53 protein-coding genes and 1 tRNA gene (2 of these 54 only partly in view) are annotated in these 56,528 nt (G+C 65.4%); 31 read left to right on the top strand and 23 right to left on the bottom strand.

Features of this window, described 5'->3' with window-relative positions:
• Both DSAT_RS14780 and DSAT_RS03740 read right to left on the bottom strand, forming a co-directional pair.
• A protein-coding gene (locus DSAT_RS14780; RefSeq protein ID WP_020886254.1) for a DUF134 domain-containing protein crosses the window boundary here: on the bottom strand, positions 1-14 show its 5' end (the start). It extends 496 nt beyond the left edge of the window; the window shows 14 of its 510 coding nt (coding positions 1-14); the start codon lies at positions 12-14; its stop codon lies off the left edge, out of view.
• 220 nt (positions 15-234) lie between these two features.
• The gene (locus tag DSAT_RS03740; protein ID WP_020886253.1) at positions 235-786 is read right to left on the bottom strand and encodes an RNA polymerase sigma factor; all 552 of its coding nucleotides are present in this window, start codon (positions 784-786) and stop codon (positions 235-237) included.
• 268 nt (positions 787-1,054) lie between these two features.
• Between DSAT_RS03740 and DSAT_RS03735 the strand changes: the two genes are divergently transcribed.
• From DSAT_RS03735 to fliD, 8 genes are all read left to right on the top strand, one after another.
• Positions 1,055-1,750: a response regulator transcription factor gene (locus tag DSAT_RS03735; protein ID WP_020886252.1), complete on the top strand. Its 696-nt coding sequence runs from the start codon at positions 1,055-1,057 to the stop codon at positions 1,748-1,750.
• 301 nt (positions 1,751-2,051) lie between these two features.
• Complete coding sequence (locus DSAT_RS03730) at positions 2,052-3,827, top strand: sensor histidine kinase (RefSeq protein WP_161656091.1); 1,776 nt, start codon at positions 2,052-2,054, stop codon at positions 3,825-3,827.
• 276 nt (positions 3,828-4,103) lie between these two features.
• Positions 4,104-4,400 carry a zf-HC2 domain-containing protein gene (locus DSAT_RS03725; RefSeq protein WP_020886250.1) on the top strand — a complete coding sequence of 99 codons (297 nt, stop codon included), beginning with the start codon at positions 4,104-4,106 and terminating at the stop codon, positions 4,398-4,400.
• Between the two features lie 22 nt (positions 4,401-4,422).
• Entirely contained in the window at positions 4,423-5,187 is a 765-nt protein-coding gene (locus DSAT_RS03720) for a flagellar hook assembly protein FlgD (protein WP_020886249.1), read from the top strand.
• A 62-nt stretch (positions 5,188-5,249) separates the two neighbouring features.
• The gene (locus DSAT_RS03715; protein WP_020886248.1) at positions 5,250-6,836 is read left to right on the top strand and encodes a flagellar hook protein FlgE; all 1,587 of its coding nucleotides are present in this window, start codon (positions 5,250-5,252) and stop codon (positions 6,834-6,836) included.
• Between the two features lie 45 nt (positions 6,837-6,881).
• A complete protein-coding gene (flgK, locus tag DSAT_RS03710; RefSeq protein ID WP_020886247.1) occupies positions 6,882-8,954 on the top strand; it encodes a flagellar hook-associated protein FlgK in 2,073 nt (690 codons plus the stop codon).
• Between the two features lie 11 nt (positions 8,955-8,965).
• On the top strand, positions 8,966-10,453 hold the full coding sequence (gene flgL / locus DSAT_RS03705) for a flagellar hook-associated protein FlgL (RefSeq protein ID WP_020886246.1): 1,488 nt from the start codon (positions 8,966-8,968) through the stop codon (positions 10,451-10,453).
• Between the two features lie 15 nt (positions 10,454-10,468).
• Positions 10,469-12,151 (top strand): flagellar filament capping protein FliD, encoded by a 1,683-nt coding sequence (gene fliD / locus DSAT_RS03700; protein WP_020886245.1) that lies wholly within the window; start codon positions 10,469-10,471, stop codon positions 12,149-12,151.
• Positions 12,152-12,336: 185 nt separating this feature from the next.
• Here the strand turns inward: fliD and DSAT_RS03695 are convergent, their stop codons facing one another.
• From DSAT_RS03695 to gcvH, 4 genes are read right to left on the bottom strand one after another with little or no spacing between them, the layout of a single operon-like run.
• A complete protein-coding gene (locus DSAT_RS03695; RefSeq protein WP_020886244.1) occupies positions 12,337-13,689 on the bottom strand; it encodes a dihydrolipoyl dehydrogenase family protein in 1,353 nt (450 codons plus the stop codon).
• Between the two features lie 14 nt (positions 13,690-13,703).
• Complete coding sequence (gene gcvPB / locus DSAT_RS03690) at positions 13,704-15,146, bottom strand: aminomethyl-transferring glycine dehydrogenase subunit GcvPB (protein WP_020886243.1); 1,443 nt, start codon at positions 15,144-15,146, stop codon at positions 13,704-13,706.
• Positions 15,143-16,477 carry an aminomethyl-transferring glycine dehydrogenase subunit GcvPA gene (gcvPA, locus tag DSAT_RS03685; protein ID WP_020886242.1) on the bottom strand — a complete coding sequence of 445 codons (1,335 nt, stop codon included), beginning with the start codon at positions 16,475-16,477 and terminating at the stop codon, positions 15,143-15,145. Before gcvPA ends, gcvPB begins: the two co-directional genes overlap by 4 nt.
• 43 nt (positions 16,478-16,520) lie before the next feature.
• Positions 16,521-16,901, bottom strand: a complete 381-nt coding sequence (gcvH, locus tag DSAT_RS03680) for a glycine cleavage system protein GcvH (RefSeq protein WP_020886241.1) — start codon at positions 16,899-16,901, stop codon at positions 16,521-16,523.
• 177 nt (positions 16,902-17,078) lie between these two features.
• Between gcvH and DSAT_RS03675 the strand changes: the two genes are divergently transcribed.
• From DSAT_RS03675 to DSAT_RS03655, 5 genes are all read left to right on the top strand, one after another.
• Entirely contained in the window at positions 17,079-17,777 is a 699-nt protein-coding gene (locus DSAT_RS03675; protein ID WP_020886240.1) for a class I SAM-dependent methyltransferase, read from the top strand.
• 4 nt (positions 17,778-17,781) lie between these two features.
• The gene (gene nikR / locus DSAT_RS03670; RefSeq protein ID WP_020886239.1) at positions 17,782-18,201 is read left to right on the top strand and encodes a nickel-responsive transcriptional regulator NikR; all 420 of its coding nucleotides are present in this window, start codon (positions 17,782-17,784) and stop codon (positions 18,199-18,201) included.
• Positions 18,202-18,240: 39 nt separating this feature from the next.
• Complete coding sequence (folE2, locus tag DSAT_RS03665; protein WP_020886238.1) at positions 18,241-19,023, top strand: GTP cyclohydrolase FolE2; 783 nt, start codon at positions 18,241-18,243, stop codon at positions 19,021-19,023.
• A gap of 257 nt (positions 19,024-19,280) precedes the next feature.
• On the top strand, positions 19,281-19,658 hold the full coding sequence (locus DSAT_RS03660; protein ID WP_020886237.1) for a flagellar basal body rod protein FlgC: 378 nt from the start codon (positions 19,281-19,283) through the stop codon (positions 19,656-19,658).
• Positions 19,659-19,841: 183 nt separating this feature from the next.
• Positions 19,842-20,393, top strand: coding sequence for a bacterioferritin (locus DSAT_RS03655; RefSeq protein ID WP_020886236.1), 552 nt, complete (start codon positions 19,842-19,844; stop codon positions 20,391-20,393).
• Positions 20,394-20,544: 151 nt separating this feature from the next.
• On the opposite strand, the gene DSAT_RS03650 is transcribed toward DSAT_RS03655, so the two are convergent.
• The gene (locus DSAT_RS03650) at positions 20,545-21,606 is read right to left on the bottom strand and encodes an OmpA family protein (RefSeq protein WP_020886235.1); all 1,062 of its coding nucleotides are present in this window, start codon (positions 21,604-21,606) and stop codon (positions 20,545-20,547) included.
• A 212-nt stretch (positions 21,607-21,818) separates the two neighbouring features.
• Between DSAT_RS03650 and DSAT_RS03645 the strand changes: the two genes are divergently transcribed.
• Positions 21,819-22,835: a sigma-54 interaction domain-containing protein gene (locus DSAT_RS03645; protein ID WP_020886234.1), complete on the top strand. Its 1,017-nt coding sequence runs from the start codon at positions 21,819-21,821 to the stop codon at positions 22,833-22,835.
• Between the two features lie 270 nt (positions 22,836-23,105).
• Positions 23,106-26,129, top strand: a complete 3,024-nt coding sequence (locus tag DSAT_RS03640; protein ID WP_052167327.1) for a tetratricopeptide repeat protein — start codon at positions 23,106-23,108, stop codon at positions 26,127-26,129.
• A 58-nt stretch (positions 26,130-26,187) separates the two neighbouring features.
• Here DSAT_RS03640 and rocF read toward each other — a convergent pair whose 3' ends face one another.
• On the bottom strand, positions 26,188-27,153 hold the full coding sequence (gene rocF / locus DSAT_RS03635) for an arginase (protein ID WP_020886232.1): 966 nt from the start codon (positions 27,151-27,153) through the stop codon (positions 26,188-26,190).
• Positions 27,154-27,326: 173 nt separating this feature from the next.
• Here rocF and amrB point away from each other — a divergent pair, with 173 nt between their 5' ends.
• From amrB to DSAT_RS03615, 4 genes are read left to right on the top strand one after another with little or no spacing between them, the layout of a single operon-like run.
• Entirely contained in the window at positions 27,327-28,136 is an 810-nt protein-coding gene (gene amrB / locus DSAT_RS03630) for an AmmeMemoRadiSam system protein B (protein WP_020886231.1), read from the top strand.
• A gap of 12 nt (positions 28,137-28,148) precedes the next feature.
• Positions 28,149-28,892: a hypothetical protein gene (locus DSAT_RS03625; protein WP_020886230.1), complete on the top strand. Its 744-nt coding sequence runs from the start codon at positions 28,149-28,151 to the stop codon at positions 28,890-28,892.
• The gene (locus tag DSAT_RS03620) at positions 28,889-30,091 is read left to right on the top strand and encodes a PP2C family protein-serine/threonine phosphatase (RefSeq protein WP_020886229.1); all 1,203 of its coding nucleotides are present in this window, start codon (positions 28,889-28,891) and stop codon (positions 30,089-30,091) included. The genes DSAT_RS03625 and DSAT_RS03620 overlap by 4 nt, the downstream gene beginning before the upstream one ends.
• Positions 30,092-30,093: 2 nt before the next feature.
• Positions 30,094-30,834, top strand: a complete 741-nt coding sequence (locus DSAT_RS03615; RefSeq protein WP_020886228.1) for an ATP-binding protein — start codon at positions 30,094-30,096, stop codon at positions 30,832-30,834.
• A 270-nt stretch (positions 30,835-31,104) separates the two neighbouring features.
• On the opposite strand, the gene pnp is transcribed toward DSAT_RS03615, so the two are convergent.
• The 11 genes from pnp to DSAT_RS03565 form a co-directional block, all read right to left on the bottom strand.
• On the bottom strand, positions 31,105-33,345 hold the full coding sequence (pnp, locus tag DSAT_RS03610) for a polyribonucleotide nucleotidyltransferase (protein WP_020886227.1): 2,241 nt from the start codon (positions 33,343-33,345) through the stop codon (positions 31,105-31,107).
• 156 nt (positions 33,346-33,501) lie between these two features.
• A complete protein-coding gene (gene rpsO, locus DSAT_RS03605) occupies positions 33,502-33,771 on the bottom strand; it encodes a 30S ribosomal protein S15 (RefSeq protein ID WP_020886226.1) in 270 nt (89 codons plus the stop codon).
• Between the two features lie 52 nt (positions 33,772-33,823).
• The gene (truB, locus tag DSAT_RS03600) at positions 33,824-34,747 is read right to left on the bottom strand and encodes a tRNA pseudouridine(55) synthase TruB (protein ID WP_020886225.1); all 924 of its coding nucleotides are present in this window, start codon (positions 34,745-34,747) and stop codon (positions 33,824-33,826) included.
• On the bottom strand, positions 34,744-35,727 hold the full coding sequence (locus tag DSAT_RS03595) for a DHH family phosphoesterase (RefSeq protein WP_020886224.1): 984 nt from the start codon (positions 35,725-35,727) through the stop codon (positions 34,744-34,746). The genes truB and DSAT_RS03595 overlap by 4 nt, the downstream gene beginning before the upstream one ends.
• A complete protein-coding gene (gene rbfA / locus DSAT_RS03590) occupies positions 35,711-36,043 on the bottom strand; it encodes a 30S ribosome-binding factor RbfA (protein WP_020886223.1) in 333 nt (110 codons plus the stop codon). Before rbfA ends, DSAT_RS03595 begins: the two co-directional genes overlap by 17 nt.
• Entirely contained in the window at positions 36,040-36,336 is a 297-nt protein-coding gene (locus DSAT_RS03585) for a DUF503 domain-containing protein (protein WP_020886222.1), read from the bottom strand. The genes rbfA and DSAT_RS03585 overlap by 4 nt, the downstream gene beginning before the upstream one ends.
• Before the next feature lie 131 nt (positions 36,337-36,467).
• On the bottom strand, positions 36,468-39,359 hold the full coding sequence (gene infB, locus DSAT_RS03580) for a translation initiation factor IF-2 (RefSeq protein WP_020886221.1): 2,892 nt from the start codon (positions 39,357-39,359) through the stop codon (positions 36,468-36,470).
• Positions 39,359-39,553, bottom strand: coding sequence for a DUF448 domain-containing protein (locus DSAT_RS15080; RefSeq protein ID WP_268870151.1), 195 nt, complete (start codon positions 39,551-39,553; stop codon positions 39,359-39,361). The genes infB and DSAT_RS15080 overlap by 1 nt, the downstream gene beginning before the upstream one ends.
• Before the next feature lie 25 nt (positions 39,554-39,578).
• Complete coding sequence (nusA, locus tag DSAT_RS03575) at positions 39,579-40,940, bottom strand: transcription termination factor NusA (RefSeq protein WP_020886220.1); 1,362 nt, start codon at positions 40,938-40,940, stop codon at positions 39,579-39,581.
• Positions 40,941-40,989: 49 nt separating this feature from the next.
• A complete protein-coding gene (rimP, locus tag DSAT_RS03570) occupies positions 40,990-41,490 on the bottom strand; it encodes a ribosome maturation factor RimP (protein ID WP_020886219.1) in 501 nt (166 codons plus the stop codon).
• Positions 41,491-41,620: 130 nt separating this feature from the next.
• A tRNA-Gly gene (locus DSAT_RS03565) sits at positions 41,621-41,696 on the bottom strand.
• Between the two features lie 129 nt (positions 41,697-41,825).
• Here DSAT_RS03565 and flgF point away from each other — a divergent pair.
• The 12 genes from flgF to DSAT_RS15870 all read left to right on the top strand — a co-directional run bounded on the left by flgF (position 41,826) and on the right by DSAT_RS15870 (position 53,826).
• Complete coding sequence (gene flgF, locus DSAT_RS03560) at positions 41,826-42,641, top strand: flagellar basal-body rod protein FlgF (RefSeq protein WP_020886218.1); 816 nt, start codon at positions 41,826-41,828, stop codon at positions 42,639-42,641.
• 87 nt (positions 42,642-42,728) lie between these two features.
• Complete coding sequence (flgG, locus tag DSAT_RS03555) at positions 42,729-43,511, top strand: flagellar basal-body rod protein FlgG (RefSeq protein ID WP_020886217.1); 783 nt, start codon at positions 42,729-42,731, stop codon at positions 43,509-43,511.
• A 2-nt stretch (positions 43,512-43,513) separates the two neighbouring features.
• Positions 43,514-44,533, top strand: coding sequence for a flagellar basal body P-ring formation chaperone FlgA (flgA, locus tag DSAT_RS03550; protein ID WP_020886216.1), 1,020 nt, complete (start codon positions 43,514-43,516; stop codon positions 44,531-44,533).
• Positions 44,534-44,544: 11 nt separating this feature from the next.
• Positions 44,545-45,270, top strand: coding sequence for a flagellar basal body L-ring protein FlgH (locus DSAT_RS03545; protein WP_020886215.1), 726 nt, complete (start codon positions 44,545-44,547; stop codon positions 45,268-45,270).
• 73 nt (positions 45,271-45,343) lie between these two features.
• Complete coding sequence (locus tag DSAT_RS03540) at positions 45,344-46,444, top strand: flagellar basal body P-ring protein FlgI (RefSeq protein WP_040370692.1); 1,101 nt, start codon at positions 45,344-45,346, stop codon at positions 46,442-46,444.
• Positions 46,445-47,113: a rod-binding protein gene (locus DSAT_RS14775; RefSeq protein ID WP_020886213.1), complete on the top strand. Its 669-nt coding sequence runs from the start codon at positions 46,445-46,447 to the stop codon at positions 47,111-47,113.
• A gap of 83 nt (positions 47,114-47,196) precedes the next feature.
• Positions 47,197-47,676: a flagellar protein FlgN gene (locus DSAT_RS03530; protein ID WP_020886212.1), complete on the top strand. Its 480-nt coding sequence runs from the start codon at positions 47,197-47,199 to the stop codon at positions 47,674-47,676.
• A complete protein-coding gene (flgK, locus tag DSAT_RS03525; RefSeq protein WP_020886211.1) occupies positions 47,676-49,799 on the top strand; it encodes a flagellar hook-associated protein FlgK in 2,124 nt (707 codons plus the stop codon). The genes DSAT_RS03530 and flgK (DSAT_RS03525) overlap by 1 nt, the downstream gene beginning before the upstream one ends.
• A gap of 26 nt (positions 49,800-49,825) precedes the next feature.
• The gene (gene flgL / locus DSAT_RS03520) at positions 49,826-51,391 is read left to right on the top strand and encodes a flagellar hook-associated protein FlgL (RefSeq protein WP_020886210.1); all 1,566 of its coding nucleotides are present in this window, start codon (positions 49,826-49,828) and stop codon (positions 51,389-51,391) included.
• Positions 51,392-51,501: 110 nt separating this feature from the next.
• Positions 51,502-51,735 carry a carbon storage regulator CsrA gene (gene csrA / locus DSAT_RS03515; protein ID WP_040370691.1) on the top strand — a complete coding sequence of 78 codons (234 nt, stop codon included), beginning with the start codon at positions 51,502-51,504 and terminating at the stop codon, positions 51,733-51,735.
• Positions 51,717-52,172, top strand: a complete 456-nt coding sequence (fliW, locus tag DSAT_RS03510; protein ID WP_020886208.1) for a flagellar assembly protein FliW — start codon at positions 51,717-51,719, stop codon at positions 52,170-52,172. Before csrA ends, fliW begins: the two co-directional genes overlap by 19 nt.
• A gap of 79 nt (positions 52,173-52,251) precedes the next feature.
• The gene (locus DSAT_RS15870) at positions 52,252-53,826 is read left to right on the top strand and encodes a Gfo/Idh/MocA family oxidoreductase (RefSeq protein WP_020886207.1); all 1,575 of its coding nucleotides are present in this window, start codon (positions 52,252-52,254) and stop codon (positions 53,824-53,826) included.
• 4 nt (positions 53,827-53,830) lie between these two features.
• On the opposite strand, the gene DSAT_RS03500 is transcribed toward DSAT_RS15870, so the two are convergent.
• The 4 genes from DSAT_RS03500 to DSAT_RS03485 all read right to left on the bottom strand — a co-directional run.
• Positions 53,831-54,859, bottom strand: a complete 1,029-nt coding sequence (locus tag DSAT_RS03500; RefSeq protein ID WP_020886206.1) for a WD40 repeat domain-containing protein — start codon at positions 54,857-54,859, stop codon at positions 53,831-53,833.
• Complete coding sequence (locus DSAT_RS03495) at positions 54,856-55,827, bottom strand: CobW family GTP-binding protein (protein WP_020886205.1); 972 nt, start codon at positions 55,825-55,827, stop codon at positions 54,856-54,858. Before DSAT_RS03495 ends, DSAT_RS03500 begins: the two co-directional genes overlap by 4 nt.
• A gap of 242 nt (positions 55,828-56,069) precedes the next feature.
• Positions 56,070-56,378: a flagellar biosynthesis anti-sigma factor FlgM gene (gene flgM, locus DSAT_RS03490; protein ID WP_020886204.1), complete on the bottom strand. Its 309-nt coding sequence runs from the start codon at positions 56,376-56,378 to the stop codon at positions 56,070-56,072.
• A 108-nt stretch (positions 56,379-56,486) separates the two neighbouring features.
• Positions 56,487-56,528, bottom strand: the final stretch of a protein-coding gene (locus DSAT_RS03485; protein ID WP_020886203.1) for a DVU0524 family FlgM-associated protein. It continues 372 nt past the right edge of the window; only the last 42 of its 414 coding nucleotides appear in the window; its start codon lies beyond the right edge, outside the window; it ends in the stop codon at positions 56,487-56,489.

Below are 56,528 nucleotides of genomic sequence, written 5' to 3'. Positions count from 1 at the left end.
CTGTGGCGTCCCATGGCTGCTCCTTTTTTGAAACTGATTTCAAAATAAGCAAACCTGGGAAAAGGTCAAGGGGAGGAGGTAGGAAAAATGAACACCGTTCTTTCAGCGCGGTTCTGCGCGGGCGGGGCCGTGGCGCCGCACGTTTGCGCGGCCATTGGCGGCAGAATCGGGGAGAGCGGCAGAAATTTCCCCGTGCGGCAGGCGGGCGGCAATTGCTGCCGGGTCAGGGCGAGGTCAGGCGGTGGCCGTGGCAAGCCCGCGCAGCTTGGTTATGGCTTGGTGCTTGAGGCTTCGCACGGTCTGGCAACCGATGTCGAGCAGCCTGGCGATCTCCTTCACGTCGAGGTCGTGGTCGAAAAGCAGTTCCATGACGGCGTTTTGGCGGCCACTCAGGGCGGGATGGGGGAAAAGCCGCTCAGAGCCCGTCTCCTGGGGTTTGTCGGCGATCTGCTCGATGATCGAATCGTCCATCGCGACCATGCCGCGCGGGCGTTTGCGCAGCGCGTCCAGGGCCGCCGAGCGGGCGATCACGGCCAGCCAGGTGCGCAACGAGGCGCGTTCGGGATCATAGCTGCGCAAGAGTCGTCCCTGGTTGGCGACCAGTCGCACCATGACGTCCTGAAGCGCGTCTTCCACATCCGTGTCGCAGCGCGATCCATCGTATTGGGCGATGGTGCGCTGGATCACGGTCTGCATGAATGATCCGTTATCCTTCATGAACTCGATCCAGGATGATGAATCACCATTCGCCATGCGATGCGTGATCGTGATGTCGTTGCCAGCCATGTTGTCCTTGCCTCCGATACCATTCCTGCTTTATCTCATGTCGCCATGAAGCTGGTATGGCAGGTGTTTTTAGTCGTCGAGGCTGGCAGTGCATGTGTTGGTCTTGGTTATGTCAGGATTATGCAATGAAGAGTCGTATTTTTGTATCGAAGTGTTTGGGGCATGATGTTCACTTACATTTGTTGACAATAAACAACGTCCGGGGGCGTCGGCATGGCGTCGTATTTGCTGTGCTGGAGAGAGTCGTAAGCTCACGGAAGGAATGCCCATGATACCCGTACTGATGATCGACGACGACAGGGACTTGTGCGGGCTTCTTGAAAAGAGCCTGGGGAACGAGTCGATGGCCCTGGAGGCCGTGAACGAGGGTTCCATGGGGCTCGATGTGGCGCTCAAGGGAGAGCACGACATCGTGCTCTTGGACATCAATCTTCCGGGCCTGACCGGCTTTGAGGTGCTTCGGGAACTCCGGCGCAGGGGCGGCCCGCCCGTGGTCATGCTTACCGGCCGCGACGGGGAGTTGGACAAGGTTCTGGGGCTTGAGATGGGCGCGGACGACTACCTGACCAAGCCCTTCAGCACCCGCGAACTCGCGGCCCGCATCAGGGCGGTGCTCAGGCGCGCCTCGCCGCGTCCGGCGAGGCGCGGGCCGGTGGAGGTTTCGGGGGTGTTCGTCGATCCCGGGCGCATGCTCGTGCGCCGTGACGGCGAGGCCATCGACGTGACCTCGGCCGAGTTCAGCCTGCTGGAATTGCTCGTGCGTCGCTCGCCCGAGGCGGTCGGCCGCGAGGAGATAGCCCGGCACGTGCTCGGCAAAACGTTCATCCCGCTCGATCGCAGCGTGGACATGCACGTGTGCAATCTGCGCCAAAAGCTTGGGCGCCATCCCGACGGAGACGAATACATCAAAACGGTTCGCGGGACCGGCTACGTCTTTTGCCGTCGATCACCCCATGATGCCTGAGGCCGCAAGCCGTGACGGCTCTTCTTGCAGCTTTTGGGGCGGCCTGACCGCCGACGGAATCGCGCCTCTCGTAGCGAGTTTGATGACAAATTCTTATTTCAGGCCGTTCAAAAAGTTTCAGATGCAAGGCGCAAGAAAAATTCAAGGCCGACGCGTATTACCGATACGCGAGGCTTTGAATTTTTCGCAGCAACGCCGCAGATGGAGCTTTTGGGGCGGCCTGACCGCGTTTTTGTGTCTGATCGCGCTTGTGTCCGTCACGGCCGTCCGCCCAGCCTCGGCGCACGAGATATCGGCCTTCGTGACAGGCGCGCAGGCAGGAGACGTGGACGGCTCCATCTGGTTTGAGGTGGCCTGGCTTGCGGATCCCGAGGGAAACATAGCTTCCTCGGAAATCGCGCGTTTGGGGCATGCCTTCCGTCCCTTGCCGTCCCCCTTCCTGTCCCAGGCGCAGGAGTTCGCCGCGTTGTGGTTCAGGGTACGCCTTCTCAGGCCCCCTCCGTCCGGAGGGCTGGTCGTGGAGATCGCCAATTCCATGCCCCAGCGCTACGAACTCGTCGTGGTTCCGCCTGCCGGGGGAGCGCCGCGCGTCGTGTCCAGCCACGGCCGCTTCCTCCATTTCCGCCTGCCCGAGAACACGCCGCGCGAGTTCTACATCCGCGCGGAAGGCGGAAGGCCCTTCAAGTTCGCGCCGCGCCTCGTCCCGGCCGAGGATCACGCGGGCAGAAGCGCGCTTCGCGGGCTGGCCCTGGGGGCGTTCTACGGCGGCTTGGCGGTCATCGGGATCGTCAACGTCTTCTTCGGGCTCCTGCTGCGCGAGCCGGGTCATGCCTGGTATGCGGGATCGCTGGCCTTTTTGGCTGGCGCGTTCCTGTTCGGTTTCGACGACGTGGCCGGGCCGATCGTTCCCCTGGGGCAGAATTTCAGGGCCATGATCCCCATTTTGCTTGGCGCGTGGCTCATCTGCGGCATCGGCCTGACTCGCTCGTTTCTGCACACCACGATCCGCATGCCAAGGCTCGACAGGGCGCTGCGCATCTACATGGTCGCGCTGGCCGCATTTTTGCCGTTGCTGGCCGTGGGGCCCTCGCCCACGCTTCGGCCGATCTTCCTGACGGCGCTGTTGGGCACGCCGCTCCTCGCCCTGGCCGTCGGATACGTTGCCTTGCGCCGGGGTTTCGCGCCCGCGCGGCTTTTTTTGCTGGCCTGGACCCTGGCCCTGGCCGTGCCCGCGCTGCCGCCCCTGATGGTCCTGTTTCCCGCCATCCAGACCCGCGACGTGAGCGCCTGGCTGGCGCTCGCGGTCCTGGCGCAGGCCGTGGTCTTCACCGCTTCGCTCATGGACAAGGTCCGGGCCGTGCAGGCCGACAACATTCGGCTTATGGAGCGCCGCGAGGCGCAACGGCAGGTAGTGGCAGCCGAGCACCGGCTCTTCAGCGAGATATCGCACGAACTGGCTGGTCCCCTGGCCCGGCTCGGCGTGGCCTTGGACGTCTGCGCGGCCGGGCAGGCCGACGCCGCGACCATGGAGCGCATGCGGGCCGACCACGCGGCCCTGGCCGCCCTGCGCGGGCAGATGATCGATCTTTCCAGGCTGGCCGCGGCCGCTCCCCAGGAAGCCCCCTTCGATCTCGCCCAGGCCGCTGCAGCCGCGGTTTCGCGGGCGGCGTTCCTGGCCGGAAGCGGGGCCGTGGCCCTGGAACCCCTGGCCCGGCCGTTCGTCCGAGGCGACGTGCGGCTCGTGGAGAGGGCCCTGGACAATCTCGTGCGCAACGCTCTTGCCCACGGTCGGCCGCCGGTCCTGGTCCGCATTCTCATTGAGTCCGACCAGGCAGTGGTCATGGTGCGCGACGAGGGGGCAGGGGTTCCCGAAGAACGGATCGAGACGATTTTCGCTCCCTTCGAGCGCGCCGCGCTCGACGGCGCGCCTTCGGGCAGCGGGCTTGGGCTTTCCATCGTGCGTAGGATCGTCGAGGCCCACGGCGGCGACGTCTCGGCTCGCAACCTGCCTGGCGAGGGCTTTGAGGTCCGTTTCGCCTTGCCATTGTCTCCGAAGAGGCCCGCCGCTTCAGCCTGACGCCGGGCGTTCCCTTTCTCCTCCCCCTCTTGCCGCCCTGTCAGGCCGTGATTTTGCCTTCCTGATCGTCGCTATCCTTTCCATCGCCCTCCTTTCCATTTCTTTACGCAGCCGCCTTTAATCCTCTCTCCCCCATGCTGGCTGGACCAGGCGTGGCCTTGGTCCGCGCCTTCGCGCGGAGCCGCCGATTTTTTTCCTCGCGCCTGGATGAATGCCCCCCCGTCCTCCGTATCTGGGTTGCGAGCCGCGAACAGCTGGCCGCGACGAGGAGGACGCATGCAGCGTTTGAGAAGCACACCCCCGGACTCGCCGTGCCCCGAGGCGATCGACCTGGCTTCCTACCTGGACGGCCGCGCGCGTGGCAGCCGTAGGGACCGGATCGAATCGCACTTGGCCGTGTGCGGCGACTGCCGCAGGGCGGTGATCGACCTGCGCCGCATGCTCGGAGCGCCGGGCGTGCCCGAAAGGGCCATATCCGACGCATGGCTGCGCGACATCGCCCTGACTTGCGCCGCCCGCCTCGCCGTCGCCGCCGTCGCGCGGCAAACCGAACCCTTTTCCCACACAGCGTGAGAACTGCCCAAGGAGGCGCGCAATGGCCGCATACGTAGACACGACCAGCTATCTGAACTCCATGTATTCGTCCTCGGCGCGAGAGTCGTCGAGCACCGAACTGGGCAAGGACGCCTTCCTGACCCTGTTTGTGGCGCAGCTCAAGAATCAGGATCCCCTCAATCCCATGGACGACAAGGAGTACGTGAGCCAGCTCGCGCAGTTCTCCTCCCTGGAGCAGCTCACGAACATTTCGAGCGGCATGGAGGGCGTGGCCGCCATGCTCGCCAAAATGCAGCAACTGAGCGCCACGTCCTACATCGGCATGGACGTGCTGGCCGCCGGGTCCGGGATCCACCTCGCCGAGGGCAAGAGCACGGAAGTGCGGTTCGTGGTGCCCGAGGACGCGACCAACGTCACTGCCCACATCTACGACAAGAACGGCAACATCGTGCGCTCCGTCGATATGGGCGGGCTTTCGTCCGGGGAATACGCCTTTTCCTGGGACGGCAAGGACAGCGACAACAGCCCGTGCGAGGACGGCGCTTACGACGTTGCCTTCACCGCCGAGGACGCCAACGGCGAATGGCTCTACGTCTCCACCCTGGTGGAGGGGCGCGTGACCGGCGTGTTCATGGAGAGCGGCGCGGTCATGCTCAACCTCTCCGATGGCCGCTCCGTGGCGCTCTACGATGTCCATGAGGTCCGCACGGCAAAGGAGAAGGAAACCGCCGCGAACGAGGACGACGCCAGCGACGATTCGAAGGATTCCTCCGGCGACGAGGACGATCTCGGCGAGGCCGCGTAAGCGCCTCCCCGCGTTCACCAGACCTGATTCACACCCGACGCGTTCGGCAAAGGAGCACCCACATGAGTCTGACCGGTTCCCTGTACAGCGGCATTTCCGGCCTGCAGGCCCACAGCTCGAAGATGTCCGTGATCGGCAACAACCTCGCCAACACGAGCACCATCGGCTTTAAATCCTCGACCATGCAGTTTCAGGACCTGTTCTACCAGTCCAAGAATACTGGCGCTGGCATCGGACAGGTGGGCGTGGGCGTGGGCATCTCGTCCATCTATTCCAACTTCGCCCAGGGGCCCTATGAAAGCTCGTCCGAGGCGACGGACATCGCCATCGGCGGCACCGGCTTCTTCATCGTGCGCAATTCCGACAGCCAGGAAGTCTATTACACGCGCGCGGGTAACTTCCGCTTCGACTCCAACGGCTTTCTCGTGGACCCCAACGGCTACCGCGTGCAGGGCTGGCAGGTGCAGCAGGGCTCGTCCTCGGGCGGCGTGCGCACCATGGGCGTCTCGGGCGACATCCGCATCGAGAACTTCCAGTCTCCGCCGCAGGCCACGTCGAGCGTCTCCATGATCCTGAACCTCGACTCCGGCTCCGACGACGAGGCCAACGATCCGGCCAACCCCTTCTTCTCCATGCTCGGCTTCTGGAACGGCACGGCCGACGAGCCGCTCTCCGACACGCGCTACGCCTACCAGAACACCATCAGGGTCTACGACGAGAACGGCACCGCGCACAACGTGACCGTGTACTTCGATCCCGTGAAGGACCCGGCCGTGGCCTCGAGCGCGGGCGGCAACCAGGTCTGGGAGTTCATCGTCTGCTGCAATCCGTCGGTGGACGGCCGGACCATCGGCGGCCAGAGCGTCGGCTCGACCTCGGCCGCGGGGCTGCTCATGACGGGAACACTGATCTTCAACGCCGCCGGACAGATTACGGGCATGTCCGCCTACACGCTCAAATCCACGGCCTCGGGCGACCTGAAGGACCTGGAGAACTGGACGCTCGCGGACGTCAACGACGCCGGGCTGCCCACCTTCACGGCCAACTTCTCGCGCGAGAACAACGCCTCGGCCACGGACCAGGATGGCGCCTCGACGGTGGCCATGAACTTCGGCCTGAGCAACAACGCCGCGGGCGCGGCCTGGCAGGGCGCGGCCTCCAACGCCTCCCTGGTGGGCAATTCCGTGGCCAACCTGGCCAACTTCACCTCGCCGAAGATCGCCGCGCTCTCCACCACCAGCTACGACTCCGGCTCCACCACCATCAGCCATTCGCAAAACGGCTACGGCGCGGGCTTTCTGCAGGGCATCTCGGTCAACCGCGACGGCGTGGTCACGGGGCAATACTCCAACGGCCAGATCCTGGACCTCTACGCCCTGACCCTGGCCGACTTCAACAACCCGTACGGCCTGCGGCGAGAGGGCAACAACCTCTTCTCCGAGACGCGCCAGTCGGGCGTTCCGATCACCGGGCTGGCCAACACGGCAAACCTGGGCACCATCTCCTCGAACACCCTGGAGCAGTCGAACGTGGACACGGCCACGGAGATGGTCAACCTGATCACCACCCAGCGGGGATTCCAGGCCAACTCCAAGGTCATCACCACGGCGGACACCATGCTCTCCGAGCTCATCCAGCTCAAGCGCTAGCGCGGGAACGGAGCCCGTCAACCGAGAAACCGGGGAAGGCACGTCATGAACAACCTGATGTACATCGGGCAAAGCGCCCTGCTGAACAGCCAGTACGCCATCACGGTGCACGGCAACAACGTCGCCAACCAGGAAGTGACGGGCTACCGCCGCCGCACCGTGGCCATGTCCGAGAACATCTCCCTGAACACAGCCCAGGGACAGGTGGGCACGGGCGCCTCGGTGCAGGGGCTGTTGCGGCACTTCAACTCCTATCTGGAGGCCCAGTACCTGAAGCAGAACAGCGACGCCGCGAGCAAGCAGACGCTTTTCAACGTCCTTTCCCAGATCGAGACCCGCTTCGTGGAGGACGAGAAATACGGCACGGCGGCGCTTCTGAACAACTTCTGGTCCGCCTGGGGCACTCTGATGGACAGCCCCGACCAAAGCGCCGCCCGCTCCACGCTCTTGTCCTCCACGGACAGCCTGACCGCGCGGCTGAACGATCTGGCGGCCGATCTGCTGGAGCAGCAGCGGCTGCTCGAACGGAGCATCGCCAGCGAAGTGGCCGCAACCAACTCCCTGCTGGGGGAACTGGCGGCGCTCAACGGCAGGATCACGGCCTCGCCCGCGAGTGCTGAGCTCTTGGACCAGCGCGACATGCTGCTTCGCTCGCTTTCGGACAAGGTCGACATCGAGGTCAAATACCGTGACGACGGCCAGGTCGTGGTGGCCACGCGCCAGGGCCAGACCCTGGTCGACGGTGGGACGGCCTACGATTTCGAACTCTTGCCGCCCCGAGCCGTGGCCTCCCTGATGCCCTCGTCAGGCTTCGCGGGCCAGATCTACTTCGAGGGAGCATCGTCGCACGAATACACCATCGAGGTCGTGGACGGCGGCGCCGCCTCCGGGGGCGGGGCCACGTTTCGCGTCTCGCTCGATGGCGGCAAGACCTGGCTCACGGACGACAACGGCGCGACGAAGCTCTTCGTCGCGGGCCCCAAGGACGAGGCCGTGGACATCGGCGGCGTGTCCATCTGGTTCGGGAGCCTTTCAAACGGCGACCTGCCCGAGGGCTCGGCGCTTTCAAGCGGTGATCGCTTCACGGTGATGCCAAAGACCACGCTGGTCTGGAACTCCACGGCCGGAGGGCAGGTCAACGTCACGCCGCTTGACGGCAACACCAAGGCCGGGCGGCTCAGCGGCGGGTCTCTGGCCGGACTCTTCGAGGCGCGCGACGCGCACCTGGGCGGATACCGCGAGCAGCTCGACGCCTTCGCCGCCTCTCTCATCTGGGAGGTCAACCGCGTCCATTCGCAGGGCGCGGGGCTCTCGCCCCTGGCCTCGGCCACGGGCATCTACGCCGCAGAGTATTCGGACGTTCCCCTGGCCGCGAGCGGGCTGGCCTTCGCCGACCGCGTGGCGGCGGGTTCGTTCTCCCTGGCCCTGTTCGACGAAACCACGGGCAAGCCGCTGGGCGTTACGGCCGTGGATTTCTCCTCCCTGCCGCCGGGAGTGGCGAACTTCGACCCCGAGGTCCATTCGCTGGAGGATGTGGCTGCGGCCATCACCGCCTCCTTCCCGGGCCAGCTCACGGCAACGGTGCGAAACGGCCGCCTGGAGATCGCGGCCGAGGAGGGCGTGCGCTTCGAATACGCGGACGACACGGCCGGGATCTTCGCGGCCACGGGCCACAACTGCTTTCTGAGCGGAACCGGCGCGCGCGACATCGCGGCCAATCCGGCCCTGGCCGCGAATCCCGACCGCATCTGCGCGGGTCACGTCAACGGCCAGGGCGAATCCAATGCCGGCGACAACACCACGGCCAGGGCCATGGAGGCGCTCGCGAACGCGCAGATATCCTTCCGCACGACGGGGGGCGCTGTCACAACCTCGCTGGGCGAGTATTTCGCCTCCCTGGTGGCCGCCGTGGGCGGCGACAAGGCGGCGGCAAAATCGGCCTGGAGCTTCGCCGAGGCCTTGGCCGCGAGCCTCGACGACCAGCAGGAGTCCGTGGGCGGCGTGAACCTCGACGAGGAACTGGCCCTGCTCTCGCGCCAGCAGCAGAACTACCAGGCGGCCAGCAGGCTCATCCAGGTCTCCCTGGAGATGATGGACACCATTCTCGGGCTGAAGTGAGGAGGGCGACGATGCGCGTCAGTCAGAACATGATCTACGGCCATGCCATCCGCCACATGAACACGTCGCTGACCGACCTCACGCGGCTGAACATGATGAGCGCGACGCAAAAACGCATCAACGCGCCCTCGGACGATCCGGCGGGCATGGCCACGGTGCTCGGCCTTCGCTCATCGCTTTCCGGGATCGAGCGCTACGAGCAGAACATCGACGCGGCGCAGGGCTGGCTCGGCCTGGCCGATTCCATGCTCACCCGGGCCTCCACGACCATCACCTCCATCCTGGAGAAGGCCGAGCAGGCCGCCACGGGCACCATCACGGCCGACCAGCGCGCGACCATCGGCAAGGAGGTGCGCGAACTCTTCGCCCAGCTCGTCTCCATTTCCAACTCCGAATACGCGGGCCAGAGCATCTTCGCGGGTCACAAGACGCGCGGCAACGCTTACGAGGAGTGCCTGTGGGCGACCTCGCCCGACGGCGCGATCGACGCCTCCTCCATCGTGGCCGTGGAAGGTTCCGCGTCCGCCTCGATTCTCGTCGAGTTCCGCCAGGACGGCGAGGTCGGCGGCGGCGAGGACATCGCCTACCGCTACAGCCGAGACGGCGGCGCGACCTGGACCGAGGCCGTGCTCGGCGCGGGCGAGACCACGCTTGACCTTTCAGGCGCGCGGCTGACCCTTGCGGCCGGGACCACGGTTTCGGGGCCCGATGGCGAGGCTTCGGGCTCGCGCCTGATCGTCAGGCCCCAGGCCCGCTATCTGGGCGATGACGAACGCAGCGTGGAGATCACGAGCTACGGCGCTCCCGGCATCGCCACCGCCGCCTCGGGCAGCTTCGCGGACGGTGTGCAGGTGCGCATCGACAACGACCCCACCCTGGTCGGTCCCATCGAATATTCCTACTCCCTGGACGGCGGGCGCACCTGGGTTGCGGGCGGATCGGCCGAGGACGGCCTGCTCGACCTGCCCGGCGGGACGCTGGCCCTGGCCTCCAACGGCTCGAACGTCCTTGCGGCGGGTGACTCCTTCACGCTTCGGCCCGCCTCGGCCGAGATACGGGTGACCATCGGCAAGGACCAGGACATCGCCGTGAACAACGTGGGCTGCGAGATATTCGGCGGCCTGATCCGCGACCCGGTGACCGGCCTGGATAGCCAGGCCCTTTCCCAGGGCAATCTCTTCGAGGCCGTGGGCGAACTGATCGGCTATCTGGAGACGGGCGACCAGGACGGCGTGGGACGCTGCCTGGACGCCATCCGCGAGGCGCACGACCACCTGCTCTCCAAGGCCGGGGTCGTGGGCGCGCGCCTGAACCGCCTGGACGCCCAGGAGGCGTCCCTGACAGCCGTGCGCGCCTCGACCGAGGCGCACCTCTCGCGCGTGGAAGACGCGGACGCGGCCGGGCTGACCATCGCCCTGGCGCGCGCCCAGTACATCTACGAGGCGGTGCTCGCCACCCAGTCGCGGGTCATGGGCATGTCGCTTCTGAATTATCTCTAGCACGGGGAAGACGCCATGAGCGACTACTGGTCTGGCCAGATAAACTTCTCGGGTCTTGGCAGCGGCACGGACTTCGGGGCCATCATCGAGTCCACCATCGCCCTGGAGGGTCACCGCAAGCGGCAGATGGAGAACTGGAAGGCCGACTGGGAAGCCAAGGTCGAGGCCTTGCAGGATCTGAATCAGGCCATGCGCGACCTGCGCGACTGGCTTGTGGACTTCAAGTCGCCCTCGGCCTTCCTGGTCAAGACGGCTTCGAGCACCAACGCGGACGCGATCACCGCCACGGCCGACGCGGCGGCCGAGGAGGGCACGCACGTCGTAGTCGTGGACCAGTTGGCGCAAAACGACATCTGGGTGAACACGGCCAGCCCCATCACCGACCTGAACGCGGTGGTCGCGGACACGGACGCGAGCATCACCATCGCCTATGCGGGCAAGGAGCACGCCATCAGCGTCCCGGCCGGAACCACGGCCCAGGGGCTGATGCACCTGATCAACTCCAACCCCTCGCTCGGGGGCGACGTGCGCGCCAAGCTGATCTTCGACGGCGAGGCGCACTACCTGCAACTGCGCGGCATGGACCTGGGCGCGGACAACACCGTGCGGGTCACGGCCTCGACCGTGTCCGGGTTCGGACCGGACGATTTCGAGTGCACCCAGGCGGCCCAGAACGCGCGCCTGAAGGTGGACGGCTTTCCCCTGGCCGCGGACAAGTGGATCGAACTCGACTCCAACGTGGCCGACGGGGTCATCGAGGGCGTGAGCCTGACCCTGAAGGACGTGACCGGTCCGGGCGGCGTCAGGATCGGCATCGCCACGGACACCGAGAGCGTGATGCAAAACGTCCGGGATTTCGTGGCCAAGATCAACGAGGTGCGCACGACGATCCAGGAGATGACCAAGATCGACTCCAGCACCGGCGAAGGCTCGGTGATGACCGGCAACTACGGCGTGCAGATGGTCGGCAGGCGGATGACCGACATCACCAGCGGCCAGGGGCTCGGGTTCGTCTATTACGACGAGAAGACCAGGCAGGGCGACCCATTCTCCAGCCTTTCGCACCTGGGCATCCTGACAGACGCCAACGACCACTCCAGCACACACGGCCTGCTGCTCCTCGACGAGGAGATATTCGCCGAGGCGCTCGCCAAGGATCCCATGGCCGTGGCGCAGTTCTTCGCGGCCGATTTCATCGGCGAGTCCGAGTCGCCCGAGGTCAGCTTCCTGTCGCTGGTGGACGGCATGACCAAGGCGGGCCGTCACGAGATCACCTACACCGTGCAGGGCGGAGAGATCGTTTCGGCCTTCATCAACGGTCAGGAGGCGTCGATCAGCGGCTGGGAAATCACCGGCAAGTACGGCACCACGGCCTCGGGCATGGCCGTTCTGGCCGAGCAGCGCACGGACGGCACGCACTCGGCCGTGGTCACCGTGAAGCAGGGCAAGATATTGCAGCTCGCCGAGGCGCTTGCCGACATAACCAACAGCGAGACCGGCACGCTGAAGGTCATCGAAAACAACTACAAGGACATCATCTCCGGCCTGGAGACCAAGATCGCCTGGGAGGAGGCGCGCCTGGAACGCAAGGAGCGCACGCTGAGAGACCAGTACGCGCGCCTGGAGACCACCCTCTCCCACTACAACTCGTTGCAGGCGCAGCTCGAGAGCCAACTGGCCCAGCTCACCACGAGCTGATCCCGGACGGTTCGCCGACGCTCTACCCAGACGTTTCGTCGGGCTGACAAACCTGCGATCCGCAGGTTGACCAAAAAGCGCCAGATGCAAGGCGCACAAAAAATTCAAGCCCGACGCGCGGTTCGTTTGCGCGAGGGCTTGAATTTTCGCGGCAGCGCCGCAGAGGGTGCTTTGGGGACAGTCTGCTAGCGGTCCGCGAGGCAGGCTTCCTTGAGCGCCTCGTCGAGCGAGGGGTGGGGAAAGATGATTCCTTCCACGTCCTCGCGGGTGTAGGCGTGGCGCACGAGCAGGACGGCGGCCGTGGCCAGGCTGGCCACGTGGTGCCCGATGGCCGTGACGCCCGCGATGCGGCCGTCCGACCAGACCACCTTCACGAAACCCTGCGTGCTGGCGTGCGCCTGGGCGATGGGGTTGGCCGCGAGCGCGAAGCGCGAGACGCGCGCGGGCAGGCCCGCCGCCTCGAGTTCGTGCGCCATGCGCCCCACGCGAAGCGTCTCGGGCGAGCCGTAGATGCACGAGGGCAGCGCCTCGTCGGCATAGGGAGCCGTGATCTTGCCCAGGGCGTGGTCCACGGCGAAAAGCGCCTGGTGTTCGGCCGCGTGGGCCAGCATGGCCCGGCCGTTCACGTCGCCCACGGCGTAGACGGCCGGGGAGGCGCGCAGGGATTCGTCCACCTGCGTAAAGCCGCGCGGGTTCAGGACGATCCCGGCCTTCTCGGCGCAAAGTCCGTCCGTCGCGGGCCGCCGGCCGATGCAGACCAGCGCCTTGGCCGCGTACAGGGTCTCGCCCGATTCGAGGACGAGTTCGGCCCGGTTCTCGCTCGTGCGCAGGCTCTTCACCCGCGCCTCGAGCTTGAGCGTCCATTTGCGGCGCTTGCAGATGCGCGCCATCTCCTCGGAGACTTCCGGGTCCTCCCAGGGGATCAGGCGGTCCAGGGCCTCGACCACGGTGATCTTCGTCCCCAGGCGTTCGAATATCTGGCCCATCTCCAGGCCGATGACCCCGCCGCCCACGATGATGAGCGATTCGGGAACCTCGGTCAGGCCGAGGAGCAGGTCGGAGTCGAGCACGCACTCGCCGTCGGGCCGCATGCTCGGCACAACCGTGGTCACGGAGCCCGTGGCCAGGATGCAGCGGCCGAAGCTCACGGAGCGCCCACCGTCCGGGCCCTCGATTTCGAACGTTTGCGGGCCGCTGAAGCGGGCCGCGCCGTAAAGGAGCGTCACCCCGAGCTTTTCCAGCTCCTTGGCCACGGCCTTGCGCGTGGCCGTCACGAGCCGGTCTTTCCGGGCTTGCAGGGCGGCGAGGTCGGCGCGCACCTCGCCGTGCACTGCCTTCATGCGCGCCTGGGCCTCGAACTCCTCCACAGGCGCGGTGCCGCCGAGCAGGAACTTGGTGGGGATGCAGCCCCAGTTCAGGCAGGTGCCGCCCAGATCCGCCTTCTCCACGAGGCAGACGGATTTCCCGGCCGCCACGGCCCGTTTGGCGGCGGCGACGCCTGCCGGGCCGCCGCCAATGACTGCGATCTCGAAGTCCACGTCCGTCTCCCGGCTCACAGCGATGCGATGTCCATGTCGCGCGCGGCGCGCGTCTCGTCCAGGCGGCGCACGGGCAGCGTCACGGGCGCCGCCTGCACCGAGGCCGGGTCGCTCGCGGCGCGCCCGGCGATTTCGATCAGGTCGTCCACGAAGCGGTCCAGGGTCTCCAGCGACTCGGTCTCCGTAGGCTCGACCATGATGCATTCCTTGACGATGAGCGGGAAGTAGACCGTGGGCGCGTGATGCCCCTTGTCGAGCAGCGCCTTGGCGATGTCCAGGGCGCGCACGCCGCTCTTGGCCTGCTCCACGGCCGAGGCCACGAACTCGTGCATGCAGGTGCGGTTGTAGGGGATCTGGAAGTGCTGCTCCAGCCGCTTGCGCATGTAGTTGGCCGCCAGCACCGCGTTCTCCGAGACGCGAACGAGCCCTTCGCGGCCCAGGCGCAGGATGTAGGCGTAGGCCTTCAGGTAGACCGCGAAGTTGCCGTAGAACGGGGCCACGTAGCCGATGGATTTCGGGTGGTTGTAGTCGAGCACGAACAGGCCGTCCTCGAGCTTTTTCACGCGCGAGACGGGCAGGAATTCGACCAGTCGCTCGGAGACGCCAACCGGGCCGGAGCCGGGGCCGCCGCCGCCGTGCGGGGTGCCGAAGGTCTTGTGCAGGTTCAGGTGAACCACGTCGAAGCCCGCGTCGCCCACGCGCATCTTGCCCAGGATGGCGTTCAGGTTCGCGCCGTCGTAGTAGAGCAGGGCGTCCTTCTCGCGCAGCATGGCCACGATCTCGGGCAGGTGGCGCTCGAAGAGGCCAAGCGTGTTCGGGCAGGTCATCATCAGGGCCGCGGTCTCGTCATCCAGCACCTCGGCCAGCTTGGCCGGGTCCACGATGCCGTCCACGGACTCGATGTTCACCACCTCGTAGCCCGCCAGCGCGGCCGAGGCCGGGTTGGTGCCGTGGGCCGAGTCGGGGCAGATGACCTTCTTCTTCACGTTGCCCTTGGCGTGGTGGTAGGCGGCGATGAGCATGCAGCCCGCAAGCTCGCCGTGCGCCCCGGCCATGGGATGTAGGGTGAAGCCCGCCATGCCCGTGATCTCGCACAGCAAGCGTTCGAGGTCGTGCATGACCTCGAGCGCGCCCTGGCAGAGCCTGCCCGCGCCCTGAAGCTGCGGCAGCACCGGATGCAGGCCCGCGAAGCCCGGCAGGGCGGCGGCCTTTTCGGTGAACTTGGGGTTGTACTTCATGGTGCACGAGCCGAGCGGATAGAAATTGGAGTCCACGCCGAAGTTCTTGCGCGACAACTCGGAGAAGTGGCGCACCACGTCGAGTTCGGAGAGTTCGGGCAGCCGCGCCGGGGAAGAGCGCAGAAGCGCGGCCGGGATGTAGGCCTCGGGGCCGTTCTGCGGCGCATCGGGCCACACGCCCTCGCGGCCGGGACGGGATTTCTCGAACACGGTCTTCATGCCAAAAGTCCTCCCAGCATCTCGGCCATGATGCCGATGTCCTCGCGGCTCGTCTTCTCGGTGCAGGCCACGAGCAGGCAGTTCTCCAGGCCCGGATAGTAGCGGCCGAGCGGAAAGCCCGGCACCACGCCCTTGGCCGTGAGCTTGTCGATGGCCTCGTAAGCGTTCACGGGCAGGCGCACGGCGAACTCGTTGCCAAAGGGCGCGTCGTTCATCATGGATACGCCCGGCAGGTCGCACAGCCGTTTGGCCGCGTAGTGCGCCCGCTCGATGCAAAGCCCGGCGGTGCGCTTAAGCCCCTCCTCGCCAAGCGAGCAAAGGTGGACCAGCGCGCGCAGGGCGCACAGGGCCTGGTTGGAGCAGATGTTGGAGGTGGCCTTGGCGCGGCGAATGTGCTGCTCGCGCGCCTGCAGGGTGAGCACGTAGCCGGGCTTGCCTTCGGCGTCCACGGTCTTGCCCACGATGCGACCGGGCATCTGACGGATCATGTCCTTGGCACAGGTCATCACGCCCAGATACGGCCCGCCGAAGGACAGCGGCAGGCCCAGGCCCTGGCCTTCGGCCACGGCCACGTCCGCGCCCATGGCGCCGGGAGTCTTGAGGACGCTTTGCAGCACCGGGTTGGCGCAGACCACGGAGACGGCTCCGGCCGCGCGCGCGGCCGCGAACAGATCGCTGAAGTCCGTTATGCAGCCGAAGAAGTTGGGCGACTGCACGAGCACGGCCGCGGTTTCGGCGTCGATGGCCTTGGTCAGGCCCGCGAGGTCCGTCATGCCGTTCACGTGCGGCACGGTGACCAGCTCGAAATTGAGGTTGATCGTGTAGGACGTGAGCATGATCCGGTAGATCGGGCTCACGGCCTCGGAGATCACGAAGCGGCGGCGGCGGGTCTTGCGCGCGGCCATCATCATGGCCTCGAAGATGGCCGAGCCGCCGTCGTAGACCGAGGCGTTGGCGCCGTGCATGTCCATCAGGCGGCACATGGCGCTTTGGAACTCGTAGATGGCCTGCAGCGTGCCCTGCGAGGCCTCGGGCTGGTACGGCGTGTAGGCCGTGTAGAACTCGCCGCGCGAGGTCAGGGCGTCCACGGTCGCCGGGATGTGGTGGTCGTAGAAGCCCGCGCCCAGAAAAGATTTGAGGCCCGAGGCGTTTTTCGCTGCCAGGGCCTCAAGGCGCGCCATTACGGCCATCTCGCTCATGCCCTTGGGCAGGTCGAACGAGCGCGGCCGAAGGTCTGGTCCTATCTCGGCGAAGAGTTCCTCCACGGAGCCCGCGCCGATGGTTGCAAGCATTGTGCGGACGTCGTCGTCCGTATGCGGGATGAAGGGCATTCGCGCCTCCGGACCGCCGCGCGGCGCGGCGGCGTAACAAACGTTAGTGGGCCTCGTCCTCGATCAGGCGTTCGTAGTCCGCCGCCTCCAGAAGATCCTCGGGGTCGGCGGAAAGCCGCACGCGCAGCATCCAGCCCTCGCCGTAGGGATCCTCGTTGACCAGGCCGGGGTTGTCGGCCAATTCCTCGTTCACGGCGATGACCTCACCCGTGACCGGGGCGTAAAGCTCGCTCGCGGCCTTCACGGACTCCACGCTGCCCATCTCCTCGCCCTGAGTCAGGGCCTGGCCGACCTCGGGGAGTTCCACATAGGTAAGGTCGCCGAGTTGTTCCTGGGCGAAGTGGGTGATGCCGAGCACGGCCTCGCCGTCCTCGATGCGGGCCCATTCGTGCGTCCGGGCATAAAGAAGATCGTCGGGAATCATGCGTCCTCCTGCGGGATGACGGGGGCCTTGATGTATCCCCCGCGCTGGCAGGGGTAGCCCCAAACGCCATCCTATGTAAAGCGCCTAAAGGACCTTTCGCAAGCGCTTTTCCCGGCCGGGACCGGCAAAGGCCGCGCGGCCCTTGAAAAAGCCGGTTCATGGGGCTATAGGCAGCTAATGCCGCATGCCGCCGCTGTTTCCAAGCCCGACCGCCCGTCCCTGTCCGGACGCGAAGCCCTGACCGTCGAGATTGCGGGCCGCGCGTGGACCTTTCTGCGCGAGGGCGACCTGGAGACCTTGTGGAACGAGCTTTCCGAGGACAGGCCCGACGCCGAGGACATGATCCCCTACTGGGTCGAGATGTGGCCCGCGGGCGTGGTCCTAGCCGAGCACCTCATTGCCCGAAGGGAGGAGATCGCGGGCCGGGACTGCCTGGACGTGGGCTGCGGCCTGGGCGTCTCGGCCATCGTCGGGGCCCATGCGGGCGCCCGGGTCACGGCCTTCGACATCATGCACGAGCCCTTGGCCTTCGCCCGCGACAGCGCTGCCCTCAACAATGCGCCGCAGCCGTTGTGGCTGCGCATGGACTGGCGCTTTCCGGCCGTGCGCGCGGGCGCGTTCCCCTTCATCTGGGGCGGCGACGTGATCTACGAGCGCCGCTTCTTCGAGCCGCTGGAAAAGCTTTTCCGCCATGCCCTGGCCAAAGGCGGCAGGGTCTGGCTCGGCGAGGCCCGGCGCGACGTGTCCAAGCCCTTTCCGGACCGCTTCCGCGAGTGCGGCTGGAACGTCGCCCACCTGGGCACCACCAAGCGCGCCTCGGCCACCTCGGCCATGACCGTGAACCTCTGGGAACTGACGTTGCCCGACCAGGAGTGACCGTATGGGACAGACCATCCGTTTCGGCGTTTCGCTCGATTCCGACCTGCTCGAAAAATTCGACAAGGTCTGCGAGGAGAAAAGCTACCAGACGCGCAGCGAGGCCATCCGCGACCTGATCCGCAACATGCTCGTGCAGCGCGAGTGGGAGGACGCAGACGGCGAACTGGCCGGAACCCTTTCCCTGGTCTACGACCACCACCAGTCCGACCTGGCCCAGAAGCTGACCGAGATCCAGCACGACGCCCACGACCTCATCCAATGCTCCATGCACGTGCACCTCGACCACCACAACTGTCTCGAAGTGCTGGTCCTGCGCGGCAACGGCAAGCGCATCCGCGATCTGGCGCAGCGCCTCATCTCCACCAAGGGCGTGAAGCACGGCAAGCTCGGCCTGACCACCACGGGCCACGACCTGAAATAGCGCCGCCCCTTTTCGCGCGGCGCGGGAACGACACGCGACATGCAAGACATCCAAAGCGGCCCCTCGGACGTGGCCCTGGCCATCGACCGGGTGGGCGTCAAGGGGCTGAAGGCCCCGCTCACCGTGCGCGACCGCGCGCGCGGCGAACAGCACACCGTGGCCTCCGTCGATCTGGCCGTGGACCTGCCCGCCGAGTTCAAGGGCACGCACATGAGCCGTTTCGTGGAGGCCCTGGGCCAGTGGAGCGGCGGCCTGGACTTCGCCTCCTGCAAGCGCCTTCTGGCCGACCTGCGCGAACGACTGCAGGCCTCCTCGGCCCACGCCCGCTTCGCCTTCCCCTATTTCGTCACGCGCGCCGCGCCCGTCTCCGGCAGCGTCGGCCCCATGCACTTCGATTGCCTGCTCGACGGCGAGCTGAGCGGCGACAAGCTGGTCTTCACCCTGCGCGTGGAGGTGCCGGTCATGACTGTCTGCCCCTGCTCCAAGGCCATCAGCCTGGAGGGCGCGCACAGCCAGCGGGCGCTCGTGCGCATCGCCTGCCGCTCCAAGAGCTTCTTCTGGATCGAGGAACTGGTCGAGATCGCCGAGGCGGCCGGATCGTCGCGCGTCTACAGCCTGCTCAAGCGCGAGGACGAGAAGTTCGTCACCGAGGCCTCGTTCGCCAACCCCTGTTTCGTGGAGGACGTGGTCCGCGCGGCCGCCAAGCGGCTGGCCGAGGACGGCCGCTTCACCTGGTTCCGGGTGGAGTGCGAGAGCCAGGAATCCATCCACAATCACGCAGCGTACGCCTCCATCCAACTCCCTGGCCCGGCAGGCCCGTGAAAAATCCGCGCTGGCGGCTTTTCCTCGCGCCTTGCCCTCGCGGTTTTTGACGGGCCTGCCTCGTGCCCGGACGGTGATTTTCTGGGAGAAGAACGTCGGTTGGGCATTGGGCGGCTGCGAGGGGTCAAAGCGGGTAGCCTGCCTCGTGCCCCGACGATAATTCCGTCGGACCTCGTGAAAAATCCGCGATGGCGGACATTTGACCTTGGCTTGGTTGGGGGGTATGAATCAAGCATGGTCAAAGGTCGGAGGACGCCATGAGTATCGACGTCAGCCTCCAAGCGTTGCATGCCTTCTCCCTGGCCCAGGCGGTCACGGCCAACAATGTGGCCAATGTCGAAACGCCTGGCTTCCAGGCCTCGCAGACCGTGCTCGAATCCGGCCCCGAGGATCGGGGTGTGCGCGTGGCCGCCATCGTGCCCGACGAGACGCCCGGCCCCCCGGTGCCCGGCTATCCGTCCCCGGATGCCCTGGACATGTCCACCTACGACAACAGCTACGCCGAGGGCTCCAACGTGAACCTCGCGGGCGAGATGGTCGATCTCATGACCGCCCAGCGCGCCTACGAGGCCAACCTCGTCAGCATCGCCAGCTACGACCAGATGACCGGCACCGTGCTGGACATAATGGCCTGAGCCGGGCCGCCTTTCCCATCGCGATCCTCCTCTTTCCGCATGAGTTCTTCCGGGCCGCAAAGGCCCGTTTTTTCGCGTTTCGTCTTGAGTCCGAGGCCTGTAACGGGTATGGGATGAACGTGGTTTATCCGCCCGGCGACGGGCCAAGCAACGCGACACACATTCATCAAGGAGACCATTCCCATGAAGAAGGCAGCCGGAAAGTCCGACAAGGACGCGCGCAAGGCCAAGGTCATCGAGGTTCTGAACAAGGCCAGGGCCATGGAACTGCACGCCATCAGCCAGTACATGAACCAGCACTACAACCTCGACGACAAGGACTACGGCGAGCTCGCCGCCAACATGAAGCTCATCGCCATCGACGAGATGCGCCACGCCGAGATGTTCGCCGAGCGCATCAAGGAACTCGGCGGCGAGCCCACGAGCGATCCGGGCGGCAAGACCGTCAAGGGACAAGACGTCAGGGAGGTCTTCCCCTTCGACGCCAACCTCGAAGACAACACCATCGACGTTTACAACCAGTTCCTGCTGACCTGTCGTGAGAACGGCGACAGCATCAGCGTCAAGCTCTTCGAGCAGATCATCGACGAGGAGCAGACCCATTTCAGCTACTTCGACAACGTGGGCGGCCACATCGACACCCTGGGAGACGCCTATCTCTCGCGCATTGCGGGCACCTCGGCCTCCACGGGCGGTACCACCAAGGGCTTCGCCATCAAGCCCGGCGGCGCCTAGCGGGCGATTCAAAGGCATCCATCTGATCGATAAAAGGCCCGGGCGCATGGTGAATGCGCCCGGGCTTTTTTCTTGTCTTGCGAGGCTTTTCCGTTGAAAATGGGGCCATCCCCGATGGAATGTCCCCATTTCCCGTTCAATACCAAAAGCCCTACTTGCCCGGTACGATCACGAATTCCACGCGGCGGTTGAGGCGGCGTCCGGCAGCCGTCTCGTTGGTCGCGGCAGGGCCGTCCTCGCCGTACCAGCGGGCCACGATGCGTTCGGTCCCGATGCCGTGCTTGCTCACGAGGTATTCCTTGGCGGCCAGGGCGCGGCGCATGGAAAGGCCCTGGTTGTACTTCTCAGGGCCGGTGGTGTCGGTGAATCCGGCCAGATAGATGGTCGAGCGGCTGTCCTTCTTCAGTTCGGCGGCCGCGGCGTCGAGCATGGTGGCGGCCCACGGCTTGATGTCGGACTTGTCGAAATCGAACCAGATGGAGGTCACGGGAATGAACCGCTCTTCCTCGACGACCACGACCTCGGTCAGCGGCACCAGCGAGCAGAGCTGGCCGGTGCAGACTTCGGGGTTGCGCACGGCGTAGTCGAAATCCACGTTGATGGAGCAGGGGCTGGCCGTGGCGATGCCGTTCAGAAGCTCGCGGCCGGGAGGCGTGGTCGCCAGACTCACGACCATGAAGCAGACGTCGTGACGCGAGGCGATGGAACGCGCGTAGCGGATGGGATCGTGGCTATCGGTGTTGATGCCGTCGGAGAAGAGGATGACCACGGTGCGGCCCTTGAAGTCCTTGATCAGGTCGGAGAGCTTCCACATGGCCTCGCCGATCGGCGTGGGCGGGCCGAAGGCGCGGCCGCCAGCCACTTCCCTGGGCAGTGCGTCGATGGCCCTGTCGAAGGCCGCCTTGTCGTAAGGCCTGGGACCGTAATATTCCTTCCAAGGCGTGAAGGTGTACAGGGCGGCGGTGTAGTCGAACTCGGGGATGTCGCGGTTCACGGCCTTGAGCAGGTCGATGGCCGCGTTGAGCCTATCCGTTCCGGATGGGGCGTAGGGGGCGGCCATGGAGCCCGAGCTGTCGAAGAGAATGACAAAGTTGTCGGCCGTCTGCACGTATCTGCTCATGGCCGAGGCCTGGGCCGCGCCCGGCAACGCAGCGATCATGAGGGCAATCGCCGCCAGCAGGGCGTGGAGCGGGGTGAGTCGGATGGTGCGCATGCGATACTCCTTTTTGCGGTCTGCGATCCAAAACCGCCACGAAAGCCGGACGGATAGTTTCACCTTAAAAGGGAAATGCGCAGCCAAGTCAAGCGCGGGAAGCGGTTTTCCGCGTCTTTGCGCTCAATTTTGCGTCATTGAATTGACACCGGGTCCTGGAATACGCATAGTCGCGCGAGCGCGGCATTTTTCTTTTTTGGGAGGCGGCCCGCATGGAACTGAATGTCGAGGGCATCATCGGCACGAGCCCGGTCTTGAAGGAAGTCTTCCGGATTCTGGCCAAGGTCGCGCCCACCGATTCCACGGTCCTGGTCACAGGCGAGTCGGGCACGGGCAAGGAACTGCTCGTGCGCGCCCTGCACCGCTCCAGCCAGCGCCGCGATCAGCCTTTCGTGCCCATCAACTGCGGGGCCATTCCCCGCGAGCTTCTGGAATCCGAGCTCTTCGGCCACGAGAAGGGAGCCTTCACCCACGCCGTGCGCACCCGGCCGGGCCGTTTCGAACTGGCCCAGGGAGGAACGGTCTTTCTCGACGAGATCGGCGAGATGGACCTCTCGCTGCAAGTGAAGATCCTGCGTGTGCTCCAGGAAAAGGAGTTCGAGAAGGTCGGCGGCACCAAGACGCAGAAGGCCGACGTGCGGGTTGTGGCGGCCACCAACCGCGACCTTGAGCGCGAGGTGGCCGAGGGCCGCTTCCGCGAAGACCTCTTCTACCGCCTGAACGTCATTCCCCTGCACCTGCCGCCCCTGCGCGAACGGGGCGAGGACGTGCTCCTGCTTGCGGAATTTTTTCTGAGGCGTTTTTGCGGCGGCAAGGGGCGTTCCTGCCTGGGCCTCTCGCCCGAGGCGCGGGAGATGCTGCGGACCTACCAGTGGCCGGGAAACGTGCGCGAACTCGAGAATTTCATGGAGCGCATGGCCATCCTTTGCGAAGGGGAGAGCATCACCCCGGAGGATCTGCCTGAGAAGATATGGCGCGATGCTGGCCGCGAGCGTCCGCCGCCGCCGCCTGCTCCTGCCACGCCGCAAGGGTTCGTCTGGCCTGTTCTCCAGGATCTGCGCGACAAGGGGCTAGGGCTCAAGGAATTCCTGGACACGGTGGAGGAGCGGCTGCTGCTCGAAGCGCTGAACGAATCGGGCGGGGTCAAGAACCAGGCTGCCGAGCTTTTGGGCATCAAGCGTACCACGCTCATCGAGAAGCTGAAGAAACGCAAGCTGGACAACAATTGAGCAGGAAATCATGGGCCAGGGTCAGGCTGCTGAAAAAACCCCATCTGCTGCGTTGCCACGAAAAGTTCAAACCCTTGCTTATGCGCAATACGCGTCGGCTTTGAACTTCTCTTGCGCCTTGCATCTGAAGCTTTTTGAGCAGCCTGGGAGATGGAGTTGGGCAACACGCTCGGCCTGGGCTTTCTCTTTTGCGGCCCGGGAAGGTCGCGCAGCGGGCCCGGCAGGCACAGGTGTTCCCCGCGCGCACGTTTTTTGCTTGGCAGGAGGCTGGTGAAACACGTCGGCCGTGCCGGATGGCTCCGGCTTCTCGTCGCGCTGCTTTTCGCGCATCTGCTCGCGCCCGCGCTCGCGTGCGCGCTCACGCTTTCCCACGCCGTGTCGCAGAGCACGGAAACCCTCGTCCTCACGTTCGACGGCCCGGCCCCGGAGGTTCAGGCGCAGCGCGTCGGCGCGGACCGCGTCGCGGTCATGGTTTCCGGCGCGAACATGGCCGAACAGGTTTTCGAGGGCAACCTCGTGGCGGGTGTCACGCCGCTTTCGGGCGGCTTCACCGTGCGTCTGAAGACGAGCGAGTTCGGGTTCATCCGTCTGCCCGCGCGCGGCAACGAGGTCGTGATCCAGTTTTTCCGTGATCCCATCGGCGCGCGCTGGCGGCCGCCCGAAGCGTCGCGTCCCGCTCCGGCAGCCCAGGCCGCGCCGCGCGCCCCTGCCAGGCCCCGGACGCCTGCCGCGCCGCAAACGCCCGCCCAGGCTCCGGCCGCTCCGGCCGCCTCGGCCCCTGCGCAACCTTCCCAGGCGTCGTCCCAGGTGCTTCCAGGCACACCCGCCGAAGTCGCACGTCCTCAGTCCGGGCAACCGGCTTCACAGCCGCCTGTCGGCCAGGCCACGGTCGTCGCGCCCGGGGCCTTGCGCGCTCCGGTGAGTGCGGCCGGGCCAGAGACCGCGCCCGTCTACGGCACCTCCCTGGCCGAGGCGCTCGCGCAGCCGGAAATCCGGGGCTCGGCCGAGACACCCGAGGACGCTTCCGCGCCTTTCGCCGCCCCCGGCGAGGTGCGCATGCCCGCCGTCAGAAAAACGTTGGCCGAGATTCTGGCCGAGGCCAAGGACGTCGAGGGCCGCGTGGTCGAGGCCATCGAGCGCGAGGCCGAGCATCTGTACCGCGATGCGCCGCTGGCCCAGGAGATCGACAAGGGAATGGCCCGCCTCGAAGGGGTTCCGGCCCTGCCCGGAACCGTCGCCGAGGTGCGCGACCCCGTGCCCGCCGAGCAGACCCAGGCCGAAGCCGCGCGCGCCGAGGCGACGGAGAAGGGGGTAAGCATCGACGAACTGCGGATGCAGTTCGACGACAGGCTACAGGAAGGCTTCGCCGCCGTCGAGGCTGGCCGAGGCTTGGACGCCGCAGCCATCTTCCAGACCCTGATCGACGATCCGGCTGTGCCGAACGACATCAAGGAGGAGGCGCTTTACGCCCGCGCGCAGGGGCTTTTCGCCCAGCACGCGAACGATCTTGCCGCGAACTTCCCGGTCGTGGTTGGGGCTTTCGAGCGGGCCATGAACTTTCGCCCGGACGGGCCCAAGGTGCCGTCCATCCTCATGAACCTGGGGCTGGTCAACCTGCGCGTGGGCAACGTGCCCGAGGCCACGGCCTACTTCAATCTGCTCCGGCAGCGCTATCCCGACGACGAGAACGTGCCCCTCACCGACTACTACTGGGGGCGCTTCCATTTCGACCGCGAGGATTACCAGCGGGCCGCCGACCATTTCCAGAATCTGGTCCAGAACCATCCGGACAGCCCGGTGATCCGCGAGGCGGCTGTCGGACTGGCCGATTCCCTGTCTCGTCTTGGGTATTACGACCAGGCCTTTCAGGTCATCGACTTCGTGGATAAGCGCTTTCCACGCTACTACGTTGAATCCCCAGAGTTCCTGCGTCTTTCCGGAAATATCGCCAACAACCTCGAACGCTTCGAGCGGGCTCGCAGCGATTACTGGGCTTTCTACAATCTCGACCCTACCGCGCCGGAGATCGACGTGGTCCTGGCGCGCATCGGCGACATCTATCTGCGCGAGGGCAAGAACGAGGCCGCGCGCGACGTCTACACCCACGTCGCCGAGAACTATCCCGATGAGCAGGGCGGGCTGGTGGCCCAGATGCGTCTGGCCGAGGAGGGCATCTACGACGATCCCTCCATGATGCAGATGTTCTCGGTCTTCGACCGGCGGTTCACTCTCAGGCCGTCCGAGATATACACCCGCATCGTGGAAAAGTATCCGCGCAGCGCCATAGCGCCGCTGGCCCAGACCAAGCTGGCCATGTGGTACTATTTCAACAATCGCCCCGACGAGGCGCTGGACGCCGTGGAGGGATTCTTCGCGCGTTATCCGCTGAACCCTCTGGCGGAGCGGGTCGAGGAGGTCGGCGTGGGCGTTTTCGAGCGCGCGGCCAAGGACGCGGTGGAGCAGGAGAACTGGCCGCGCATCGCGGGCATGTGGGAGCGCTTCCCCTTCCTTGCCCGGCTCGTCGAACGCATGACGCCTGACACGCGCATCGCCGTCGGTCTGGCCTATTGGCGGCAGAACCGTCCGGATCAGGCCCTGGAGATGGCGAAGCCGTTCCTGACCAGGCAGAAGCAGGGGGTGGTTTCCGAAATGGCCCTGAACATCGCCCTGGACGTCTATGTGGGGCAAAGCGCCTGGGCCGATCTCGCCGATCTCTACGAAACCGTGCGCGCTTGGCAGATGCCCGATATGCTGAGGCGGCAGCTCGATTTCGCCTCGGCCCTGGCTCTGACGAGCCTTGGCCGTCCCGAGGAGAGCGAGCCGTTATGGAGCAAGCTGGCCACGGATCGAAGCCTGAGTGCGGACCAGCGAGGGCTTGCGCTGTTTCACCTGGCCCGTTTCGCCCAAGCTGCGAACCAGCTCGAAAAATCCTTCCTTTATGCCCAGGAGTCGCTGTCCGAGCTTGTGCTCGCGGGCGCGCACAAGGAGCGGGTCAAGGATCTGATGTTTCTGCTCATGGACGTTACGCAGCGCGCGGGACGCCTTGAGGACGCGCTGCGCTGGGGGCTTGAGTACGACAAGCTCGTCACCCCGGACGAGCCGGAATGGGGCGCGTTCCGCATCCGGCTTGCGGACGTGTACCGCGACATCGGCGACATGGCGACCTGGCGCAGGATCATGGAGGACATCGTAGCCCGAAAACCAGGCACCATGGCCGCGCGTAGCGCCCGCTCGGCGCTTCAGGCCGACGACCTGCGCCGCCAGGCGGGCGAGTTCTCCGCTCCGATTCTTTAGCTGCGAAGCGTCAGGAGCGTGCTCACCCGGCCTTGTCGGTCGAGAAGGCTTCGGCCCGTCACGTCGGCGTGCAGGGCAGGTTGGCCGTCAGGTAGTTGCGCTCGTAGTCCGTCCACTTCACGCCCAAAAGCGCCATGGCCAGTTCCACGCACAGCTCCGCCGTGCTGTTGCGCTTGTCCATGAGCGGGTTGACCTCGATGATGTCCAGGCCCGCCAGGGGCAGGCGTTCGCCGATGGTTCGGCAGACGTAGGTGATCTCGCGGTAGGTGAGACCCCCGCGCGTCATGATGCCCGTGCCGGGCGCGAGGTGCATGTCCATCACGTCGGCGTCGAAGCTCACGTAGACCGCGTCCGTTCCCTGGGCCACGCGGGCGATGGCCTCGTCCATGACTCGCGACAGCCCCAGGTGCTCCAGATCGAAGGTCGAGTACAGGGCCACACCCTGCTCGCGCACGAAGGCCATTTCGTCCGGGTCCACGTCTTTTGCGCCGATGATGACCACGTCCTCGGGCCGCACCTTGGGCGCGAAACCCAGGCAGTTGACCAGATCCGGGTATCCGTGACCGAGCGAGATGGCCAGAGGCATGCCGTGGATGTTGCCCGAGGGGCTCGTCTGAGGCGTGTTGGCGTCGGCATGGGCGTCGATCCAGATGACGCCGAGTCTGCCGCGCGCCTTGGCGAGCCCGGCGATGGCCCCGATGGCCGTGGAGTGGTCGCCGCCGAGCACGAGCGGCGTCTCCCCGCGCATGGCGGCCTCGTGCACGTGGCGGCCGAGGTTTTCGGCCACGCGCGCGATTTCGGCCCGCTTGGCCGTGCCCCTGCGCTCGGGAGGCAGGCGGTCCAGGGCGAAGTTGTTGGCCACGTCCAGGTCGCCTTCGTCAAGATATGGGAATCCGGCGTGCTCCAGGGCCTCGAAGATGCCCGCGTAGCGAAGCGCCGTGGGCCCCATGTCCACGCCCAGCTTTGAGACTCCAAGGTCGAGTGGCACGCCGACCACGTTCACGGTGCTGCCCTTGGCGATCATGCGCCCGGCTCCTTTGCGGCTGAGTGTCTTCGGGTTGCACGTGGCGATTGTAGATGCTTGGGGCTGAAAAGCAAGCGGCGCATGCCTTTGGCGCGTTTGCATGGGCGCTGAATTGTGCTATGAGGAAAATCCTGCCCGTGGAGCATTTCGCCTCGCGGCCCAAGGAGGACGACATGGACCGGACCCCCATCGTCGCCGGACAGTTCTATCCCGGCCAAAGCAACGACCTGGAAAGGATGATCGTGGCCTGCGCCACCGGCGCGGGAGAGGCCGACATGGCCCCGGCGCTTTTGACCATGGTGCCCCACGCCGGATACGTCTATTCCGGGCAGGTCTGCGGCCGCACCCTGGCCCAGGCCAACCTGCCCGATCTGCTCGTGCTGCTCGGGCCGAGCCACACGGGCCGGGGCGCTCCGCTCGCGGTGTGGCCCGACGGCGTGTGGGAACTGCCCGGCGGCGGCTTGCCTGTGGACACGCCGCTGGCGGCGCATCTGGCGCAGATGGTGCCGGGATTCTCGGCCGACACGGCTGCGCACCTAGGGGAACATTCCCTGGAGGTGGTGCTGCCTTTTCTTCGTCACTTCAACAACGCCACTCGCATCGTGCCCGTGGCCGTTGCCGCGCGTGACAAGGACGCCCTGATCCAGGCCGGAAAAGGGCTTGCCAAGACGCTTGCCGCCTGGCCGGAACGCGCGGCCATCGTCGTCAGCTCCGACATGAGCCACTACCTGCCCGAGGACAAGGCCAAGGAGCGCGACGCCCTGGCCCTGGAGAACGTCCTGGCTATCGACCCGGTCGGCCTTTACGACACCGTGATCGGGCACGGGATAAGCATGTGTGGCGTGTTGCCCATGACGCTCGGACTCGCCGCGGTCGAGGAACTCGGGGCCACGTCGGCTAGGATCGCGGCCTACGCCACGTCGGGCGACGCCACGGGCGACCACACGAGCGTGGTCGGCTATGCGGGCGTCATCATCACCTAGGAGGAAATCCTCATGCGTCATGCACCGCGTTTTCGCGTCCTGGCCCTTGTGCTGTGCGCGATCATGATATCCGCCTGCGCCAGCCGCCAGCCGCTGCCGCAACCGCGCAAGGTGGCCGATCCCGATACCGTGCCGGGCTCGGTCAAGACCGCAGATTACGGCATCGCGGCCGTGGGTTACGCCTATTTCGGTGAGGGCATGGACTACCGCAAGGCCGGGCTCGAACCGGTCTTTCTTGTCTTCAAGAATTCCTCGGACAAGTCCTACGTGGTGGAATACTCCCAACTGCGCGGTATCGGCCCGCAGGGCGAGTTTCTGCCCTACAGTATCGACGAGGCCACGGAACTCGTGACCCGTTCCGAGGCGTTCTCGGTCACGGCGGGCGACGCCGCGCGCACTGGCGCGCTTGGCGCGGTGCTGGGCGCGGGAATCGGCGCCTTGCTCGGCACCATCGGCGGCGGCGACAATATCTGGAAGGGCGCTGTCATTGGTGGTGCAGCCGGCGCCATGGGCGGCGCAGTGGCCGGAGGCTGGGGGTCGGAGAGCGAAACCAGGCGCACCGTGCTCAGGGAGCTTTCGAGCTATGCCTGGACGTCGGAGCCGGTGCCGCCGAGTTACACCAAGGTGGGCTACGTCTATTTCCCGGGTGGCGTGGGCATTGAGCGTGTAACCCTGCTCGTGGCTCACGAGGGAGTCGTGACTCCTTACACGCTTCCGGTGGCGCACGTCTTCGACGAAAAGGCCGAAGCCAGATGAGCGCAACGGGTGCCGTGTGCGCCTGCGACGCACGGGGGAGGGAAGAGTATCTGGAGAACAGAGGGGCTTGCAGCGCGGACGGTCGAAACGCCGCCGCATTTCCATGTGTGCTCGTCGTGGACGACGAGCACCTGAACCGCTACACCCTCGAAAAAATGCTCACGGGGGAGGGGTTCGGAGTTCTTTTGGCCGCGAACGGCCCCGAGGGGCGCGCGCTCGCCCAGCGGCACCGGCCCGATCTGATCCTTCTGGACATCATGATGCCCGGCGAATCGGGCCTTGAGACGTTGACCAAGCTCAAGGCGGATCACCAAACGGCCTCCACGCCCGTCATCCTGCTTTCGGCCCTGACCGACGTGGAAACCAAGGTGCGTGGCCTCGACCTCGGGGCCGTGGATTATGTGACCAAACCCTTCGAATTCCGCGAGGTGCTGGCGCGCATCCGCAACTCGCTGAAGCTCGTGGCGGCCTACGAGACTGTCATCGCGGCCCAGGCCGAACGCCTGAACCAGGTGCGCGACGCGCAGCAGGCCATCCTGATTCGCCCCGAAGACATGCCCCAGGCGGGCTTCGCGGTGTCCTATCAGCCGGTGCTCGAAGCGGGGGGCGACTTCTACGATGTGATTCCCGCCGGTGACGGGCACGGCTATTTCGTGGCCGACATCAGCGGGCACGATCTCAAGGCTTCTTTCGCCACTGCCGGACTGAAAGCGCTGGTGCGCCAGAACTCGGGCCCGCTGTACACGCCCGCGGAAACGCTGGTCGCGATCAACCGCGTGCTCGGGCACGTGTTACCCTCCGGGGTTTTTCTGACCGCCTGCTACCTGACGCTCAACGCCCGGCGCAACCGCATCACGTACTTTTCCTGCGGCCACCCACCGGGCGTCCTGGTTCCCGCCTCGGGAGGGGAGCCCAGGCTGCTCGAAACCCCGGGCGACATCCTCGGGGTATTCGAGAGCGTGACCCTGCTGCCGCTTTCCATGGCCGTGGAGCCGGGAGACCGCGTGTATCTGTATACCGATGGATTGGTCGAGGACCCGGCTCGGGGCGGGCTGTTCGAAGGCATGGAGCGACTCGGGACCGCCTGCGGGCAGGCGCGGGGGTTGCCGCTTCCGCAGGCCGTGGAGCACGTCCGGCAAGTCGTGTGTGACGGGCGCGCCATGTGCGACGATGCCGTCCTGCTCGCAGTGGAGGCTTGAAGATGCTCGTAACGCTTCGCCGCTTGGGCATGGTGGTTTTTCAGGCCACGGCCGACGTCGAGAACATCGACCACATCTGCGCCATATCGGAGCGCTTTCTCAGACAGGAATGCGGGGAGGTGGACACCTTCGACCTGAGCCTCGCCCTGCGCGAGGCGTTGTCCAACGCCATGCTGCATGGCTGTGCCGGACGGCAGGGCGCCAAGGTCTTCTGCGAACTGACCCTGACGGACGACGTGCTGACCGTGCTCGTGCGCGACCCGGGGCCGGGATTCGATTGGCGCGCACTTCCAAGACGCGAGCCTGAGCCGGACGACGAACACGGAAGGGGATTCCACCTCATCCGCGCTCACGCCGACACGGTGAACTTCAACGAGGCGGGCAACGAATTGACGTTCAGCAAACGTTATGACTGCGCGGGCCGACCGCAATCCTCGGTCTCGGCTACGGCGGATGGCATCACTTTCCGGCCTGGCCGCGACTTGGTGGCCTCTACGGTGGAGGGGGTGCGGGTCGAGATCGCCGGGCTGCTCGCGGAGAGCGAGCCGCGGCTGACCATGGATCTGGACGGCGTGGGCATGGTGGATTCCCTGGGCATGGGGCTTTTCGTGGCCGTGCACAACACACTGCGGGCGCGCGGTGGCGGGCTCTCGCTCATCAACGTGGCCCCGAGAATTCACGCTCTGCTTCACGCCATGCGGCTGACCAGCCACTTCGCGGTGCAAAAGGCCGGGGAAGGGTAGGCAGGCTATCGTTTTGGATCGCCGTCACCCATGCAGACGGCCGTGAACCATGTGCTGAGTTCTTCCTTCCCGATCCGGCCTGCAACAACTCCCTGGGTGATGCGCTCCATTTCGACCGGGTCGGGGAGTTCCCGTACTCCGTTCACGTCGAGAAAAACGAGGGCGGCCCCTCGCGGGGCCGCCCGTCGGCGTTTCATATGGGAAGGGATGGGGAGCGGCTAGGCGGGAAGGTCCGCGAAGCCTCTCCCGCGCGCGGGCCCCTTGGGGATGCTACCTGCGGCCGCCCCGGTCTCCGCCGCGTCCGCCGCGATCTCCACCGCGTCCGCCGCGATCGCAGCGGTCACCTCCGCGGCCTCCGCCGCCCCTGGGGGCGCTGAAGCTGGACAGATCCACTTCCTGTCCGGCCTGCTCCATGAGCCAAGCCTTGCGGGAGAGGCGAACGCGGCCGCCGGGCTGGACCTCCACGACCTTGACCATGACCTCCTGGCCCACGGCCAGCAGGTCGGAGACGTTCTCCACGCGCTCCACGTCAAGTTGGGAGACGTGCAGGAGCCCTTCGAGGCCGGGCAGGATTTCCACGATCGCGCCGCAGTCGATGATCTTGATGACCTTGCCCGCGTAGTTGGCCCCGACCTCGGCGGTCTGGTCGTAGTAGAGGATCATCTCCTCGGCCTTCTTCAGGGATTCGAGGGTCGGCGCGAATATCTTGATGTGGCCGGTGTCCTCGATGTCGATGTCGGCCTCGGTGGCGGCGGTGATGGCCTTGATGTTCTTGCCCCCGGAACCGATGACCTCGCGGATCTTCTCGGGGTTGATGACCACGGTCTTGTACTGCGGCGCGAGATCGGAAAGGTTCTCGCGCGGAGTTTCGAGCACCGTGGACATCTCGGAGAGGATGTGCAGGCGCGCGTCGCGGCTTTGCAGCAGGGCGCGGCGCAGCACCTCCTTGGGAATGCCCGAGATCTTGATGTCCATCTGCACGGCGGTGATGCCCTCGGCAGTGCCCGCGAGCTTGAAGTCCATGTCGCCCAGGGCGTCCTCGTCGCCGAGGATGTCGGTGAGCACGAAGAACTCGTCGCCGACCTTGCAAAGGCCCATGGCGATGCCCGCCACCGGGGCCTTGATGGGCACGCCCGCGTCCATCAGCGCCAGGCAGCCGCCGCAGACCGAGGCCATGGACGAGGAGCCGTTGGACTCCATGACCTCGGAGACCACGCGCACGGTGAAGGGGAACTCGCCGTTCTCGGGCATGACCGCGAGCAGGGCGCGCTCGGCCAGGTTGCCGTGGCCCACCTCGCGGCGCGAGGGAGCGCGCAGCATGCGCGCCTCGCCCACGCAGTAGGGCGGGAAGTTGTAGTGCAGCATGAAGTTCTTGGTCGTCTCGCCGGTCAGCGTCTCGATGCGCTGTTCGTCGCGGGAGGAACCGAGCGTGGTCACGCACAGCGCACTCGTCTCGCCGCGCCTGAAGAGCGAGGAGCCGTGCGCCTGGGGCAGCAGGCCGACCTCGATGGACAGGGGCCGCACCGTGGTCAGGTCGCGGCCGTCGATGCGCCGCCCCGTGGTGCGGATCTTCTCGCGCACGATCTGCTTCTCCAGGGCGTCCAGGGCCTCGGAGAGGTGCTTGTCAAAGGCGAGATCGTCCACGAAGCGCTCGGCCAGCGCCTCGCGGGCTTTCGTGCGCACGGCCTGCATGGCGGCGCGGCGCGGCATCTTTTCGGTTACGGCCAGGGCCTCGGCCATGTCGGCGCGGGCGAATTCGAAGACCGCCTCGACCAGCTCCTTGTTTTCAAGGGGCGGGGTGAACAGGCGCTTGGGCTTGCCCACCTTGGCGCGCAGTTCCTCCTGCATGTCGATGAGCGGCAGGATCTGCTTGTGGCCCCACTCGATGGCCTCGGCGATGAGGTCTTCGGGCAGGAACTTGGCCGCACCTTCGACCATGACCACGGCATCGCGCGTGGCCGCCAGGACCAGGTTGAGGTCGGTGTTGTCGGCCATGCCCTTGTAAGTCGGGAAGAGGACGAAGGAGCCGTCCACGTAGCCGACGCGCGCGCAGGCAATGGGCCCGCCCCAGGGAATGGAGGAGATGTGCAGGGCGGCCGAGGCGCCGGTCAGGGCCAGCACGTCGGGGCTGGTGTGGCGGTCGGCCGAGAGCACGGTGGCGATGATCTGAGTCTCGTCCTTGAAGCCCTTGGGGAAGAGCGGACGCAGCGGGCGGTCGATGAGGCGCGAGATCAGGGTCTCGCGCTCGGACGGGCGGCCCACTTCGCGGCGGAAGTAGGAGCCGGGGATGCGGCCGGCCGCGTAGAACATCTCCTGGTAGTTGCAGGTCAGCGGAAAGAAGCCACGGTCGATGTCCAGGGTCTGGCTGCAGGCGGTCACCAGGACCACGGTCCCGCCGGACTGGATCCAGACTGCACCGTCGGCCTGGTTGGCCATGCGGCCGGTCTCCATGGTGATGTCGATGCCGCCGATGGTGGCCGTCAGACTGGTCTTCTCGAAAGGTACGGGCATTGAATGCTCCTTGGGTTGGGTGTTCTCGTCCCTGGAGCGTTAGCTGGGCTGTGGAGAGGGCTCTGCGCGAAAAGCGCCCGCCACAGCCAACTAACCCCGCTCCGAGGGATCGCGTGTCGCCCGGCCCCTCTCACGGGAGGGGCCGGGCGGGGGAAGCTACTTGCGCAGCCCGAGCCGGGTGATCAGCTCGCGGTAACGCGCGACGTCCTTGTTCTTCAGGTAGTTGAGCAGCTTGCGGCGCTGGCCGACGAGCTTCAACAGACCCGTGCGGGAGTGGAAGTCCTTGGAATGGACCTTGAAGTGTTCGGTCAGGTAGGTGATGCGGTTGGTCAAAAGGGCCACCTGCACCTCGGGCGAGCCGGTGTCGCCTTCGTGTTTGGCGTAATCCTTGATGACCTGTTCCTTCTGGTCGGGCGTCATGACCACAGCGGTTCTCCTTTCTCGATGATGTTTTGTTGAGGTTTTGAGGGTCAGGCGGCTACCACAGGCCGCGCAGGATGGCCCAGCGAATATCGCGGGCCTCGGACACGGTTTCGGCAAGGGCCACGGGCGCGCCGTTTTCATCGCAAAACAACGCGCGCGCTCCCTCGCCGGCCTGTCCTCGCGCGGAGAGCCTGACCCCGTTTTTGACCTGGGCGACCTCGTGCGCCGTGAGCGGCGCCTTGGGCCAGTCGGGTAACGCGTCGGGGATGCTCACGAGCCGTCCGGAAACGATTCCCGGTTCGTCGAGCACCTCCTGAAGCGTCACGGCCTGTTCCAGGGTGAACGGGCGGCTTTCCTCGCGCCTGAGCGCGGTCATGACGGCGCCGCAGCCAAACCGCTTCCCCAGGCTGTGGACCAGGGAGCGGACATAGGTGCCTGCGGAGCAGGTCACACGAAATTCGGTCTCCGGCAAGGCAATGTCAAGTGCCTCGGCCCCGAAAACCGTTATTTCCTTGGTTTTGACGGGAACTTCCTGCCCTGCCCGGGCCAGGGCGTAGAGCGGCTTTCCCTGATGTTTGGCGGCGGAGTACGCAGGGACTTCCTGCACTGTCTCGGCCGTCCAGTCAAGCACGGCCTTGCGCACGGCCTCGGGGTCGAGCCCGCGCCAGTCCGCCTCGGTCAGTACCTGCCCGGTGTTGTCGTAGGTGTCGGTGGTCAGTCCGAACCTGAGGGCTCCGCGATAGGTCTTGACCGCGCCGGAGAGGAATGTGGCGATCTTGGTGGCCTGACCGAGCAGCACCACGAGCACGCCCGAGGCCAGGGGATCGAGCGTCCCGGCGTGACCGATCTTTTTCTGCCCCAGCCGCTTGATGGCGTTCAGGCAATGCGTGGAGGTCGGCCCCACGGGCTTGTCGAGCACGAGCACGCCGTCGAGCTGCGGCAGCGGATACGGCTCGCGGAGGCCGCGCGGGACGCTCACCCGGAAGTCTCCCCGCCGTCGGGCAGGATGGCCGCGCAGGCGGCCACGATGTTCGCGGCGGCCTCCTCGATGGGCAGGGCGACGGAGCCGCCGCTGGCGTTCTTGTGGCCGCCGCCGCCGAAGCGGGCGGCCACTTGTTGCACGTTGACCTCGCCGTGGCTGCGCAGCGAGAATTTGATGGATCCGTCGGGCTCCTCGCGCAGGGCGATGGCGATGAGCACGCCGCGCACTCGGCGCAGCATGTTGATCAGTCCGTCCGTGTCGGCGATGTCGGCCTCGCAGGCCTGCATCACTTCTTTGGTGATATTGATGAGGCCGATGCGTCCCTTGTTCAGGAGCACGGCCTTGCCCAATACGTCTCGCATCAGGCAGATGCGGGCGGGCGTCCACTGGTTCTGGATCTTGGCGTTGATCGGGCCGGGGCGCAGGCCGAGCTCCATGATCCGCGAGGCCAGGGCAAGGGTGTGCGTGGTGGTGCTGTCGTAGCTGAACCAGCCGGTGTCCGTGACGATGGAGAGGTAGACCGCCTCGCCGAGCGCTCCGCTCAGGGGAACGTCCAAGTCGCGGGCGAGCTTCGCCACCATCTCGCCCGTGCTCGAATAGCTCTTGCGCACCCAGTTCACGGTGGCGAACTCGGGATTGCCAAGGTGGTGGTCGATGTTGATGCTGCTGCGCAGCGGCCACACGGCGGCCATGTCCGGACCCACGCGCGAGAGGTCGCCGCAGTCGAGCGAGATGATCCAGGGGTAGTCCCCGGCGGGCAGGTCGGTGTGGATCGGCGCGGGCAGCTCCAGCCAGTCGAAGGACGCGGGCAGGCCGGAGCGGTTGTAGAGCGCGAACCGCTTGCCCAGCGAGGCGAGCAGCCAGCCCATGGCGGCCATGGAACCTATGGCGTCGCCGTCGGGGTTGGTGTGCGAGGCGATGAGAAATCCGTCCTCCTCGCGCAGGATGCGGACGATTTCGTCACGGACGGCGCTCATAGACCATTTCCTCAAGGAACTCGTCGTCCTGGAAGCGCAGTTCGGGAATTTTCTTCATCTTCAGAGCCTTGCCCAGGCGCGAGCGCAGAAAACCCCTGGCCCGGTCAAGGGCCTCGTGGACCTGCTTGTGGCGCTCAGGCCCTCCAGAATAGGTGAGCAGCACCAAAGCCACGGAAAAATCCGCGTTCAGGCGCACGCCGCTGACCGTGACCAGTTCGAGGCGCGGGTCGGCCACTTCCTCGGCCAGAAGGCGCGCGATCTCGCGCATGATCAGGTCGCCCGCGCGGTCGGCGCGGCGGGAGGTTGCGTGTTTCATCGTGCCTCGTCGTCGAAAATCTCGATTTCCACGTCAGCCAGGTCTTCGTCGCTGGCTGCCTCGACCATGTTCAGGGCCTTCTGCAGTCGCCCCTCGATGGTCTTGTAGTCAGGGCCGCAGGTCACGGCGGCGAGCAGAAGCCTGCCGTGCTCGTCCTGGGCGCCGACCTCGGAAACGGCCACGTTGAACTTGGAGCGCAGTTTCATCTTCAGGCTTTGCGCCACGCGGCGTTTTCCCTTGAGGCTGTCGTTGCCGTGCAGCCGAAACTCCATGCGCAATATGCCAATATACATGCTTAATCAGGTCCGGTCGAGGGGCGTTGCGGCGGCCGGTTCCGGCTTCGGGCCGCCGGGCGCGCTCACGCGGGAGGCGCCCGCGCTCCTGCCCTGGGCGGCCCGCACAGACCGCCCAGGGCAGGGAAGCGCTACAAGGTGGCCGCGGATTCGACGAATTCGAAGGCCTCGATGATGTCGCCCGTCTTGATGTCGTTGTAGTTGTTGATGGTGATGCCGCACTCGTAGCCCTTGGAGACTTCCTTGACGTCGTCCTTGAAGCGCTTGAGCGAGCTCATCTCGCCCGTGTGCACGACCACGCCGTCGCGGATAAGGCGGATTTTGGCGTCGCGCCGGATCTTGCCGTCGATGACGCCACAACCCGCGATCGTGCCGATGCGCGAAATGTGGTAGAGTTCGCGCACCTCGGCCTGGCCCAGGTAGTTCTCGGAGATGACCGGGGCGAGCATGCCCGCCATGGCGTCCCTGATTTCGCCCACCAGCTTGTAGATGATGTCGTAGAAGCGGATTTCCACGTGCTGCTGGTCGGCCACGTCCTTGACCTTGGCGTTCGGCCGCACGTTGAAGCCGATGATGATGGCCTCGGAGGCCGAGGCGAGCAGGATATCGGATTCGGTGATGGCGCCGGCGCCCGAGTGGATGATGTTGATCTTGACCTTCTCGGTGCTGGCCTTGGCCAGGGCGTCGGCGATGGCTTCGAGCGAGCCCTGCACGTCGGTTTTGACCACGAGGTTTAGGGTCTTGACGTCCTGGTCGGGTTTGGACTTGAGGAAGGATTCCAGGGTAACCTTGGACTCCTTGGCCAGTTCGCGCTCGCGCTGCTTCATCTGCCGTTCGTCGGCGATGCGGCGGGCGACCTTTTCGTCGGCCACGCAGACGAACTCGTCGCCTGCCTCGGGCAGGCCGTCGAAGCCCTGCACCTCGACCGGCATGGCCGGGCCGGCCTTCTTGATCTTTTTGCCCTGGTCGTTGAACATGGCGCGGACCTTGCCCCATTGCAGGCCGCAAACGAAGGCGTCGCCCTGGCGCAGGGTGCCTTCCGAGATGAGCAGCGTGCCCAGCGAGCCGCGTCCCTTATCGAGTTTGGCCTCGACGATGTGACCGCGCGCGGGCTTGTCGGGGTTGGCCTTGAGTTCCAGGACCTCGGCCTGCAGGAGGATCATCTCCAGAAGCTCGTCGAGCCCCTGGCGTTGTTTGGCCGAAACGTAGGCATAGATCGTCTCGCCGCCCCACTCCTCGGGCATCATTCCCAGTTCGGAGAGTTCGCGCTTGACACGGTCGGGGTTGGCCCCTTCCTTGTCCATCTTGTTCACAGCCACGACGAGCGGAACGCCCGCGGCCTTGGAGTGGTTGATGGCCTCGCGGGTCTGCTCCATGACGCCGTCGTCGGCCGCCACGACCAGGACCACGATGTCCGTGACCTTGGCGCCTCGGGCGCGCATGGCGGTGAAGGCCTCGTGGCCCGGGGTGTCGAGGAAGACGACTTCGCCGCGCGCAGTCTGGACGTGGTAGGCGCCGATGTGCTGCGTGATGCCGCCCGCTTCGCCGGCGGTCACGTCGGAGCTGCGGATGGCGTCGAGCAGCGAGGTCTTGCCGTGGTCCACGTGGCCCATGATGGTCACGACCGGCGGCCTGGGCTTCATGTCCTCGGGCTTGTCCGTCTCGGAGGGGATCAGGAAGGTCTCCTCGGAGAAGCCGACCTTCTCGACCTCGTAGCCGAACTCGGTGGCCACTACTCCGGCGGTCTCGATATCGAGCGACTGGTTGATGGTCGCGAGCACGCCCAGGCCCATGAGCACGCGGATGATCTCCGGGGCCTTGACGCCCATCTGATGGGCCATGTCGCCCACGCGGATGGCGTCCTCGATCCTGAGCTTGCGCTTGGCGGCCTTCATGGGCTGCGTGGTCTGCGGCTGCGCCACGGGCTGCTGGCCGCGGCGCGGCTGCATCAGATGCTTGGGCGCCATGTCCTCGCGGCGAGAAGCTCCCGGATGCTCGCGCTTGCCCTTCTTACCTTTCTTGCCCTTGCCGTCGGTGGGACGGGCCGGGGCGGCCGGGCGCGGCGCCTCGGGCGCGGGCGTGTTGCGGAACTCGACCACGCGGCGGTCGCGGCGCGGGGCCCGCGCGTCGTCGCCCGCGGGCGCACCGGGCGTACCGGGCGCGGCGGGTCTGGGAGCGGGCTTGGGAGCGGGTTTGGCCGCCGCCGGGTCGGGCCTGGAGATGATGCGCACCTGCGGCCCGGAGAATTTTTCCTTTTTCTTGTCCTTGTCTTTCTTGCGGCCCCGTGCATCGGCGTCGGCACGCTCCTCGGAAGGAACCTCGGTTTCGGCCGGAGTTTCGGCCTCGACTTTTGCCTCGGCTTCGGCAGGCGTCTCTTCGGCAGTTTCGCGCTCCCCGGTCTCTTCGGCCTCAAGCACGGGCTTTTCCTCGCTCGCTTCAGGGGCCGTCTGTCCGGCTGCGTCGCTCGCGGCCTCGGACGCGGAGACGTCGCTTTCGGCCGCCTGGACGGCGGGAGCTTCGGCTTCGGGCGCTTTCACCGGAGCGATGACGCGCGCGAAGCGCTCCTTGATCTTGGCCGGGGTTTTTTCCGGCTCGGGCTCGGCGAATTCGGGAAACTCAGCGTCGCGTGCAGCGGCCTCGCGCAACTCACGGTCCTCGTCGCCTTCGGCCGAGATGTCGCTCTCGGCGGTCTCGGGGGCGACGGGCTCCTCGACGGGAGGCGCGACCTCGACTTCGAGCGGGGTCTCCTCGATGGGCGTCTCGGCAGCTTCGCCGGCCTCCTCGGTTCCGGAGGGCAGGACCTTCTTGCGGCGGCGGCGCACCACGCCGGGCTGCACTTCCTTGATGACTTCGGTCACGGTCACGCCCTGCGCGAGCCGCTGGCGAACGAGCTTCGCCTCATCGTCCTCAAGGGTGCTGACCTGGCTCTTGACCTGGATATCCAGGTCGCGGAGCACCTGAAGGATCTCCTTGTAGCTGACGCCGAGATCGGCGGCGAGATCCCGCACCTTGATGCTTCCCATCAAAAAACCCCCTTGCATTTCTTCCGCCAGCCCTTCAGGGCAGGCAGCCGCGCCTGGCACTCCCGACGCCCGCAACAGTAAAAGCCTCTTCCCGCAAGCCGTTGCCGCGGATCGAATCGCAGTTGGCCGTCAGGCGTGTCCGGGCAGACGTAGCGCATAAGACTCCATTTTTCAAAACGCCCCCGGCAGACCATGCAGGTGCGCAGGGGCGTGTGCTTTCTACTGGACATCGTCCTTGTCGGTGGCGGCCTCTTCCGTGGCCGCCGGTTTTCCGTCCGAAGTTTCGGTCTGTACGGGCTCCTCGCCCATCTCCCCCGATTCCTCCAGGGATTCTTCCGGCTCCAGGGGCTTGCTCGGCATGAGCAGGCGCACCGCGCCACGCACATGGCCGAGCTTTTCCTCGCTCATTCCGGTGATGGCCAAAAGGGCCTCGTCGTCGGCTTCGAGAAGCTGTTCGAGGGTCTCGAACCCGGCGTTCAGGAAGCGTTCCACCGGCATTTCCGCCACGGCCGCCACCTGCTCCATAGACTCGCGGGCCACGTGCAACTCGCCGTAGCGGGTCTCGGTGAAGATGTCGATCTTCCAGCCCAGGAGTTTGGAGGCCAGTTTGACGTTTTGCCCTTTGCGGCCGATGGCCAGGGTGAGCTGGTCGTCGGGAACCACCACTTCGAGGAGCTTGTCCTCCTCGTCCACGGTGATGCGCGTGATCAGCGCCGGGGAGAGGGCGTTGCGCGCATAGTCGGCGATGTCGGGCTTCCAGACTACGATGTCGATGCGCTCGCCCCTGAATTCTTGGACCACGGCCTGGATGCGGCTGCCCCGGATGCCCACGCACGCGCCCACGGGATCGACGTCGCGGTCGCGCGACATCACGGCCACCTTGGCCCGGCTGCCCGGATCGCGCGCCACGCCCATGATACGCACTGTGCCGTCGGAGACCTCAGGCACCTCGCGCTTGAACAGCGCGGTCATGTAGTCGGGGTGCGAACGGGAGATGAGAACCTGCGGACCGCGGCCTTCCTTGAGGACGTTGATCACGTAGCCCTGCACGCGGTCGCCGCGCTTGTAGCGTTCCTTGGGGATCTGCTCCTCCTTGGGGAGCAGGGCCTCGGTGCGGCCGAGGTTGATGATCCACCCGGTGCGGTCGCGGCGCTGGATGATGCCAGAGACGATCTCGCCGATGCGGTCTTTGTATTCCTCGTAGATGATTTCCTGTTCGGCGTCGCGCATGCGCTGGATGATGACCTGCTTGGCGCTTTGCGCTGCGATGCGTCCCAGATCGTGGATTTCGAGCTTGAAGCCCAGATCGTCGTCGATCTGGACGTTGGGGTCGTGCGCCTTGGCGTCCTCAAGGGCGATCTCGGTCAGTTCGTCTTCGACCTCGTCCACCACGACCTTGAATTGGAAGACTTCGATTTCGCCGGTATCGTCGTTGAAGGAGACTTCGACGTCGATGTGCTCGCCGTATTTGCGCAGGACCGAGGTGCGGACGGCCTCCTCAAGCGTGTCCACGAGGAGGTCGCGGTCGATGCCGCGATCCTTGCTGATCTGATCGATGGCCTTTTTGAGTTCGGTGCTCATGACCCCTCCGGGGAAATCGTGCGTCGCAAAAGAGTATCAGTGATATATTTCAGGAATGCGCGCCTTTCTTGACCGCGTCCCAGTCGGTGATGCGCAGGCGGCATTTGGCCACGTGGGAAAAGGGCAGGGCGTAGCTCACGCCGTCCACCGCGACATGCATCGTGTCGCCGTTCACCCCGGTCAGTTCTCCTTTGAAATTGCGGCGGCCCGGCACGTCGGGAAGGGGCGCGTGCAGCCGCACCTCGACCGTGGCGCCCACGTGGGACGCGGCCTGGGCCGGAGTGAACAGGGGTCTCTCCAGGCCCGGCGAGGACACTTCCAGCGCGTAGCGCCCCGGGATGGGGTCCTCGACGTCGAGCAGGAGGCCGATGTGTCTGCTGACCGTGGCGCAGTCGTCGATTGTCACGCCACCCTCGCGCTCGATGTAGACGCGCACGATCAACTGGCCCTCGCCGCCGACGAGTTCCAGGCCGTAGAGTTCAAGGCCCAGGCCCGCGACCACGGGGGCGATGAGCCTTTCGAGAGTGTCAGCGAGATTCGTGGTATCCATAAAACGTCAGTCCGGTCCTTGCGCGGCGCCGCCGCGCCCCGCCCTCTCGGCGCCAAATAAAAAGGTGGCGAAAGCCACCTCCCACAACATGCCGAAGAAGGCCCGTTCCCAGAAGGCGGAACGGAGATTTTGGAGCGGGCGACGGGGATCGAACCCGCGACACCAAGCTTGGGAAGCTTGTACTCTACCAGCTGAGCTACACCCGCTCACATCAAGAGCGAGAGTTCATACCATATCTCATGGCGATGTCAAGCGGTCGCAAAAAAAAGAACCCCGTCCGGCAGGGTTGAGTGGCCCAGGGATTGCATGTCGGCATGCCGAGGAGGACCGCACCCATGCAAGACAGCATGTACAGCGCCTTGTTCGGGGCTTTGTCCAACGAACACCGTTTGAACGTCATCGCCAATAACTTGGCGAATGTGAACACCACGGGCTACAAGCAGGATCAAGTGACCTTCGCGGACACCTTCCTGCGCTTCGCCCACGACTACATTCTCGATTCCAAGCCGTTTTTGCGGGCCGATCCCCTGTGGCCCGAGCCTTCGGTGATGGCCAAGCCCCGCCTCGCCGACCAATACACGGACCACACCCAGGGATCGCTACGCGTGACGGGAAACCCGCTGGATTTGGCGCTGCAAGGGGACGGTTTCTTCCGGGTGCAGAACCCGCAGACCGGGGAGATGTTTCTGACCCGCAACGGCAACTTCGGTCTCGACGCGGACGGTCAGATCGTTGACGGCAACGGCAACCTGCTCATGGCGGGCGGCGGTCCCGTCACCGTTCCGCTTTCCGCCACGGTGCTCATCGATCACGCTGGCAACGTGCGCGCGGGCGAGCAGGAGCTCGGCCAGATCGACGTGGTCACGGTGCCCGACCCGGCTCGGCTGGAAAAGATCGGCAACAACCTCTTCCGCGCTCCCGAGGGGGAGGAGGAGATCGAGGCCGGGCTCGCAGTGGCCGCCGAGGAGGCCGAACAGATGATCGTCAGGGCCACGGTCAACCAGGGATATCTCGAAGCCTCCAATGTGGAGGTGGTCACGGAAATGGTGCGCATGATCGCGGCCAACCGTTCGTTCGAGGCCTACAGCAAGATCATGCAGGGCACGGATACGATCGACAAACGCGTCATCGCCGTGGCCTCGAAGGCATAGCGCAATGTTGAGAAAGCACTATCCGGCGCTTTTGGAACATTTTGCGACACGGTGTTTTTCAAAAGCCTTGCAAGGAGGAATCGCGCCATGATGCGTTCCCTGTGGACAGCCGCCACCGGCATGGTGGCCATGCAGACCCATATCGACACCCTGTCGAACAACCTGGCCAACGTGAACACCGCGGGCTTCAAGAAGAGCCGCGCGGAGTTCGAGGACCTCATGTACCAGACCTTACAGATCGCAGGCACGCTCAACGAGGGCGGCGGCCGCATCCCCACGGGCATGCAGGTCGGCATGGGCGTGAGGCCGGTGACGGTGCACAAGTACTTCAGCCAGGGCGACTTCCAGAACTCCGGAAATCCCCTGGACATCGCCATCGAGGGCGACGGTTTCTTTCTGGTCGATTACAACGGCGAGGACGCCTATACCCGCGCGGGCACGTTCAAGCTGGACAATGACGGCACCATCGTCACGGCCAACGGCCACGCCCTGCAACCGGCGTTCACCGTGCCCGCCGACACGGTGAACCTGGTGGTCACCCCCACCGGCCGCATCAGCGCCCTGGACAAACAGGGCAACGAGCTGGCCGGGGCGGACCTGCAGATATACACCTTCATCAACCCTGCGGGGCTAAACGCCGTGGGCCGCAACCTCTACTTCGAGACGCAGGCCAGCGGCGCGGCCACGGCCGGAACCCCGGGCGAGGACAACTTCGGGACCCTGGCCCAGGGCTTCGTGGAAGGCTCCAACGTGGAACTCGTGGACGAGATGGTCGGCTTGATCGTGGGCCAGCGCGCCTTCGAAATCAACTCCAAGGCTATCACCACGGCCGACGCCATGCTCCAGACGGCCATCCAGGTGAAGAGGTAGCCGTGCTCCTCCGGCGTTTCCGCATCCTTATCGCGCTCGCGTGCGTGGCCGTGGCGATCCTCGCCTCGGCGTCCGGGGGCGTCTGGGCCTCGACCGGGACGGAGCACAGGCTTTCGGCCGAGCAGCAGGGTCGCGCCTTCGCCATCGTCACCAGGCAGGCGGCCGTGGCGCGCGGCAGCGAGACGCTCGTCGGCGAGGTGGCCGAACCCTTCGGCGAGATGCCCAGGGAGACTTGGGAACGCTTGGCCAAGGTGCCGCTCTTCCGTTCTCCGGAAAACGGCCGACAGGTGGTGATCAATCCCGACGTGCTACGTCAGCTTTTCGCTCGCGCCCTGGGCGACGACGCCGCACGCGCCGTCTCCATCCGCGGCAGTCTGACTGTTCAGCGCGGCGGCTTCGTGGTCTTGGGCGAGGACATGCGGCGCTTGATCTCGGCCTATGTCGCCGATCGCGCGGCGCGGCTCGCGGGCGAGGTCTCGGTGCGCGACGTGAGCGTGCCAGAGGCCGTGTTCCTGCCCGAGGATTTCAGCCGCATGGATGTGGAAAGCCAAGCCGAGCTTTCGCCCGGCAGGACCGCGCTTCGCCTGCGCGCCCTGACCGCCGACGGTCGGGTGCTGCGCACTGTTCCCGTGACGGCCTTCGTCGATCAGTGGCTGGCCGTGCCCTGCGCGGCGCGGCCCATCAACACCGGAGACGTGCTGACGCCGGACATGATCTCCCACGAGCGCAAAAACGTGGCCTTTCTCAAGGGCGCGCCCGTGGAAATGCGGCCGGGATTGCGCGCCAAAAGAACCATCGGCCGGGGATTGCCGGTCTATGCCGAGGACGTGGAGGAAACACCGGACGTGGCGCGCGGAGACATCGTCCAGCTCGTCTACGAGGGGCGCGCGGTGCGCCTCACGGCCGAAGCCGAGGCGCTGGCCGACGGCCGCTTCGGAGAAACGATTCCGGTACGCAACGTGCAATCAGGCATGGAAATCCGGGCGCGCGTCGTGGGGCGCTCCACGGTTGCCGTCAGATAACGGAGGACAATATGAACATCCCCAATTCACGTCTGGCCCTCGCGGCCCTGCTGGTGGTCGTGCTTTCTTCGGGCTGCGCCACGCAGCAGAAGACGCCGCGCGAAGTCACTGTCATGACGCCGCCGCCCGCCGCCCCGGCTCCGGCCCGGGAGAATCCCGGCTCGCTCTTCGCCCAAGGACAGGCCGACAACCTTTTCGCGGACAGCCGCGCCCGCCGCGTCGGCGACGTGGTCACGGTGCGCGTCAACGACGTCTCCAAGGGCAAGCACAAAGCCGATACAACGGCCCAGCGCGAGTCCGACGTCAACATCGGCGTAAGCAGCTTCTTCGGCAAGAACAACGTCCGCGCCACTCCCTTGTTCGTGCCATCCTTTGGCATGAGCGGAGCCGTGGGCAACGAACCCATCGTCAGGGCCGGAAGCACCAACGACCTCACCGGCAAGGGCGAGACCAAGCGCGAATCCGATCTTTCGGCTTCCGTGGGCGCGCGTGTGGTGCAGATCCTGCCCAACGGCCTGATGCAGGTCGAGGGAGCGCGCGAGATGCGCATCAACGAAGAGACCCAGATCCTGGTGGTGCGCGGGCTCGTCAGGCCGCAAGACATCGACGTGGACAATTCCGTGACCACGGACAAGCTGGCCGACGCGACCATCGAATTTTACGGTCAAGGCGTTCTGGCCGACAAGCAGCGGCCCGGCTGGATGGCCAGAATTTTGGACAATATCTGGCCGTTCTAGACGCGCCCGGAGACCGGGGAAGAAGGGAACCATGCCTCGTCGTATCCTCCGTCTATGGGGAAGGGAAAAAATCATGAAACGGGTGCTCATCGCCGCCTGCACGATCTTTGTGCTCCTTGCGGGCCTCGCGCACGAGGTTTCTGCCGCGCGCATCAAGGACGTGGCCACGTTCAAGGGAGTGCGTTCCAACCAGCTCGTGGGCTACGGCCTCGTCGTGGGCTTGAACGGCACCGGCGACCAGCGGGGCAGCGACTTCACCATCCAGTCCATGGTCAACATGCTCGACAAGATGGGCGTACGCGTGGACCAGGCCCAGCTTCGCCCCAAGAACGTGGCCGCGGTCATGGTCACGGCGAACATGCCCGTGTCCTCCGCGCCGGGCTCGCGCATGGACGTCACCGTGTCGAGCATCGGCGACTCCAAAAGCCTTTTCGGCGGCCTCTTGCTGGTCACGCCGCTGCGCGGGCTTGACGGCAACATCTACGCCGTGGCCCAGGGGCCGCTGACCATCGGCGGTTTTCTGGCCGAAGGCGCGGCCGCCCAGGCGCAGAAGAACGTCACCACCGTGGGCATCATCCCCGGCGGGGCCACAGTCGAACGGGGTATTCCTTTCAATTTCAATGAGATGGAAAGTATCACACTGAACATGTCCATCCAGGACTTCTCCACCACCATGCAGACGGTGGAGGCCATCAACCGCTCGTTGGGCGGCCAGTTTGCCACGGCGCGCGACATCGCGACCATCGAGGTGGATATCCCGCCCCGCTTCCAGGGCAACTTGGTGCCGCTCATGGCCAGCATCGAGAATATCGAGATCAGACCCGACAGCCGCGCCCGCGTGGTGGTGGACGAAAAGACCGGCACCGTGGTTCTGGGGCAGAACGTGCGCCTGGGGCAGGTGGCCGTGGCCCATGGCAACCTGCAGATAGTCATCGCCGAGACGGCCCAGGTCAGTCAGCCCGCGCCGTTCGCGGCGGGTGAGACGGTCGTGGTGCCCGAAACCGAAATCGGCATCGTGGAACAGAACAAGCGGCTGTTGCTCATGGAAGGCGCCACCCTGCGCGAGTTGGTGGACGGCTTGAACGCCATCGGCGCTACCCCGCGCGACCTGATCTCCATCCTCAGGACGCTGCGTTCGGCAGGCGCGCTGATGGCCGATCTGGAGGTGATCTAAATGTCAGACGGTTTTTCGCCGCTCATCCCTGGCGGCCTGACCGATCAGGCCGATCTTGCGCGCCAGACCGCGCGTATGCAGGATCTGAAGCGTCGTCTCGAACAGAAGAATTCTGACGAGGCGCTGCGCGAAACCTGCCAGGATTTCGAGGCCATCTTCATGGGCAAGATGTGGGAGCAGATGCGCAATTCCATACCCAAGGAAGGCTACCTGCACAGCCCCTACGAAGACCAGTACATGGCCATGTTCGACCACGAGCTGTCCAGGAAGTTCGCCCAGGCGGGCGGCATAGGCATAGCGGACATGATGTACGCCCAGCTTTCCGCAGCGCTCAAGGCCAAGGAAGGACAGGCGGAGCAGATCCCGGTGCGGTCGCTCGAAGCCCGCGACCAGATCGGCGGGCTGCCGGGGGTGTCGCAGTCGCCCGTACCTGAGCCGAAGATCGCCGTCTCCGGTCCCGGACCAGCCGCGTCTGGCTCCGTCAGCGTCAGTTCAGCCTCGAACGTGGCCGAGCTTTCCGACGAAGAAGCCGTAAGCCGTGCCCGGCTTATCGCCGAGCGCATCGCGGGCATCGAGCCCGGCAGGTCTTTTGCACTGAAACCGGACAAAGACGGGCAGGTCGGCAAAATAGTCCTCTCCGACGCCTCGGGGCAGGGCGAGGGGACGTGAGGCCGATACGAGCCTGAAATCCGGCGCAAGGATGAGATACTGACTATGCCGGCCGGCCGGTGCCGGACAAACGGAGAGCAGCCATGATACGGACCATGCGGGAGAATCTGACCAGGCAGCGCGGAGCGCTCGGCGTTCTGGCCGGGCTTTTGGAGGAAGAATTTTCCCTGTTGCGCGAAGGCAAGCCGCAGGAAGTGACCCGACTCGAAATGGCCATCCAGGAACTGATCCGCCAGGTGGCCTCGGAGCGCGCCGCGCTCAAGGCACTGGTCGTGGAGGCTCACGGTCGGGCGATTCCCATGACCGAGGTGGCCGAGACGCTCGGCGCCGAGGATATCCCCGCCTTTCGGGAACTGCTTGCGGGCATCGACGTCCTGGAGCAGGAGTGCGCCCGGCAGGCCGAGAAGAACAGCCATCTCGCCCTGGCCCTGTACGACCAGAGCAAGGAGATGATCGAATTCCTTCATGAGCAGGTCAAGCCCAGGCGTCAAGACGTCTACGCGCGCAACGGTCGTTTCGTGTCTGGCAAGACCCAGGCCTCGCTGATGCGCGGGAGTCTCTGATGCCCGGCGTCAACTCGCTCCTGAATCTCGGGCAGACGGGGCTTTTCGCCTCGCAAAGCTCGATCCAGACCGTCGGCAACAACATCGCCAACGTCAACACCGTGGGCTATCGCCGCCGCACGGTGCGGCTCGAAGAGGCGATGTCCATCAATTTCGCTCCGGGCCAGATCGGCACGGGCGTGCGCGCCGCCGAGGTCGTCAGGAGCTTCGACCGCTTCATCGAGAGCACCTTCAACGACAAGTCCTCGTCGAGCAGCCGCTGGAGCACCATCTACCAAGAGATGCGCGGCCTCGATTCGCTCTTCAACGAGGCCAACCTCGACGGCATGAACGCGGCCATGTCGAGCTTCTTCGGCGCCTGGAACGATCTGGCAGCGAATCCGTCCAGCTATCCGGCCCGCGAGACCCTGGTTTCGCAGACCAAGAGCATCCTGACGCTTCTCAACAGCGCCGACGAACAGATGACGGCCCTGCAGCGGCAGACCGACAACTACATCCAGCAGGACGTGACCAGAGCCAACGACATCCTGCGCTCCATCGCGACCTTCAACCGGCAGATCAACGAACAGCAAGTGGATGGCATCAACAACGTCAACGAGCTGTACGACCAGCGCGATCTCCTGACCCGCGAGCTGGCCACGATCATCGACATCAATTTCATCGACAAGGGAGCGGGCAACATCACCATCACCACCAAGGCCGGACAGACCTTGGTGGACCGCGAGTCCCATTTCCAACTCTCCTTCGAGAACGCCAAGACCTTCAAGAACCTGACCCCGGCCTCGAATTTCGACGGGCAGATCTATTTTTCCGGCAGCGACGAGTACGAGTACACCTTTGAGGTCGTGAGCGGAGGCCAGGTCAGCAACGGCGGCAGCGCGGCCCTGATGCGCGTCTCGCTGGACGGCGGCAAGACTTGGCTTCGGGATGACAACGGCAATGAGCTCCGCGTCAGCGCTCGGCCCGAGGACGGCGCGGTCGCGGTGCGCAACCTGACCGTCTGGTTCGGCACCGGCAACGACTCCGGCGCGACTCCCACCAACAACCTGCGTGTGGGTGACTCCTTCACCATCGTGCCCAAAAAGGCGCTCTACTGGTATCAGACCGCGGCCAACCCCGAGAACATCACTCCCCAGATCGGGCTCGACGGCAAGGACAACGAGCGTCGCATCGTGGGGGGCAGCCTGGGCGGTTTGTTCAACTTCCGCGACGATTATATCGGCAAATACCGCGACAAGCTGAACTCCTTCGCCGAATCGCTGATCTGGGAAGTGAACCGTATTCACAGCCAGGGCGCGGGGCTCGTGCATCACGACGCCGTTGTCGGCACCTATTCCGTGCGCTCGGACTCCATGGCCCTGGGCACGCCTGAATCCGGCCTGGCCTTCGCAGACAAGTTGGCCGCCGGATCGACCATGATCCACGTCTACGACAAGACCTCGGGCGAGTACGTGACTGGCGCGGCCCTCGACTTTTCCAGCGGGGCCGGGCAGCTCAACTTCGACCCCTCGCTGCACAGCCTCGAAGACGTGCGCGATGCCATCAACCGTACCTTCTCTGGGGTCCTGCGGGCCGAGATCAGCAACCATCAGTTGACCATCACCTCGGCCGACGGCACTACCCAGTTCGAATTCGGCGAGGACACCACCGGCCTTTGGGCCGCCCTTGGCGTCAACACATTCTTCGACGGTTCGGATGCGCGCTCCATTTCCCTGAACAGTTCCCTGTCACAGAATCTGGGGCACGTGAACACGGGCCACGTCAACGGCGCGGGTGAGACCAACAAGGGCGACAACACCATGGCCCTGACCATGACCAAGCTCGAATCCAAGAAGGTGAGCATCTCCACCATCCATTCCGGCACGATCAGCGAGACCCTGTCCTCGTTCTACAACTCGCTCGTGGCAGAGGTGGGCGGAGACACCAAGATCGCCCAGTTCAACTTCAGCTATCAAAAGGCCCTGGCGGACGATCTCGACCGTCGCCAGCAGGAGATTTCCGGCGTGAACCTGGACCAGGAGATGAGCGATCTCATCCGGTTCCAGCATTCTTACACGGCCGCGGCCAAGCTCATCACAACCGCGGACCAGATGATCCAGACGCTGCTCGGTCTGAAGCAGTAGCGCGGGAATAATCCGGGAGAAAGCCCATGCGCGTCACCCAGCAGATGCTCTACCAGAATTTCCTGGTACGGATGAACTCCAACCTGGCCAACCTGATGGAGTCCAACCTCCAGGCGTCCAGCCAGAAGCGCATCAACCGTCCCTCGGACGATCCGGTGGGCACGGCGCGCCTGCTCGACATCCGAACCTCTCTGGCAGGCATGGAGGGGTTCAAGAAAAACATCGACACGGCCAAGGGTTGGCTGAACCTGGCCGACGAGACGCTTCTGCAGGCCTCGACCATCGTCACCCGCGCCAAGGAGATCGCCGAGCAAGCCGCCACCGGAACCCTGACCAAGGACAACCGGTTGCAGATATCCTACGAGGCACGGCAACTCTTCAAGCAGATGGTGGCCCTGGGCAACACCACCTACGACAACAAATCCATTTTCGCGGGTCACAAAATCGACGGTAACGCCTTCGAGGAACGCCTGTGGGCCACGGCCAACGATGGCGCGCTGCAAAACGCATCCTTCTCCATCGAAGGATTCGCCGAGAAGACGATCCTGGTGCAGTTCGTGGACACCGCCAATCCCGAGGGCGGCACGACAACCGACCTCGCCTCGGCCCCGGCCACGCTCGGCTACCGCTTTTCCATGGACGGCGGGGACTCCTTCACCACGGTGAATGGTCCGCTCAACATCTCCGGCGGCCGCGCGGTGCTGGATTTCCAGGGCGTGCGCATGAACCTGGACGCGACCGCCACGGTCACGACCACGGCGCTCGACAACGTGGGCGACAACAACGGCACTTGGATGTGGGTGCGGCCCACCGCCGAATATCTCGGCGACGACAAGGACTTCTCCCGCGTGGACGGCTTTGGGGTCACGGACGTGGCCGGAATGGCCGAAGGCTATTTTGCCAAGAATGTTGCCGTGCGCATTGACTCGGCCGGGGCCAACCTCGGCGAGCCCATCACCTATTCCTACAGTCTCGACGGGGGAAACAACTGGGTCACGGGCAACGTCACCGTCTCGGGGGCCTCGCCCGATCAGGCGCGGCTCATCGTCCCCGGCGGAGTCCTGACGCTGAATTCCAACGGCGGCAACATCCTCACCGCAGGCAACCAGTTCGTCATCCGGCCCAACACCGCGGACATCTCGTTGCGCATCTCGGCCAGCGAGGAGATCGCCGTGAACAGCGTGGGCAAGGACATTTTCGGCGGTGTCTATAAGAACATGTACAGTTCCGAAGCCCGGCTGGTCTTCGGGGACGACCCTGGCAAGAATCTGCTCGACACCATGGGCAGGCTGGTGGGATATTTGGAGACCAACAACCAGCAGGGCATTCAGGAAGTGCTCGCGGACCTGACCAAGAGCCAGAATCAATTGCTCAACAAAACGGCCAACGTGGCCGGGCGCGAGAACAGGCTTCAGGTCGCGGAAACCATCCTCACCGGGCTCTATCTGAACCAGAGCGAGCGGCTCTCTTCGGTCGAGGACGTGGACGTGGCGGAACTCATGACTAGGCTTGCCCAGCAACAAATATCCTACGAGGCCGTGCTCAAGACGTCGAGTCTCATCATGAAGATGACGCTTGTGAACTACGTCTAGCGGGCCGCCTTGAAAGCGTCCGGGCGGCTGCTTGACGCGGAGGGAGTGAGCGTTCACAATGCCCACGGTCGCGTGACCCCCGCGCGGCCGTGAACTTCGGGATAAAACGGATGCTCATATTGACGCGTCGCCCTGGGGAGTCGATCCACGTGGGCGATACAATGAAGATCACCGTCCTCTCCGTGAAGGGCAGGCAGATCAAGATCGGACTCGAGGTTCCCGAGGACGTGCCGGTGTACCGCGAGGAACTGTACGTCAAGGTCAAGGAACAAAACAGTCTGGCCCTGCAAACCCTCGAAAACGACCTGATGGCGGCGGCGGAGCTATGGCCAGGAAAGAAATAACCATCCAATCACGTCTGGGCGAACGGACCGTGGACTCGAGCCGGATCATCCACTTCCCCAAGGGGTTGATCGGACTGGAGAACCGGCACGACTTCGCACTCCTGAAGATTCGCGAGGACTCGCCCTTCATGCTTTTGCAATGCCTGAAGGACCCGAAACTCGGTCTGCTGGTCACCGATCCCTTCGCCTTTCTCGACGACTATGAGATCCAGATCGGCGATGCGGAACAGCGAATCCTGCGCATCGAGAACATCCGCCAACTCGCCATCCTGGTCACCGTGACCATCCCTCCCGGCAAGCCGGGCGAGGCCGTCTTGAACCTCACCGGCCCCATCTGCGTGAACTCCAAGTCGCGCATCGGGCTTCAGGTTCCGCAGACCGACCCGCGCTTTCCGAGCCATTACGCCCTGACCCCCGCACCCGCGCCCGAGCAGTAGGTTGTATGAGCGTCGCGGCTTAAAAGGCCGCGCGTGGGCAGGGACTTCAACAAAGAACTTACGACAGGCAAGGAAACGCATGGAAGCGAGATCCCTGGCTCTGATAGGTAGTGGTTACTGGGGGAAGAATCTGGCCCGCAACTTCGACGCGCTCGGCGCTCTTGGAGCCATCTGCGACAAGAACGAGGCTCTGCTGGCCGATTTCGCGCGGCTGTACCCCCAAGCCAGGGGCGTCCTGGCCCTTTCGGACATCCTGGGCGACCCCTCCATCGCCTCCGTGGCCATCGCCACCCCGGCGGAGACGCATTTCTCCATCGCCCGTGAGGCGCTTTTGGCCGGCAAGCACGTCTATGTCGAGAAGCCGCTGGCGCTTGAAGTGGCCGAGGCCGAGGAATTGGCCCGGCTAGCCGATCAGCAGGGCCTTCGACTCATGGTCGGTCATCTTTTGCAGTACCATCCGGTCTTCGAGCGGCTTTTGGCGCTCGTGCGGTCAGGCGATCTGGGCAGGATCGACTACGTGCAATCCAACCGCCTGAATCTGGGTAAGATCAGGCGCGAGGAGAACATCCTGTGGTCCTTCGCCCCGCACGACGTCTCCATGATCCTTTCCCTGGCGGGCGAGGAGCCCGAGTCCGTGCTGGCCGTGGGTGGCAACTACCTGCATGAGAAGATCGCCGACGTGACCACCACCCATCTCAAATTTCCTTCTGGCATGCGCGCCCACATCTACGTCTCCTGGCTGCATCCTTTCAAGGAGCAAAAGCTCGTGGTGGTGGGCGAGAAGAAGATGGCGGTCTTCGACGACACTCAAGGCTGGGACAGGAAACTCCTGGTCTATCCACACGTCATCGAGTGGCGCGACGGCGCGCCCGTGCCGGTGAAGGCCGAGCCCGAAACCCCGGCCGTGGACCAGGACGAGCCCTTGAAGTGCGAATGCCGCCACTTTCTCGAATGCTGCGCGAGCGGCGCGAGACCTCGCACCGATGGCTGGGAGGGCGTGCGTGTGCTCAGGGTGCTCAAGGCCGCGCAGCGCTCCATGGACAACAACGCCTGCGCCGTGGCCCCGGCCACGCTGGGCCGCGCTCCGAAAGCCGCGGACTGCCAGATTCACGAGACGGCCGTGGTGGACCCCGGCGCGCGCATCGGCGCGGGCACGCGCATCTGGCATTTCGCCCACGTCTGCGGCCAGGCCGTGATCGGCCGCGACTGCAACCTGGGCCAGAACGTCTTCGTGGACAACGGCGCGGTGATCGGCGACCGTTGCAAGGTCCAGAACAACGTCTCGGTCTACAAGCACGTCACCTTGGAGGACGAGGTCTTCTGCGGCCCGTCCATGGTCTTCACCAACGTCTACAATCCGCGCGCCCACATCCGCAAGATGGACGAGGCGCGGCCCACCCTGGTCAAGCGTCGGGCCACGCTCGGGGCCAACTGCACCATCGTCTGCGGCAACACCGTGGGACGCTACGCTTTCGTGGGCGCGGGAGCGGTGGTCACGCGCAGCGTGCCCGACCACGCCCTGGTCGCGGGCAGCCCGGCCAGGCGCATCGGCTGGGTTTGCGCCTGCGGCGAGCGCCTTGGCGACGACCTAGTCTGTCCGGGCTGCGCTGCTGCCTACGTGGAGAGCGGCGAAGGGCTCATGTCCAAGACGTAGGGTTTCAGGCAGTGGCCAGGGCCACCAGGTCGAGCAGGAACAGGCCGCCCGAATCCGAGCCGCCCGCAAGGTGGCGGCCGTTGTGCGACCAGGCGAGGCAGGTTACGCGATCGCCCGGAAGAGTGAAGAGCGGCTTGGCCGTGCGGCGCGAGACGTCGCCCAGGAAGACCACGCCACCGTCGAAGCCCGCGCATACCAGGGGCAGGGCGGGGTGCGGCGCGACCACGCGTAAAAAGCCGTGCTCGAAGGCCCCGAAGATGATGGCCTTGCCGCGCTCCTCCTCAGGCGCGAGGATATCCCAGGCCACCACGGCCTGCTCGCCGCCAGTCAGGAGCCTGCGGTTTTCGGCGTCGAAGGCCAGGCTCTCCACCTTGATGGGGTAGCCCTCCAGGGCGTAACCTTCGTTTTCGCGCAGATCGAAGATGCGCACGGCCTTGTCCTGCGTGGCGCAGGCCGCAAAGCGGCCGTCGGCCGAAAGGGCCAGGGAGAGGTGCGAACCCTGTGCCTCCAGAAGACGGCCTTCGGGCGAGGAGGGCGGCATGTCCCACAGGGTCAGGCCGTCGTTGTGAGTGGCCGCGAGCAGACGGCCGCCAAGGCCGGAGCGCAGCCCTGCCACGCTGCTTCGCAGCGGCCCGAGCAGGCGCGGCTGGGCAGTTCCCGGTTCGAAGAGCGCCACCTCGCGGCCCATGGCGGCGGCCAACCGCCCGCCCGCGCACACGGCGAGATGCTCGATCCAGCGGCCCTTTCGCTGATACATCTCCTCGCTTGCGCCGTTCTCGGCCGTGCGCATGATCCGGCCGTCGTCGCCACCGCTGACGAATCCTTCGGCGGTGGCTTGCAGGCACAGAATCGCGCCTTCGTGCGGCTTGGTGAGCAGCGCCTCGCGCGTGGCCGGGGAAACCAGCAGGAGTTTGCCGTCGCCCGTGGCCAGGGCCAGGGTTTCTCCGTTCGGGGAAAAGGCGCAGGCCGTGGCATAGGCTCCTACCTCGACCCTGAACAGACCGGGCACGGCGGCGTCGGGCGAGAAGGTCATGCCTTTGCTCCCGCCGCGAGGCAGGCCCGAAGACCGGCCGACAATTCCTCGCGGTCGAGGTCGCGGCCGATGAAGACCGCCCGGCTGGTCCGCTCCTCGCCGTCCTTCCAGGGCACGCCCCAGCTCATCTCAAGGAGCATGTGCACGCCCTGGAAGACCAGGCGCTGCGCCTGGCCCGCCGCCTCGACGATGCCTTTGCAGCGATAGACATTCTCGCCCCTCTCGGCCAGGTAGCTGCCCAGGAAATTCTGAAAACAGGCCGCGTCCACCGGTCCGGGGAGCGTCAAGGAGACGCTTCGCACCGCGTCGTCGTGAGTGTGGCTGTCTTCCCCGGCCATGAACCCGGGGGCGAGGAAGAGCAGGCGGTTGAGGTCGAAGGAGTCGCGGCCGAGCAACTTGTCCAGGGGCAGGTCGCAGCGCGTCGTGCGCAGGACTTCCACCTGCGGGTTCAGGCGGCGGATGCGCGTCTCCATGTCGGCCAGCGTCTTTTCATCCACGAGGTCGGCCTTGTTCAGGACCACGAGGTCGGCGTAGACCACCTGCTCCACGGCCTCGCGGGAGCGTTCGACCTGGGCCGGGAAATGCAGGGCGTCCACGACGGTGACTACGGAATCAAGGGCCGTGGCCTCGCGTACGTCGTCGTCCATGAAGAAGGTCTGGATGATGGGCGAGGGATCGGCCAGGCCTGTGGTTTCGAGCAGGATGCCATCGAAGTCGCGGCGTTTGAGCAGGCCGGAGAGGATGCGGATCAGGTCGCCGCGCACAGTGCAGCAGACGCAGCCGTTGTTCATGGTGAAAATCTCTTCGTCCGCGTCCACGACGAGGTCGTTGTCGATGCCTATCTCTCCGAACTCGTTGACGATGACCGCGAAGCGGCGGCCGTGGTTCTCGGACAGCACGCGGTTTAAGAGCGTGGTCTTGCCTGCGCCGAGAAAGCCGGTGAGCACGGTGACGGGAATTTTTGCCATGGGATCCTTCCTTGATGACCTGGCCTTGATGACCTGGGAAGGTCCACCTAGCCCGGATGAGGCCGGGCGTAAAGGGGGTTCAGGGCTGTTGAAAAAAGCCTCATCCGCAGCGTTGCGGCAAAAAGGGCCGGAAGCGGGATTTGATGGAAGGGCATTTCAAGGAACGGGAGAGGCAGGCAACAAAAAAGGCCGGAGGCTCCGCCTCCGGCCAGGATTGCGCAATAGGAAGGATTCCCGTTGGTTCAGGACTGGAGGAAGATGCTCAGGTCCTCGCGCACGATGCCCTCGGCGATCTTCTTGTTGTCGGGCTCGTAGGTGCCGTTTTGGATCTGGGCCTTCAAGGCCGCGATCTTTTCGGCGCGCGTGTCCGGCTCGACCGTGGCCGCTCGCACGGCCACGCTGCGCAGGGCCGCGTCCTCGGAAATGGCGACCTTGTCGCCGGTGGCCTCGGCCTTGCGGGCCTTGGCGGCCGCCTCGGCGCGCTCGCGGTCGATCTTTTCGACGGTCTTTTCGTAAGGGTTGGCCCCTACCAGCAGCTTTTTGATTTCCATGGTTCCCTGCCTTCCTTTCGGGGATACATCAGCCCGAAAGGTTGTCAAGAACTCTATCGGTCGGCGGCGCGGTATTCTTTAGTTTTCAGGGCCGATCGAGCCTTCGTGCTAAAGCATTGTCTCGTCAACCTTTTGCGTTGTGATGTCCCA

Source organism: Alkalidesulfovibrio alkalitolerans DSM 16529, assembly GCF_000422245.1.
Lineage (GTDB): Bacteria > Desulfobacterota > Desulfovibrionia > Desulfovibrionales > Desulfovibrionaceae > Alkalidesulfovibrio > Alkalidesulfovibrio alkalitolerans.
Note: the sequence above shows the minus strand (reverse complement) of the source record. Positions and strands in the feature narration are given on the sequence as shown.

Bases quoted from the DNA above. Each gene is read 5' to 3' on its own strand.
- gcvH (WP_020886241.1), bottom strand. From the start codon at position 16,901: ATGATTCCCGACGATCTTCTTTATGCCCGGACGCACGAATGGGCCCGC.
- DSAT_RS03585 (WP_020886222.1), bottom strand. From the start codon at position 36,336: ATGTATATTGGCATATTGCGCATGGAGTTTCGGCTGCACGGCAACGAC.
- DSAT_RS03625 (WP_020886230.1), top strand. From the start codon at position 28,149: ATGCGTCATGCACCGCGTTTTCGCGTCCTGGCCCTTGTGCTGTGCGCG.
- DSAT_RS03645 (WP_020886234.1), top strand. From the start codon at position 21,819: ATGGAACTGAATGTCGAGGGCATCATCGGCACGAGCCCGGTCTTGAAG.
- flgL (WP_020886210.1), top strand. From the start codon at position 49,826: ATGCGCGTCACCCAGCAGATGCTCTACCAGAATTTCCTGGTACGGATG.
- rocF (WP_020886232.1), bottom strand. From the start codon at position 27,153: ATGATCGCCAAGGGCAGCACCGTGAACGTGGTCGGCGTGCCACTCGAC.
- infB (WP_020886221.1), bottom strand. From the start codon at position 39,359: ATGGGAAGCATCAAGGTGCGGGATCTCGCCGCCGATCTCGGCGTCAGC.
- DSAT_RS15870 (WP_020886207.1), top strand. From the start codon at position 52,252: ATGGAAGCGAGATCCCTGGCTCTGATAGGTAGTGGTTACTGGGGGAAG.
- flgK (WP_020886247.1), top strand. From the start codon at position 6,882: ATGAACAACCTGATGTACATCGGGCAAAGCGCCCTGCTGAACAGCCAG.
- DSAT_RS15080 (WP_268870151.1), bottom strand. From the start codon at position 39,553: ATGGTCTGCCGGGGGCGTTTTGAAAAATGGAGTCTTATGCGCTACGTC.
- flgM (WP_020886204.1), bottom strand. From the start codon at position 56,378: ATGGAAATCAAAAAGCTGCTGGTAGGGGCCAACCCTTACGAAAAGACC.
- DSAT_RS03595 (WP_020886224.1), bottom strand. From the start codon at position 35,727: ATGAGCGCCGTCCGTGACGAAATCGTCCGCATCCTGCGCGAGGAGGAC.
- gcvPB (WP_020886243.1), bottom strand. From the start codon at position 15,146: ATGAAGACCGTGTTCGAGAAATCCCGTCCCGGCCGCGAGGGCGTGTGG.
- gcvPA (WP_020886242.1), bottom strand. From the start codon at position 16,477: ATGCCCTTCATCCCGCATACGGACGACGACGTCCGCACAATGCTTGCA.
- folE2 (WP_020886238.1), top strand. From the start codon at position 18,241: ATGCAAGACATCCAAAGCGGCCCCTCGGACGTGGCCCTGGCCATCGAC.
- fliD (WP_020886245.1), top strand. From the start codon at position 10,469: ATGAGCGACTACTGGTCTGGCCAGATAAACTTCTCGGGTCTTGGCAGC.
- DSAT_RS03715 (WP_020886248.1), top strand. From the start codon at position 5,250: ATGAGTCTGACCGGTTCCCTGTACAGCGGCATTTCCGGCCTGCAGGCC.
- DSAT_RS03495 (WP_020886205.1), bottom strand. From the start codon at position 55,827: ATGGCAAAAATTCCCGTCACCGTGCTCACCGGCTTTCTCGGCGCAGGC.
- DSAT_RS14775 (WP_020886213.1), top strand. From the start codon at position 46,445: ATGTCAGACGGTTTTTCGCCGCTCATCCCTGGCGGCCTGACCGATCAG.
- DSAT_RS03735 (WP_020886252.1), top strand. From the start codon at position 1,055: ATGATACCCGTACTGATGATCGACGACGACAGGGACTTGTGCGGGCTT.
- DSAT_RS03740 (WP_020886253.1), bottom strand. From the start codon at position 786: ATGGCTGGCAACGACATCACGATCACGCATCGCATGGCGAATGGTGAT.
- flgG (WP_020886217.1), top strand. From the start codon at position 42,729: ATGATGCGTTCCCTGTGGACAGCCGCCACCGGCATGGTGGCCATGCAG.
- DSAT_RS03675 (WP_020886240.1), top strand. From the start codon at position 17,079: ATGCCGCATGCCGCCGCTGTTTCCAAGCCCGACCGCCCGTCCCTGTCC.
- DSAT_RS03620 (WP_020886229.1), top strand. From the start codon at position 28,889: ATGAGCGCAACGGGTGCCGTGTGCGCCTGCGACGCACGGGGGAGGGAA.
- rbfA (WP_020886223.1), bottom strand. From the start codon at position 36,043: ATGAAACACGCAACCTCCCGCCGCGCCGACCGCGCGGGCGACCTGATC.
- nikR (WP_020886239.1), top strand. From the start codon at position 17,782: ATGGGACAGACCATCCGTTTCGGCGTTTCGCTCGATTCCGACCTGCTC.
- DSAT_RS03655 (WP_020886236.1), top strand. From the start codon at position 19,842: ATGAAGAAGGCAGCCGGAAAGTCCGACAAGGACGCGCGCAAGGCCAAG.
- DSAT_RS03545 (WP_020886215.1), top strand. From the start codon at position 44,545: ATGAACATCCCCAATTCACGTCTGGCCCTCGCGGCCCTGCTGGTGGTC.
- flgK (WP_020886211.1), top strand. From the start codon at position 47,676: ATGCCCGGCGTCAACTCGCTCCTGAATCTCGGGCAGACGGGGCTTTTC.
- flgL (WP_020886246.1), top strand. From the start codon at position 8,966: ATGCGCGTCAGTCAGAACATGATCTACGGCCATGCCATCCGCCACATG.
- DSAT_RS03725 (WP_020886250.1), top strand. From the start codon at position 4,104: ATGCAGCGTTTGAGAAGCACACCCCCGGACTCGCCGTGCCCCGAGGCG.
- DSAT_RS03530 (WP_020886212.1), top strand. From the start codon at position 47,197: ATGATACGGACCATGCGGGAGAATCTGACCAGGCAGCGCGGAGCGCTC.
- DSAT_RS03720 (WP_020886249.1), top strand. From the start codon at position 4,423: ATGGCCGCATACGTAGACACGACCAGCTATCTGAACTCCATGTATTCG.
- DSAT_RS03615 (WP_020886228.1), top strand. From the start codon at position 30,094: ATGCTCGTAACGCTTCGCCGCTTGGGCATGGTGGTTTTTCAGGCCACG.
- rimP (WP_020886219.1), bottom strand. From the start codon at position 41,490: ATGGATACCACGAATCTCGCTGACACTCTCGAAAGGCTCATCGCCCCC.
- flgF (WP_020886218.1), top strand. From the start codon at position 41,826: ATGCAAGACAGCATGTACAGCGCCTTGTTCGGGGCTTTGTCCAACGAA.
- DSAT_RS03500 (WP_020886206.1), bottom strand. From the start codon at position 54,859: ATGACCTTCTCGCCCGACGCCGCCGTGCCCGGTCTGTTCAGGGTCGAG.
- pnp (WP_020886227.1), bottom strand. From the start codon at position 33,345: ATGCCCGTACCTTTCGAGAAGACCAGTCTGACGGCCACCATCGGCGGC.
- nusA (WP_020886220.1), bottom strand. From the start codon at position 40,940: ATGAGCACCGAACTCAAAAAGGCCATCGATCAGATCAGCAAGGATCGC.
- DSAT_RS03650 (WP_020886235.1), bottom strand. From the start codon at position 21,606: ATGCGCACCATCCGACTCACCCCGCTCCACGCCCTGCTGGCGGCGATT.
- amrB (WP_020886231.1), top strand. From the start codon at position 27,327: ATGGACCGGACCCCCATCGTCGCCGGACAGTTCTATCCCGGCCAAAGC.
- fliW (WP_020886208.1), top strand. From the start codon at position 51,717: ATGGCCAGGAAAGAAATAACCATCCAATCACGTCTGGGCGAACGGACC.
- DSAT_RS03660 (WP_020886237.1), top strand. From the start codon at position 19,281: ATGAGTATCGACGTCAGCCTCCAAGCGTTGCATGCCTTCTCCCTGGCC.
- csrA (WP_040370691.1), top strand. From the start codon at position 51,502: ATGCTCATATTGACGCGTCGCCCTGGGGAGTCGATCCACGTGGGCGAT.
- DSAT_RS03540 (WP_040370692.1), top strand. From the start codon at position 45,344: ATGAAACGGGTGCTCATCGCCGCCTGCACGATCTTTGTGCTCCTTGCG.